Raw genomic sequence first — 57,671 nt, forward strand, 5'->3', positions numbered from 1 at the left:
CAACCCGGGCTCACTGCAGCGCGGAGCCCCCGTATATTTTCGCCGTATCGAAGTGGGCAAGGTACAGGGGATGGAATTGCGCAGAGATGGCGAAGGCGTAGAAGTGTATGTGGTGATTGAACCGCGCTATGCACACCTGGTTAGGCCAGGTGCCCGCTTTTGGAATATCAGTGGATTGCGCGCTAGTGCGAGCCTGAGCAGTGGCATCAAAATACAGGCGGATTCGTTGATGTCTTTGTTGCGTGGTGGTGTTGCTTTTGGCATCCGGGGTGGGGAGTACGAAAAGGGTGGACCTGCGCAAAATGGCGATCAGTTTCCTCTGTATCGCAGTCGCGAAGCGGCGATGGAAGAGGGGATTGAAATCAGTATTAATTTACCCAGCGCTGAGGGGCTTAAGGAAGGGGCTCCGTTGCGTTACAAAGGTGTGCAAATTGGAGAAATAACCCGCTTGCGCCTCGGCAGGGATCTCGGTGAAGTTCAGGCACGAGCAAAGCTCTACCATCGCGGTGGCAATTTTGCCCGTGCCGGCACTCGTATCTGGGTGGTGTCCCCGCAGATTGGTATCAGTAAAGTCGCGCACCTGGACACACTGATTACCGGCCGCTACCTCGCCCTGGAGCCCGGCGGCGGGCCGCCGGAGACAGAGTTCTACGCCGAGCTTCAGGCCCCGAAGGAGGATCTTGCCGAAACTATGAGTCGACCCGGCCTGACGGTAATACTTGATGCAGCCAGGCGCGGTTCTCTGGTGGCGGGCAGCCCCGTTTATTATCGGCAGGTGCAAGTGGGGGAGGTTACTGGCTTTGAGCTTGGAGAGTGGGCGGACCGGGTATATATCTTTGTGCACATCGAGCCAGAATATCGCCCGTTGGTGCGTGAGCATACGGTTTTTTGGAACGCTAGTGGTGTAGATGTGAATTTTGGGCTGAAAAGTGGTCTTAATGTTAATACCGAGTCTGCTCAGGCTCTAATTAAAGGGGGCATTGCTTTCGCCACGCCCGAGCCGCCATTTATGGGGTTCGAAGTGGAATCCGGTAGCCACTTTCCACTCTACCCACGTGCGGAACCCAAGTGGTATAAGTGGAGCCCCAAAATAGAGCTTTATAATTATTCGGAACCGGTCAAATAAATAACAAGGTAAGGAGCATTTATGCGTTATATAACCATGGGATTAATGACTCTGCTGTTCTTGGCCGGGTGCCAGGAAATGCAAGTGGAGCGGGTGAGTACGGGGGCCCAACCGGTGGCTTTTTCTACCTATAAATGGGGAGTGACGCCACTCAATGATGCGGATGCCTCAGCACAATTGGTAGAGCTAGACGAGGAGATGCGCAACTCAGTGGCGGCGCAATTACAGCAGCGCGGTTACCGAGAGGTGGCCCAGGACCAGAATGCAGACATGGTTGTGGATTACCAAGTGGCTGTGGTGGATGAATTTTTTTCCGGCGATACCCGAGATCCAAGCTGGGACAAGCAGTTTGATAGCAATGCACCCCAGGATGTCGTGGAACTGCCGCCACTCACCGATGCTCCGCTGGTGATTATGAGTGTGGGAATTGGCCGCCCCGATGGCGCGATAATTTGGGGGGGCAGGGCCAGTGAACTCCTAACTCGCCCAGACAGTATTGAGCAGCGCCAGCGTCTGATCTCACGGGGCGTGTATGAGTTGTTGAGGGATTTGCCTCAGGCCTACCAGTAAACTGAAAAATTATCGGCTCTTTATAATCCCTCCAACTGACTCCTCATCGCCGGCCGTTGGCCGGCGAAACCCCTCAAATATCAGAAAACTACCAGTTACTATTTTTTACTGGCCTATTTTTTTACGGCCCGCACAGGCAGGGCTGCAAAAAATACTTTGAAGGCAGTCTGCAATTTTTGCTAAGGGCTAGGGGCGCCCACGTTGCATCAGGGTGTTGTAGAGCTCAATGTAGGAGTCCACGATAAACTGCTTCGAGTAGCCATTCGCATACACTTCCGCAGCATTCTCGATCAGGCTCTGGCGCAACTCTGGATTATCCAGCACGGAGCGGATGGCTTTGGCCAGGGCATCGGCATCGTCGATAGGAGTGATCAGGCCGCTATGACCATCGCTGATGACTTCCCCCGGGCCTTGGGAATTGGTGGCGACAATGGGGCATCGGTGTGCCCAGGACTCCATCACAATTGAACCCAGCCCCTCGTGCCGTGATGGGCATACGAACAAATCTGCGGTGCGCATCAGGGTAGTGACGTCGTTGCGCCAACCAAGGAAGCGCACGCGCTGGTCCAGACCGAGTTTATGGCACAGGGCTTTCAGGTTGGACTCTTCGGGACCTACGCCGGCGAGCCACAGGGTGGCATTAGGTATTTGCGCCAGAGAGTGCAGCAGGACTTCGAAGCCCTTGTTGATGTGCAGACGGCCTGCAGCGAGGATGAGGGGCTTGTCCTCCGGTGTATCGAAACTGTTGCGTGGCAGCGGTTCTACTGGAGTTTCATCGGCAAAATTGGGGATATGAAAAATCCGCTCCCTGGGAATGCCACCATCAATCATATGCTGGCAAATACCCTTGCTGATACCGATCCAATAATCCGCGTGCCGGTAGTACTTCAGGTTGTAGTAGTGGCCGAGTCGACTGACCAGCAGGTAGTTTTTAGAGTTGGGGGTGATAATGGTGGCACGCCCCATCCAGGTCATAACGATGTCTGGCTGCCAGTTATTCAGTGCCTCGCGGTAGATTCTGCGGCCTAGAAAATCCAGTTTGCCGCCAAACTTAAAACCCTCGGTTTCAACCCCCCCTTTGCGCAGCGCTTGCACGCGGTGATCGTGGTTGCGGATAAAGGCTTTCTCATTAATCTCATTGCGCGGGTTCAAACCGCTTACCAAACGTACGAAAAAATTTTCTGCACCGCCGTGTTCGGCACCGGCGAGGACCTGTGCCACTCGAATTGGTTTGCTACTCATAAATCCAACGTATTCTGTGTAATTCTTCCGGTGGCCCGTTATTTCAGCGTGCCATCCAAGTTGATATCGCGGGCCCAGGCGTAGTCGTGACTAAAGGGCTGTAGGCTGGTGGCCTCAACAATGTACTGGGCGTAAAGCTTCGAGTTCATTTCGGTGTGGAAAAATTCCCGGGCTTTAGCTGCCCAAGCACGGCGCTTGGCATCGTCGCTATGGAAATCGCGGATTTTTTCCAACAGGTCCTGCTCATCAGAAAAGTAAACTACGCTCTCTGGAGGCAATAGTTCGTCGAAGTGCAGCTTGTCACTGGTGAATTGCAAAATACCATTACCGGCAAGCTGGGCCATTCGCGCAGAAGAGTACCAGTAATGGGTGTCTTGGCGATTAAAATTCAGTCCCATTTTAGTTTGCGCGAGTGCGCGATCGTAGTCTCGTCCCCATACTGGCGCTTCACCAAAGCTGCCGTAGGTTTTGAAGTTCAGTGAATCTCCCAGGGTATCCTTGAGATTTTTCACCATTTGCAAGCGCTTGGTGAAATCATTGCTGTTGCTACAAAACAGCAGATCAATAGACAGATCAGTGCGTTCGGCATTATTGAGGTTTTCGATAGAGGGTTCGACCGGGTTGGGCATATGGTAAACCCGGGCGTTAATGCCCTCAAAAATACTCAGTTCGCGACGGCCGGTGGAGACGAAGATGGCATCGGCCACTTCGGCGCGGTGTTTGATACGCTCAACATTGCTGGGCACGAACAGTGGATCGTTATTACAGTGTGCGATTAGGCAATTGGGCTGTTGTTGCTTGATCGCCTTCAGGGTGTCGTTACTGATCATGTCGCAGTGGCCGGCGATGATCAGGTCGGGCTCAAATGCTTCAACCGTTTCTAACAGGCGGCGATTGGCTTTGCTCACCCCTAGGTCGCGGATTCCGAAGGGCGCTTCGAAGGCTGCCACATCCCGGTCGCTGAACACCTGCGTATAGTGATCGTTTTTGATCAGGCCAAAAGTCAGTTTCTGTGCCCAGCTAACCCGCGTCTTACCGTAACGGCGCAGTTGCTGGTAGGCGATATTGAGCACTCTCATGGTGGTGCGGTCTCTAAAAAAATCCAGGAAGATATTACGTATGGCCGCTTGCTAGAGGGGCTGGTACGGTGGGCGCAGAGTATAACAGCTGCATCCCGGTCATATAGTGTTCGAGTATGCAGACCCCAGTCGCGCAGAAGGTCAGCGAACTAATGTCAAAAATGAAGAGTCAAAAGGGGTTGTCCCCAGAGTTTTCCGCAGATTCTGTAGAAGTTGTTTCCAGGGAAACGGTTTATAAGGGATTTTTTTCCATGTTGCGGCTACGGCTGCGCCATCGCCTTTTTCGTGGTGGCTGGAGTGAAATCTTTACCCGGGAGCTGTTCGTCCGCGGTCCGGCAGTAGGGGTATTGCTCTACGACCCTGAGCGAGACCTTGTTGCGCTTACCGAACAGTTTCGTATTGGCGCCCTAGAGCGGTCGGCAGGCCCCTGGTGTCTGGAAGTGGTGGCCGGCATGGTGGAAGCCGGGGAAGACCTAAAAGATGTAGCTCGGCGTGAAGTATTGGAGGAAGCGGGGCTCAAAGTGCAGGAATTGCACTTTATCCACAGTTATATGCCCAGTGTTGGCGGGAGCTCCGAACGGCTACACCTGTACTGTGCGCTGGTGGACTTGAACTGTGCGGAAGGTTACTTTGGTTTGGAGCAGGAAAACGAAGATATCCGCTTGCGGGTGTTTTCCAGGGATTCGGTACTCGCCGCCATGGCGGGGGACTATGCTCCAGGAGAGAACCCTATCGATAATTCGGCCACCATTATTTGTATGCAGTGGCTGCAGTTAAACCGGGCAAAATTAACAAAACACAGGCCAACTGCCTGACCGTCACTTGCGTTACGCAATGTTACCTGCGTATAGAGCAAACTGAGATCTGAGTCACGGCGGCCAATGAATTGGAGTGTTGATAATGGCTCTACTGGGAGAAGCGAAGGCGCGGCAGCAAAGGAAGTTGAAAATGTCGCCAAATGGCAACGCTAGGGCGGTGTATCGAGTCGATCTACCGTCTTATCATGCCGATTGTGACGCCAACTACCTGCGCTTGAGCAAATTGTTGCCTGAGCTTTCACAAAGAGCGCTTTGGCGCTACCAGTTGCCCGGCGGCACTCTGGTGTTGAGAGTAGTGGAGCGCTCCAGATATACCACGGAGGTGTCTCTGGCGGCGGAGGTAAATCTTAACGAGTGCCAATGGCTGGAACCTCCCGACTTGACTGTACGCCTCTACCACGATGCGTGTATGGCGGAGGTGATTAAAGCCAATGGTCGCGGGCCGGTGGGTGGTAAAGGAGTGGATACCGCCTATCCCAATCCCCGTATGCAGCATGCAGATGAGAGACCCCAAGCCAATCGCTTCCTTGGTGAATGGTTGGAGTACTGTCTTGCAAATGGTCGTGCAGAATTTGAACTGGTGTTGGATGGCCAGAGATTTTAATTCTGCTGCAGAACACACGGATGTGAACACAAGGTGAGCAAGTGATTCGCGAGCACAACAAGTCGGATTCACCCCTGGGGGTGACTTCGCACCGTCTTATCCAGATCACAGATCCACATATCGGCAGCAGGCCCGATTATCAATTATTGGGTCTGGATACCGGCCACACCCTCGATGAAGTTTTGACCTCTCTCCAAAGCCGGCAGCCTCATGCTCGGGCTCTGGTCGCCACTGGCGATATCAGCGCCAATGGTTCTGAGGCTTCCTACTGCCGATTCTTAGAAAAGACCCGCATACTTTCCATGCCCTGGTACTGGCTGCCCGGCAATCACGATGTGAGTGCCCGCATGAAAAAACTGGCCCCCAACCGCTGTATCGATTTGGTCTCCTTGGGGGATTGGCGCCTGCTGCTGTTGGATACCAGTGTGACAGGGCAGATTTGTGGCGGCTTGGACAGCGCGAAACTGGAGCGCCTTCAGTTGCTCCTTTGGGAGACTCGCGATCACCCGGTGATTATTATGATGCATCACCAGCCGGTCCCTGTGGGGAGTAAGTGGATTGATGGCCATATGCTGCGCGAAGGCTGTGAGACATTTTTGCAAATAGTTGATCAGGCCCCCCAGGTAAAAGCCTTGGTTTGGGGGCATGTACACCAGCAGTTTGACAGCAATCGAGGCCATCTCGGTCTGCATGCCACTCCCTCTACTTCGGTACAGTTTACTCCCGGCAGTGGCCCCTTCGCTGTCGACGAAGAGATGCCCGGCTACCGCTGGTTTGAACTGTATAGCGATGGCTCCTACGAAACCGGTGTGGAGCGGGTGGCTATCTCCAAGTATTGTGTCGATCTCGCCTCATCCGGTTATTGATTTAAGTCAAACCGCTGCGAATTCGCAGCGGTACTTTCACTAAAGCTCTCAAGTCTTCCTCCTTGCTATTGGCTCCCCAGTAAAGAATGCAATGTTTTCGGAATAGGCAGCAAACAGGTCACTGCCTATTGGTAACAACCATTCCTATTTTGCGCGACCTGAGCACAATGTATTTTCCCCTCTCTTTTTTAGCAAAAAAACCAAATAAAACCATTCTTAACCAATCCCCTGTGTTTTTCCCCTATCCTCCCCGTACAATGAGATTACCTGTATTGAGCGGTGCTTTTTGAATATGGGAAAAGCGTGGTGAAAGGTGAGCCAATAAAGTATTCAAGTGTGGTTTCTAGAATTGCCGAGGTTTGAAGCCTAACGGTGATAGATAATGTGATTGGAGCCTCTCGCCGAATGGATATTTTTCGGAAATTCAGGAGCTTGTAAATGCAACAATTATTTTCTATACCTCTCCTCGCAATTTTATTATTGATTACGGCTTGTAGTCAGCAGTCCACTTTACAGGATCGTAGTGATGGTCTGGAAGCACGCCCCAGCCAGCTCGATGAAGTCGCGGCAGCTTTCGCCTTGGATCTCAGTGGTGCTAAGGTTTATATCGCACCGGTTCAAATTGACTACACCAAGCGATTCTCCTCCCTGCCCAGGCGCCAATATCGGGAAAAAGATTACGAGCTGGACCAGAGGGATCTACAGCGTTTGAATACACTGTTGGCGCAGAGCTTTAGTAATAAGCTGCTAAAACCGCGCAATGCCCAGCAAGTGTCGGAGCAGGCGGAAGCCGACTACACCCTATCCCTGTCACTGCAAGATTTTTCCCTGGCTGCACCGCTAGATCCATCTCCCTGGACTTGGCGTGTCTATACAGAGCAGAGCGCCTACGCACAGCTGGTAGGTACTTTGTACGATCGTAACGGCAGCGCAGTAATGCATTTTCACGATCGGCGGGATATTGGTGAGAATCTCGGTTCCTCTGGGCCGGGTGGACGGCTGGAACGTTTCACCAGTGTTACCTTTTGGTCAGATATGCGTGTGGATATTCGCCGGGCTTTTGCTAGCTTGAACAGATCGCTGCTGTAATCGGTCTCTGGAAGAGCAGGAACTGTGAGGAGGCCAACCCCATTGCTGCCGTGGGGCGCTATAATCCCCGACTATGCAAACACAAAATCTCAACGGAAGGCCGCTGCTGATCTATCTGCACGGCTTTCTTTCATCGCCTCAGTCCTTTAAATGCCAGCTGATGCGGGACCGGTTGGCTGCCGACCACCCACAGATCATTTTCTGTGCGCCACAAGTCTCCCCCTATCCAGGAAGTGCTCAGCAATCATTGCTGCGCCTATTGGATGGCTTCTTTGACTCAGACAACTGTGGCCCAATAGGGTTGGTTGGTAGCTCTATGGGGGGATTCTGGTGTACCTACCTAGGCGAGCGTTACCATTTGCCAGCGGTGTTGATCAATCCGGCCGTTCGCCCATCTCGCTTTATGCCGGCCTACGTCGGCCAGGTGTTACAACCCTACAGTGGTGAGTCACAGGAGTATCGCCTAAGCGGTGCGGACGTTGATACCATGGCGCAATTGGAAGCAGAGATACCCAGTCCACTGCTGAGCCGCTATTGGCTTTTGGCACAGCGAGGCGATGAAACCCTCGATTACCGCGATGCAGAGTCTTTCTATCAAGGGCAGCGTCAAACTGTCGAGGAGGGGGGCGATCACAGCTTTCAGGGCTTCGCGCGTTACTGCGATCCCATTGTCGAATTTCTATTTAACCAGCAGTAATTTATAACAATTATGGCCAATTATTCCGCCGAAGATATTGAGGTACTCACAGGGCTGGACCCGGTGCGAAAGCGCCCGGGCATGTACACAGATACCACCCGCCCCAACCACCTCGCCCAGGAAGTGATCGACAACAGTGTCGACGAAGCGCTTGCCGGGCACGCGAAAAAAATTGAAGTGGTATTGCACAAAGACCAATCGCTCTCGGTTAGCGATAACGGTCGCGGTATGCCGGTGGATATTCACCCGGAACAGGGGCGCCCTGGTGTTGAAGTGATTCTTTCCACCCTGCACGCTGGTGGTAAGTTCTCCAACAAAAATTACCAGTTTTCCGGTGGTCTACACGGTGTGGGTGTTTCTGTAGTAAACGCTCTTTCCAAAGTGTTGGAAGTGACCATCCAGCGGGATGGTAAGGTGCACCGAATCGGTTTCAAAGATGGGGAAAAGGCCTCGGATCTTGAGGTTGTCGGTAATTGTGCCAAGCGCACCACAGGCACCAGTGTACGCTTTCTGCCCGACCCCAAGTATTTTGATTCCGCAAAATTCTCCGTGGTGCGACTGCGCCACCTACTGCGCGCCAAGGCGGTATTGTGCCCCGGCCTGACGGTCACTTTTATTAATGAGCAGGACGGTGAATCTGACGAGTGGTACTACGAGGACGGTCTCAAAGACTACCTTGCCGCTGCCAATCAAGGCTGGGAAATATTGCCGGTTGAGCCCTTTGTGGGTAGCTTTGCCGCTTCTACCGAAGCGGCAGACTGGGCAGTGCAATGGCTGCCGGAGGGCGGTGAGATTACCGCCGAATCCTACGTTAACCTGATCCCTACCGCCCAGGGTGGTACCCACGTGAATGGGCTGCGTGCGGGCCTTCTGGATGCCATGCGTGAGTACTGCGAGATCCGCAATTTATTACCCCGCGGTATTAAGTTGGGCCCTGAGGATATCTGGGGGCAATGCTCTTACGTACTCTCCGCCAAACTGGCAGACCCGCAGTTCTCCGGGCAGACAAAAGAACGCCTCTCCTCCCGTGAGGCCACCGCGTTTATTTCTGGCGTGGCTAAGGATGCGTTCAGCCTGTGGCTGAACCAACATACGGAAGAGGGTGATAAGCTTGCCGAGTTGTGCATTGGTAATGCACAAAAACGCATGCGCTCAGCAAAAAAAGTCGCGCGCAAGAAAGTCACTCAGGGGCCCGCGCTGCCGGGCAAGTTGGCGGACTGTTCCAGTGCCGATACCTCCCGCTCTGAACTCTTTCTGGTGGAGGGAGACTCCGCTGGTGGTTCCGCCAAGCAAGCGCGGGATCGCGAGTTCCAGGCCATCATGCCGCTGCGCGGTAAAATCCTGAATACTTGGGAAGTGGACTCCGCAGAGATTCTCGCCAGCCAGGAAGTGCACGATATTGCAGTGGCGCTGGGTGTTGATCCAGGCAGTGACAATCTGGAAGGGCTGCGCTACAACAAAATCTGTATCCTCGCCGATGCCGACTCCGATGGCCTACACATCGCCACACTACTCTGCGCCCTGTTCCTACGTCACTTCCGTCCGCTGGTAACTAACGGTCATGTCTATGTCGCCATGCCGCCACTGTTCCGCATAGACATCGGTAAAGATGTTTACTATGCGCTGGATGAATCAGAGAAGCAGGGTATCCTCGATCGTATAAGCGCAGAAAAGAAAAAGGGCAAAATACAGGTGACTCGCTTTAAAGGTCTGGGTGAAATGAACCCCATGCAGTTGCGTGAAACCACCATGGACCCCAATACCCGTCGCCTGGTGCAACTGTATATTGATGCCGGCGATGACAGCAATCAGCTTTTGGATATGCTCTTGGCCAAAAAACGTGCCGGGGATCGCAAACAGTGGCTGGAAAGTAAGGGTAATTTGGCGGAAGTGGGTTAAGCCTTAATTAACCTCTAGTCTATTTTTCTTAGGTTGCCTTAGTTTACTAGGGCAACAATTTAAAGCTCTATGGAAGGTGTTTTGTGAAATTAACCCATTTATTTATCTTTTTTATTTTTTGTGTTTCTCCTTTAACCGGGATGGCAAAAGATATTCAGTCTTTACTTAATCAGGAGATAGATAATTTTATAGCGGAACTAAAAGGCGAAGATAACTTAGCCTTATCCAAAGCTGCTAATCGTATTACAGGATCTGGATTAAGTGATGAACGTTTATTTGATGTGGCTGAACAGGTTCTCCTAGAAAAACACCAGGCGAATATGACAGTTGCTCAACGCGATGAGCAAGTGATTAGTGAAATCGTCAATTTATTACGTACGCTTTCATCATCTGGAAATACAAAATATTCACCCACTATCAATAAGATAATGCGTGAAAGTGGTAATCGTGCGATTAGAAATCGAGCGAAGCATGTGCTGACCAAGTTTAGTTTTTATCAAAAGCGCAATGCATTGATGCAGAATATGGAAGGCCATGTAGCTACTAATAGCTTGCATACTACACGCTTACTAAATTTGCTCAATAGTAACGATATGATCATGCAACGGTTTGCCGCTGAGGAAGTTGTCCGCGATGGAGCTGCTGAAACCGTAATTCAGGAGTGGTTTTACAAGGCAGTGGAAAAGGATGTTAGGCAGCCTGTAGATAAACTACATATCGATACACTTGCCTGGTATTGCAAAGCTCTAGGTACGGTTAATAAAAGTGAGTACAAGGAATTCCTGAGTTCTATCGCTGATGATAGAAGTGTACACAGAAAAATTAGAAGACACGTGAAGAAAATTCTCGGCTAGGTAGCTGAAACTGAGCGAAATACCTTTATTATTTCGCTCACAACTCATCTTTTATTCTCCTCTCTTGTTTTTTCTGTCGGCATAGAAATATGTTTAACAAATATGCCGCGATTTTTTTAGGTTGATATATTTCACCTCTTCCTTCTCGCTTTATCCTTGGTGGATACTTTTACTTACTAATTTGAAATCTCTGAAATTTAATGGTGGAGGGATTATTTTTACTTTTATTTAAAGGTTATGTCGTTGGCTGGTTGTATATAGGGTGCTCAGGCGTATAAATATTTGTTTCTGATTGGTGAGATCTGTTGGATGACAACAATATTAGAGTTTTGGATACGTTAACCATCTTCTTGTTTTCTTAGAGGTTGTCAGTCTTCCAGACGCCTATAAAGAGGAAATAAACGTTCTAAGTTAGGTGATTATATACTTTTGGTAGTAGAGCGTTATCTGTTGGTATACCTGTAAGAGCTAAGAGTTGGTTCTAAAAGATATTTAAATTACCGTCTTGTTCGATGGGGTAGAGTCGGATTATGGTGTGGGATACTTTAAGTGCCGTTGGCGAGTTTGTTGGAGCCTTCGCAGTTGTCGCGTCCTTAGTCTATCTTGCTGCTTTAATAAGAGTTCAGAATAAAGAATCCAAAATTGCTTCTATGCATGAGATATCTATTGCTCATCGAGAAGCTGTGGCGGCAATTTGTGAAGGTCCGATGGCAGATGTTTTTGCGAAGGCGATGAAGGATTTTGATTCGTTATCTAGTGCTGACACTTTGAGAATCATTGGTTTTGTATATCGTTTTTTAAAATTTGGGAGGAGGCCTATTTTCAATATAAGGCAAACAGGCTGGATTTTACTATCTGGGACTCAATGACTCTTCAATATACTGCATATTTATCGATGATTCCCTTTAAGAGGATATGGGAGTTGCGATCTGAATATGTAGCTCCTGAATTCCGTGATTATGTAAATTCTAGAAAGCCAGTAGATTTAGTTTTACCCAATGCAGTCAGTAAAAAGTGATTCCCTTGTCCGCTGTGGAGATACAGGAGTTTCATTCCGATGGTTGCAGTATCTTTCCTGATGCCACTCTTGAACAGAGTGAATTATGGCTTGATTGCTGCTATGCCCATGATCATGCCTATTGGAAGGGGGAAAGCTATTCGCAGCGGCAAGAGGCTGATCGTGACCTAGAAGTTTGTGTTGCCAAAACTGGGGAGAGGGAAATTGCGTTGTTGATGCTGGTAGTGGTTAGAGTTGGCGGGACGCTATTCTTGCCAACCTCATTCCGTTGGGGCTATGGTTGGCCCTATTTGCGGGGTTATAAAGCCTTAACAGAAGAAGAGCTGGATGCTATTGAACAGCTGCAAGGATCTTTACCTGGGTCGTTCTAGATAGTGTAATAATATTTTTATTCAATGTATAAGATTAACTCTATGGTTTTTGCTCTCTCAAGGATACTGGGAACTAATGGTGATATGATCAATAATCAGAAGATTTTTTAAAAGGGATTTATAGCGTGGCTTATTTTCGTGGTGTTTTATGGTTCTGCATTACCCTGAATATACTGGTCTTTGCTTATCTGGCCTTCCTCTTGGGCTGGAATGTTGGGCTTCTTGAAGTTTTACTGGGAATCATTCTTGCTAATTTTCCTTTGCCTTTTATGGTTAGCTGGTGTGAGCGTATGGCCAAGGATTTAAAGGGGTACTGGATCAACTTTATTCCCTATATCAGCCCCGTATTGGTAGGGTTTGGTGGCTCAGCGGTCTATATTAATGCAGCGCTGAAAGGTGAAAAGGTATTTTGGCTTTATTTAACTGTACCTATGGCACAGGCAACGGCTTTTTGGGTACTCCTGGCACTGGTCTTTTGTATTTACCCGTTCATTAATACTGAAAGGCAAGAAGTGGTAGAACCTGAGTATAGTAGCAGCGCTGAAAGCCCCGCAGACAGTTTGAAAAAAGAGCAGGAAAGGACGGATGAAATTGCTTAGTGTTTGTAAGCAATACTGTATATAGGTTCATATCTTTTATTGTTTATTGGGCTTCTGCTGGTTCCCTTTTTAGTAGCTGTTCATATTCTTTGGAAAAGTGATCTTTTAGCCATTGCATCAGGCTACGTACGCGAACTAATTGATGGCGCAGCGGGGGGCAAACCATAGAGAGCTGGGTGGACTCTGACCATCCAGGCAAAATTTCCTGTAATTTACCTTTTTCGATATCTGCCTGGACGTAGATGTCCGCCAGGCGAGTTACACCAAGTCCTGCCAGTGCTGCAAGGTGCATCGCCCGGCCGCTAACCAGTTTGATACCCTGTTCCACCTCAATCTTATGCCTGGTCTTACCACGCGTTAGCACCCACTGGTCAACACTGCCGTAAATTAGGGGTACTTTCGAGAGGTCAATGGGCTTTAGAATTGGGCCACGTATTTTGATAAAATCCGGACTCGCAACATAGCGGGTTTTGATACTATGCAGTTTGCGTACTACGAGGGTGGAATCTGGCAGTTGCCCCATACGTATTACTAAATCGTAACGATCCTCAATGAGATCGACACGCACACTGGAAAAATCCAGCTGTATTTGTATTTCGGGATAAGTTTTCTGGAACTTAATGACTAGGGGGGCAATAATCTCCTCGCCGATAATCCCACCCACCGCGTTGATACGAATTTTCCCCTTTATTTCCTCTTTGGCATGTGTTGCCCACTCTGCGGCACTATCTAGTTGCTGTATTGCCTGCTTGCATCGCTGGTAATAGCCTTCACCGACCTCAGTAAGCCGCAGCTTACGGGTGGTACGGTGTAACAGTTGAACACCCAGGGTGGACTCTAAATCGGAGACTTGTTGGCTGAGTGTAGCTTTGGAGAAACCTGCATGATCCGCAGCAGCAGTAAAACTGCCCCGCTCAGCCACAGCAATAAAGGCGCGTATGGCTCGCCAAGAGATATTGTTCATTAATTCCAAACAATGATTTCACATTAGTTGAGTTAATAGACCTAATTCTAAATTCTATACTGCCGATACAAAAGGGTTATCCCGTAGTCTTTAATCATTGATTGCAGAAGAGAGAGTCAGTATGTCTAAGCCATTGATTGTAATAACAGGTGCCAGCTCTGGAATTGGAGCATCAATAGCTCAGCATATGTCGGATGCCGGGCATCCGTTGTTGCTATTGGCGCGTCGTTTGGAAAAATTAGAAGCGATGAATTTACAGAACACCCTCTGCAGACAGGTCGATGTCACCGTTCCTGCTGCGTTATCTGCAGCAATTCAGGAGGCTGAGACTCTTTATGGGCCTGTAGATTGTTTGGTGAATAATGCCGGTAAGATGTTGCTGGGGAACATAGAGACCCAGAGTGCTGAAGAGTGGCGGGAGATGTTTGATGTCAACGTGCTCGCCTTGATGAACTCCATGCAGGCTGTTTTGGCCGATATGAAGTCTCGTGGTCGCGGTACTATCCTCAATATCAGCTCGATTGCTGGCGTGAAGACATTCATCAACCATGCTGCCTATTGCGGAACCAAGTACGCAGTGTCGGCGATTAGCGAAACCGTGCGTGAAGAGGTTGCTGCAAGCGGAGTACGTATTATGGCTCTATGCCCAGGAGCTGTGGAGACAGAGCTACTGAGTCATACCACTTCTGAAGAGATTATCAAAGCTTACGAAGAGTGGAAGGCCTCCATAGGTGGTGCCATTAATGCAGAGGACATCGCTCGCACGGCGTTGTTTATGTACAGCCAGCCCCAGCATGTGAATATCCGCGAAGTGCAGATAGCCGCTACGGGCCAGGATCGATAGATGAGTTAGATCGGGAAAGAGGCTGAACAATCTAGCTATTGGTCGGCCTCCTTCCTGAAAATTGTTTGGATACTGGAGAAATCCAGATCTTCATTGCCCTTCAGACTGTGTAAGCCAAATAGATTTCTGGCCAGTGAGCCGAGCGGTGTGTAGCTTTTGCTATTGTCGGCGGCTTGCTGAGCGAGCCCCAGGTCCTTACACATCAACCCCACTTTAAAGCCTCCACGATACTGATTACTAGCGGGCACACTATCCATAACACCGGGATAAGGATTATAAGTTTGTAGGGACCAGTTGGCGCCAGAGCTTTTCGCCATGATTTCAGTTAGCACTTTGGGATCAAGGCCGTTATTCACACCCAATTGGAGTGCCTCGGCGGTGCCAATCATATGAATAGCCAGCAACATATTGTTGCAGATCTTTGCCGTTTGCCCAGCTCCGGCAGGGCCTGCAAAAAAAACATTGGCCCCCATATGCTGTAGAACTGTTTTGGCTCGTTCTACATCCTCATGCTCACCGCCACACATAAAGCTGAGAGTTGCGGCAGCGGCCCCTTTGACTCCGCCAGAAACAGGAGCCTCTATTGCATGAAGGTCTTTATTTCGTGCGGCGTTAAGTAGGCGTTTTGAGCTGCTTGCTGAAATTGTGGAGCAATCAATAATTAAGGATTTCTCTTCGATAGCTTCCAGCAGATGATCTTTTTCAATATAAAGGCTCTCTACCGCAGCACTGCTGGGTAACATACTAATAACAAAATCTGCTCCCTTCACCGCTTCTGTTGCTGATGAACATTTTTCAACTCCCTGTTCTACAGATTTCTGAAGCAACTCCTCTACTGGATCGAAACCTCTTACACGGAATCCAGCTTTGATTAAGTTAAAAGCCATTGGGGCACCCATATGCCCCAGACCAAGGAAGGCTGTGATTATATTCATGGCATTATCCAAAAAATTAAATTTTATTGGTATGTGCAGTTACTTTAACTGTATCGTCATATTTGCCTGTTCGGCATGTTCAATATCTGAATCGAACCAGCGGGCTGTGATGGTTTTTGTTTCGGTATAAAAACGCACGGCCTGCTTACCATAGGCGTGGAGATCCCCATAAAATGAACTGCGCCAGCCAGTAAAGCTAAAGAAAGGTAGTGGAACCGGGATAGGCACATTGATTCCTACCTGGCCCACAAGAATTTCGTGCTGATATTTACGTGCCGCTGCACCGCTGGCAGTGAATATGGAAGTTCCATTGCCGTAAGGGCAGTCATTCACCAGTTTTATTGCATCATCTAAGTGATCTACATTCACCAGACATAACACTGGCCCAAAAATTTCATCAGTGTAAATTGACATCTCGGTAGTAACATTGGCAAATAATGTAGGGCCAACCCAGTTACCATGGGGATATCCATCCACTGTAATTTTTGAACCATCCAGAAGGCAATCCGCCCCTTCTTTTTTGCCCGTCTCGATATAACCCAGCACACGTTCCTTTGCAGCAGGTGAAATTAAGGGGCCGTAGTCGGATTGTGGATTCTTCCAATGCCCGGGTGTTATCTTTGCCATCGCATCCTGTATTTCAGGAATCCAACTTTGCGCTTCACCCACTAATACCACAACCGAAATAGCCATACATCGCTGACCGGCAGCCCCTACAGAAGAGCCGATGATATTGTTAATAGTGGCATTTTTATTTGCATCCGGCATCACTACCATATGGTTTTTTGCCCCGGCAAAGGCCTGTACTCTTTTTAAATATTGAGTGCCTGTTTGATAGATATGACGCCCAACTGGCACGGAACCGACAAAAGATATAGCTTTAATATCCGGATTTTTTAGTAAGAAATCTACCTGCTCGCGACCACCATGGATAACTTGTAGAACCCCTTTGGGTGCTCCTGCCTGCTCAAATAATTCAGCCAGTTTGCAAGGTGTAATGGGGTCTTGTTCAGAAGGTTTAAGAATAAAGGTATTGCCACAGGCAATCGCTAGCGGAAACATCCACAACGGTATCATTGCGGGAAAGTTGAATGGCGTAATACCGGCGCAGACGCCAATGGGTTGAATATAGGAATAGCAATCTATAGCACTGGCAACGTTTTCAACGGTTTCCCCCATTAGCAGGGTAGCAATATTGGCGGCATGCTCAACCACCTCAATGCCTCGCCAAACATCCCCCTTGGCGTCTTCAAATGTTTTACCGGTTTCCTCTGCGAGAATCTCGGCCAGGGCTTCTTGGTGCTCTTTCAGGAGAGCTTGGTACTTGAGCATAATACGTGCTCTAGTAGGAACTGGGGTGTTCCGCCAAGAAATGAATGCCTGCTTGGCGGCGGTGATTGCCTGGAGTTGTTCGGCCTCAGTGGTATAGGGGGCTTGGGTTAAAACCTCACCTGTGGCGGGGTTTGTCACATCCAGCCACTCCTTGGTAGTGGACTGCACCCAGTCGCCGTCAATGAATAGAGGAAGGCGTGAAGGGATGGATTTATTCATATTATTTGCCTTACCAGTAACCGGTGGGAAATTGCCAAACAGTTTAGGCGTTGCCTGAGTGAAAAAAGAGGTGTTTTACGCCGCTTCTTGAGATGAAGAATATCGGCCTTGTTTTATGGTGTATTTCGGGGTGAATATCGATAAGGGTTTTAGCTGAGGAGCTTCCAGCTTTTGATTGCAATATTGAATTTTTGTGCGCACCTTCTCAACCTGAAAAATAGCCTGCTTGTTTTCAAGCTTTGTCCGTAATCATGCTGTTAGTATGCCCTCTCTGTAGGTTTGTAGTGATTTTGTGAGGTTTTCTATTCATTTAGTTTAAGAAAGAGGGTAGACGGTGTCTTATAGAAAAATATTTCAGGTATTCGTTTTATTTCTTTTTGGATCTTTCAGTTCCTTACTATCGGCAACCACTTTGGAGGATCTCCGGGCCCATACACCTACGTCAGATAAAACCTGGGCAGAACAATGGTTTTACAATATTGCGGTGCCGGATGTTGGATACTTCAAGATAAGTCTCCAAACCTATATTGCCCCTGATTTTGTTGCGCCTGCACCTAAAGCCTATATCCACTTGGCGTTTTCACCTAGAAGCGGTGTTGAGGTCAAATATGATATTTTCCGGGACGAAGTAACTTTGTCTAATCCAGATGGCTCTGATGGTTTTTATTACGAGGTTCCGGGGGTCGTTGTGGCAGATGAGGAGGGTCTTAGAGTAAGTCACTCAGACTTTAATTTTTCCATGCATTGGGCTGGGGAGCATCATCATTATTGGCATGGTTTAAATCCAGGTCAGACACCGTTCGGTATTATTCCAGAGCTGCCGGGAGTTGGAGGAAGATGGTTTCTCTATACAGTTGGGACTCCTATTGAATACAACTTTAGTGATGCAGGTCAGTCCCTAATAGGGCAGGGGTTTGCACAGCTGGATAAGGGATGGTATGACAAAGAATCTAGTGCCGGAATGATCTATTCAATGGGCCTGTCAGATGAACTTTACTATATGTTTACCGGAGCAAAACTGGGAGAGTCTAATTTCGAGATGTGGGCAGGCCGATATATTTCAGATGAGTATGATCTAATTTTTCACCCAGCATTTAATAATCTCTCCGTAAAGAGGGAGCTGGATGCTTGCGCTGGTCGTCTCAAAGTTGAGCTAAACAAAATAAAGTATAAGTTGGTTATGGAGGCGCAAGCAGATATTAATAGCTTTTATCCACTATTGTTTCCTTCGGTTATCATCTTTGGCGGTGAGCAAAGGTATATGAAATCCATGCAGGCTAATATTAACTTCTCTTTGTATAAAAAGGGAGATTTGGTTGAGTCTGTCCAGATGCCTCAGGGGCTTTTAGAATTTAGCGGCCCCTTAGCTTGTGAAGATTTCTTCAACTGAAATGTGATATTTTTCAAGGGATAGCTAATCGCCTTTTTTAGCAAGGCCGAACTAGTGAGTTTCGCCTTGCTACTTCCTATACTAGGCCAGCAGGTTTAATGGTATTGAATAGTGATATTACTTGCCTTGGGAAGCCAATCCTGTAGAGCGCTATGCTCAATTTCCCCAATAACCGCCATACTCGGGTGATTTCTATCTTTCAGGAGCACTATTTTGATATGGTCCTGATGCAGGTTTTGAAAGTGATCATAGGGTGAAATTGGGTCAGTATTGGAAGCAAATAAAAGCACGGGCACAGGAGTGTTGGTTAGTAAAGGTTCAATTTGTGTTTCCAGTAGGCTTATATTGGCTTCCTCTAGCGCCATTGACGCTCCTATTTTTATTTCTTTTTCAGAGAATGCTCTACTAAGTAGGGGAAAATTCTCTTGGGCATAATTATAAACAGCCTGGTCAAATTCCAACATGGGAGCTTGTAATATTAGGCCGCTGATATCTTGTCGAGATTGAGTGATTCTCGCCGCAGTAAGGCTCCCCATGGAATTTCCAAGAAGATAAATGTTTTTACTTTCTATCAGGTCTTTATGGATAAGCTCGTCAATTAGCCTGTTAATCACTTCGCTATCACCAACGCCATATTCCTTACGGCCTTCAGATTCACCATGGCCGAGTAGGTCTGGAATAACTACCTGAAATCCAAGGAGGCGAAAATATAATGCTGAGTGAAGCATGAATTCTTTTGAAATTCTGAATCCATGTAAAAGAATGATGGTCCCAGAATAATGTTTGTTTAGGGCTTCTTTATTTATAGATAGATTAACTTGGCTGGTTTGATCGCCAGAGTCAGTTTCTATGGAGTATTTAATTTTACCTTTTTCAAGGGGGTCAGCAGAGAAATAGCTAATGCATAAGTTTCTTAGCTTGTCACAGTAATTATTTTTATGGAATCCCCATGATTTTATCTGCTCATTTGAAACTATATGATCGTAAGGGAAGCTTTTTGAACTTGCAATATAATCTCTAATGTTCACTGCGCAAGATGAGGCAAGTAAACAAATTGATATGGTCAGAAATAGTTTTATTGATTTCATTTTTATAGGCATAAATTGTCGCTAAAATCTAGTTGAATCAAATAAATAAAGTGAAAGAATTACGTTGTATTAGTAGCGGTGCACTACATGTGGTTAGGCTAAATTGATTCAATTTTTGGCAATTGCTCATTTCTCTAAAATTTATGTAAGCAAAGTTTCACTTTTTCTTTGATTGCTTTAGGAGAGTTTAAAGCTTTTACAGCTGGCTTTGTGCCCGATCGACTATGCCAGTAGTTAAAGAGATCTATGAATATGCTGACCGGATAGTCATCTGTAGATGAGGTTGATAAGATGAGGGGAGATTGTGAACTCGCAAAAGGAAATTGTTCGGCTTTGAGAGGCTGGCGGCAGCCAGATAACCTTTGCTAACCGCCATGAATGTTAAGAGTGTATTTAATTTAGGTTAATTCCGGCCTCCCTGGAGGCCGTATCAAAGCCGTTGGCTTGTCGGCCAGCCTGCAAATCGAGTGTATAAGTTAATAGGGTGTAGTCTTTCGGATCGGCTTTACAAATAAATCCCATGGAACGGGCAAATGTCTGCACGCGTTTATTGTCGGCGGACTCAATGGAATAAATTCGCTGTAAGCCCTGTTCTTTTGCGCAGTCGATCAAGCGCTTTAACATTAATCGACCTAGCCCCAATCCCTGCCAATCATCGCGGACCACAACTGCGCACTCGCAGGCTAGCCCGTCTGCATCTACGGCGTAATGTGCGGTAGCAACGGCCCTTTGCGCATGGTCGCTGGTGCAGAGTGCAATAAAGGCCTCATGAACTTGATGGTCGTTATCGGTGAGTAGCTCAATCAGCTTTTGGCTGGCTTTACAGCTGCCGCCGATAAAGCGGTCTCGCCGGGTTTCTGGAGATAAGTCTTCTATCAGTTCTTTCTCCAGTTGGCTATCACTGCGGCAGATGGGGCGTATTGATACCCTGCGCCCATTACCGAGAGTAATTAGTTCTATCTGGTGCTCATTACTGACATTGCTATTTTCTGACATGGCTGTGAGTATCCCGGCAGCACCTGGCTGCATCATCTTTGGTTCGCAACGGGGGTTGGATATCACAAAGATAGACGCTCAAGTTGCGAACGTGGAACTATGTTACGCTCGCTTGGGCTGGGTCCCCAACAACCCCTTTGTCTATGCCTATGAAGAGCAGTTTTAGCCGAGAGAACTATACAGTCAGTTTCATTATGGTATAGTGCTGTAGCTGATTTTTCTCAGCTGCGTCATTTGTAGGCCGGTAATCTACCGGTATCCCCCCGTGAACTTTTCTAAATTCTTCCCGGAACCCTCTACTGAATGCCGCGCGCCGGCTGGCCGGTGAATTGACGGCTGTGTGCATCGAGCCTCACTTGCTCTGAATGCCAACTCCGATTTTTCTATTTGCTCCTTCGTGGTGCGAATGTGTTTGATTGCGCCCAGGGCGCAGTTTGAGGTTATTTATGTTGTTTGAAGATCTGGGCCTTGCCCAGGAGATTGCCCGTGCCGTTGCAGAGCAGGGCTATACTGAGCCCACGCCAATCCAGGCCCAGGCCATTCCGGCGGTAATGAAGGGCAGTGATATTATGGCTGCAGCCCAGACGGGCACGGGTAAGACCGCCGGTTTTACATTGCCGCTGTTGCACCGCTTAAGCCAGGGAGAGCGTGCCAGAAAAGGGCAGGTGCGCGCATTGGTACTCACCCCAACCCGCGAGCTGGCCGCACAGGTGTTTGATAATGTGCAGAGCTATAGCCAGTACCTGCCAATGCGTCATGCGGTAGTTTTTGGTGGCGTGAAGATCAATCCCCAGATTTCCCGTCTGCGAGGCGGTGCCGATATTCTAGTAGCGACCCCTGGTCGTCTATTGGACCTGCACAATCAAGGGGCAATCCGCTTTGATCGCCTGGAAGCCTTGGTCTTAGATGAAGCAGACCGCATGTTGGATATGGGCTTTATCCATGACATTAAGAGAGTGCTGAGGATCTTACCGGCCAAGCGTCAGAATCTACTCTTCTCGGCAACCTTTTCTCCTGAGATTCGCCAGCTAGCCAAAGGTCTGGTGAAGGACCCGTTGGAGATTGATGTCAGCCCGCGAAACTCCACTACCAAAACGGTACGACAGAAGCTCCACCCTGTGGATAAGGCTCGAAAAACAAAACTGTTAAGTCACCTGATTCGAGAGAATGGCTGGCATCAAGCACTGGTATTTAGCCGTACCAAACATGGGGCCAATCGGCTGGTGAAACAGCTTGAAGGAGATGGCATCCTGGCAGCGGCTATTCACGGTAATAAGAGCCAAAATGCGAGAACCCGGGCTCTGGCGGATTTTAAAGCTGGCAAGGTGCAGATCCTCGTTGCGACAGACATTGCTGCACGGGGTATCGATATCGATCAATTACCCCAGGTGGTAAATTTCGACTTGCCCAATGTTCCTGAAGATTATGTTCACCGTATCGGTCGCACAGGACGTGCGGGCGCCCAGGGGCAAGCCGTGTCCCTTGTTAGTGCCGATGAAATTAAGCAGCTTCGCGATATCGAGCGCTTAATTGGCAAGCCAATTCCCCGCGAGGAAATCGAGGACTTTGAGCCAGATCATCAGTTGCCAGCCTCTGGCAACCCCAAGCGTGGCGGCCAGCAAAAACCTGACGCCAGTAAACGCCCTGTAGGTTCCCGAAATAATGAGGGCGGACGAGATGCTCGTGGCAATAGCGATGAGCGCCGTGGTAATCGCGGAAGTGGTCGCGGTAAACCAGAAGGACGTGGAACCGGTGGTCGCAATAGCAATGCCACCGCAGGTAAAGGAAGCAATGGAAATCGCTCCGGCGGTACTGGCAGGGCTCGCAGCGCTGAATCGGGTCGCAGTGATGGCCAAAAACCACAGAGAGCTCCGAGACGCCGCCCCAGCAGAGGACGTTCGGAAAGCGCTTAGCATTTTGAGTAGTTGGTAATAAAAGCGGCCTAGGCCGCTTTTTTTTCGCCTTTATTTTCTTTCACTGTCTGTTTACTTTTATCGTTTTATTCAGCAGCGATGCTTGAGAAAAGTTTATCTTTTTTTGTGAGTGAAGTTGTTATTTTTATTCTTATATTATTATTGTGATTTGTATTATCCATACTAAAAGCTGGAACCAGTGTCTGCTTATTTGGGGCTTATTTGGGGCTAATTTGGATATATCAATTCCATAATTGATCACATTTGCTCTCAGAAATTTGTGTTAAGTTAAATTTGCTTATTTAAGAAAATTTACACAAGGATATGTTGTGAAATTGAAGTTGCTCTCAAAGTTTTTCGTTCTTCCTTCTACTGTGTTACTGCTGACCAGTAATGCAAGTGGTGAGGCTCAATTCCAGCCTGCCGAAATTTACTCAATAGGTTCCAGAGCTGAAGCTGTTACCGTAGCTGACTTGAATAATGATGGACGAGATGATGTGGCTATTATTACTTCCCAGGCTTTTGATCCAGACAATGACTTCCAATTAAAAGTCTTTCTTCAGAATCAGGCTGGACAGTTACAAGACGCAGTAAATTACCCTCTGTCCAGTGAGACAGAGAGCTTACCGAAGTCTCTCGCAGTGGGTGATATCAATAGTGATGGTCGCAAGGATATTGCTATTGGGTTTGCAGGTGAAAAAATTGAAACCTTTTTACAAACTGAAGATGGAGGTTTGACAGCCGGAGAAACTTACCTCTCCAGCTATGCTACCAATATTGCTATTGGAGATCTAAAGGGAGATGGAGTCAATGAGATTGTTGGGGTCAGTAAAACCAGCGATGGTGTTGAGAGTATTCGCCAGGCACCCCAGCCCTTTGGTCAGGTAAGAAGTCTGAGTTTTGTGATGGGCCATGAATCCGCTTTGCTGACTCTGGGGGATGTCAACAGGGATTATGTCGATGATATTGTGATGCTCAGTGAGCAACCGCTGAGTACAAAGTTGGCGGTAATGGAGTCTAATCCGTTTAGCAGCCAAATTGCCTATTATGATTTTGGTAGTAAAGTCCAGGCTAATGGTATTTCGACGGGAGATATCAATGGCGATGGATTCAATGATGTGGTTGTTTCTCTTGGGGATAGCGCTGCAGGAGCCGGTTTGGCAGTTTTTTTTCAGGATAGTGAACGTAAGTTGCAAATCCCTGTTTTTTTCTCCACACAAAATAATCCTGGACCAATTTTAACTACATTATTGCAAGATAAAGAATCCGCTAGGGTATTAATGCTGCCCAAGGAGGGATTTTCTCTGACCGCTTATGGAGATTTTATCCAGAATTTGGAGGCTTCTAAATACGAAATAAATATTCCTGTTGGTAACTATTCCAATCCACAAAGTATAGCTACGGGAGATATAAATAGTGATGGGGCCGTTGATATTGTTATCGCTAACCCTCAACAGGGACTAATAACTCTAAAAGGGAGTTTGGTAGTATTAAATCAGCCGCCTCAAGCCATTGCTGGAGGTGATCAATCTGTTGGTGGAGGCTCCCTGGTTGTGCTCGACGGTAGCCAGTCTTCAGATCCTGATGGAAATATTGTTGCATATCATTGGAAGCAACTTTCTGGCGCGCCTGTAAGCTTGATGGACTCGGGGGATGGGGTGGTGAACTTTATTGCTCCAGCTGAGCAAAAAGGCATAGTGCAAGAGTTGGTTTTTGAGCTTGAGGTTGAGGACGATCATGGTCTTGTCAGTATCGATCAAAGCACAGTACGTGTGGGAACTAACTTGGCACCGGTTGTTGTGGTTGAGAATATCGGAACGATAAAAGCTGGGCAAAGTGTCAGGCTGGACGCCAGTGAATCCTTTGATATGGATGGAGAAATTGTAAGTGCCCGCTGGTCTCAGTTGAGTGGTGATCCTGTTGAGTTAATGCAACTTGAACGTGGGGTTGCTACTTTTACCGTTCCTGTCTTTGGTGGGCCATTAGGGTTACTGAAAGGTTATGTATTTGAGGTTGAAGTAGAAGATAATGGTGGGCAGAAATCAAAAAGAACAATCGCTTTTATAGCGGAGGGTTTGAAGGCTCCTATAGTTGTGCCTGGGGAGCCTCAAGAGGTCAAGCCTGGGCAGTTAGTTCAATTGGATGGTCGTGAATCCTATGACTCAGACGGTAAAATCGTAAGTTACAATTGGAGCGCGTCAGGCTTGGAGATAAATAATAATCCAGACGGAACCGCCAGCTTTATTGCTCCTGAGATTGCTGCTGATACACAGAGAGTGATAATGGTAACTCTTAGTGTGAAAGATGATGATGGTTATACCGGGGTGGGGTTTTTAGCGATCCGAATAGTTGGTAATTCTAGCCCTAGGGCGCAAATCGTTACCCCACTAAATGTAAAACAAAATAGTCTTGTCACCCTGGATGGATCTAATTCCATAGATGAAGATGGAACTATAATTAGTTACCAATGGCAGCAAGTTGGTGGGCCAGAGGTTTCACTAGAAAATGCTAGTGCAGCGATAACAACATTTATTGCTCCTAACAAAAGTGATGAGGAATATACTTCTTTAGCATTTCAGTTGACGGTGACGGATGACCAGGGAGATATTAATAGAAGTATAATTATGCTTCTGGTTGAATAAAATTTAAGAACAATTGTTGTTGTGGGCCTCGAAAGAGGCCCTTTTTATTTTATTGTTTTTTATAGTTTGCCATATAATCCAAAGTTAACAGGGTCAGCGCTTCAGTACCCTTACGCAAAGCATCTTCATCCACATAGAAAAGCGGTGAGTGATTGCTTGGGGCTTGGCTGGCATCCTGATCTCTTGGAGTTACCCCCAGGAAATAGAATAAGCCTGGGATTTCATTAGCGTAGTAGGAGAAATCCTCAGCTCCAGTAATTTTCGGGATTTCGATTACGTTCTTTTCGCTAACAACAGACCTCAAAATAGGCAGGGCCATTTCTGTCAGCTCTGCATTATTTATTGTTACCGGATAGCCCTCCAGAATCTCCACATCCGCGCTTGCCCCGGAGCTTTCAGCTATTAACTTAGCAGTGGTTTTTAAGCGTTTGAAAATTTCTGCACGGTTATCCATATCAAAATTACGGATGGTGCCGTTCAGATAGACACTGTCGGGAATGATATTGTTGCGGACACCACCGTCAATACGTCCGAAGGAAACGACTGCGGGCTCTTTAGTGATATCGATCTGGCGGCTGACAATGGCTTGGGTGCCCATTACGACTTGTGCGGCGGCGACAATAGGGTCCACTCCACTCCACGGGCGTGAACCATGGGTTTGGCGGCCGTTGATGGTAATACGGAACTCATCGGCAGCGGCCATAAGCGGGCCCGAGCGATAGCCGATGACGCCGGTGGGTAGTGAGGAAGTGACATGCTGGCCAAAGGCCACGTCCGGCTTGTACTTCTTGAAGATGCCCTCTTTGAGCATTAGCTCTGCGCCACCTTCTTCATTGTCCGGTGCGCCTTCTTCTGCAGGCTGGAATATAAACAAGACGTTTCCAGCCAGCTCATCGCGAAGGCCTGTCAGGACCTCGGCAGCGCCCATCAGCATGGCCACATGGGTATCGTGGCCACACGCATGCATAACGCCAACATCTTTACCCTGGTAAGTGGTTCTGGCTTTGGAAGCGAAGGGCACATCGGTTCTCTCGGTGACTGGCAGAGCATCCATGTCCGCGCGCAAGGCAACAGTTGGCCCCGGTTTACCGCCTCTCAAAAAGCCCACAAGGCCGGTATGGGCGATATCGGTTTCAACCTCAAGGCCCAGTGCACGTAGGTGTTTTTCAATATATTTGGCTGTTTCAAATTCGCGATTGCCCAGTTCTGGGTTCTGGTGCAGGTGGCGACGCCACTCAATTACTTTGGACTCAGTATTCTCCAGCAATTGCTGAGGCTTGGGGTCGTTTGCAGAAGCATGGGTAGCTAGCAGCGATGCACCGATTGCGATAGGCAGAAGCAGTTTTTTCACAGCACAATTCCTTCATTCTCATTATCGTCGGCCGATTCTAACCCAGATTTTGCGCAATCGACTCCCTCGAGCTGGCTTGCCTTTATATATTTTGAAATTCTGTTGTTGACATGCTGAACCGAACGGTTCAAGATGTTCTGCATAGATTGTGGAAAGAGCTGTAACCACAAGACAATGAGGATGACAGGAGGTTCGCAAGATTTTCACGAGACTGGGTGATACTGATTGGTCATGGATTTGGCAAGCTGTTGTGCTCTGTTTCAGTAGGCACAATGGAATGTCGAAAAATATTTGCGGAGTCCAAGATTATTGGTATTGCTGACCAATCACTTTGGGCCTTAATACGTGATTAAAGTAATGATTGGAAACAATCAGGGATGTTTAACTTGTCGAGCCCTCTAATTATTTCTTAGAGGATAATTAACGAGTTAATTTATAGTGATAATAATAGGCAGGTTACTAATATATCTGTATGTCTTAGGCATATATAAATAATTATTCTATTTGCTGTTAGATTTACATCGACGTAAATTAGATATTTTATTAAGTCTGAAGCCCTCTGGCAATCGCCTCTGTATTGGGGAGAGTAAGCTCTGCTTAATGATTGATTACTGCTAATTAAAAATAAGCGGTTCTTATAGCGTATAAAGTGATGATTTCTTATTGATGTCTCGGCCATATTTACGGTTTGGCTGATGGCATTAGTGTGCCTTTTTATCAAATTTTGTAGCTGATCTTATATTGGCTACTACGGGATTCTGTGGCCGTAAGTAAATACCCATTTGCTTAGGTTGTTGATTAATTATTTTCTATCAAGTTGTTTGAAGGAGCTGATTTAATGTCATCCCCCCAATTACCCTCGAATTGGGTAAGCCATTATGCGGATTGGCTTATTCGATATCGATGGCTGGTAGCCATTGGCGCACTACTGTTAGCCTTCTTTGCGGTAAGCGGAGCAAGATTTCTGGGTTTCAACAATGATTACCGGGCATTCTTTAGTGAAGCTAATCCTCAACTACAAGCTTATGAGCAAATCCAGCGCACTTACACCAAGAATGACAATATTCTGTTTGCGGTAGTGCCTAAAGACGGAAATGCCTTTTCCAATGATGCCCTGGCAGCCGTAGAGGAGATGACGGAGAAATCCTGGTTGTTACCTTATGCGCTGCGGGTGGATTCAATTACCAACTTCCAGCACACCATTGCCGAGGAAGATGATCTCCTGGTACAGGACTTGGTGGAAAATGCCAGCAATTTAGATGCAGAAACCCTGGCCTCTATCAAGGCTGTAGCGCTGGCAGATCCCACCTTGAAGGAGCGCCTGGTAAATAGTGATGGTTCCGTTACAGGGATAAATATCACCTTCCAGCTTCCACAAAAATCCATGCATGAAACCCCTGAAGCGGCTGAAGCTGCACAGGCATTGATGGAAGAGATTGAAGAAAAATACGATGTAGAGGTCTATGCGACCGGTATTATTTTACTGAGTAATGCATTTTTTGAGGCCTCTCAGTCAGATATGAGCACCTTAGTTCCGCTCATGTACCTGGTGATTATTGCAGTTGTATTTTTGTTGGTGCGGAGCTTCAGTGCGACTTTTGCAGCGCTGTTGGTTATCGTCTTCTCCATGGCCGCAGGCATGGGTTTGGCCGGTTTTATCGGTGTTAAATTGACACCGCCCTCCGCTTCTGCGTCCACCATTATTATGACTCTCGCAGTGGCGGATTCGATACATATATTGGTGAGTCTGTTTGCTGCAATGCGCCGTGGACTCAGCAAGCACGATGCAATTAAAGAGAGCTTGCAGCTCAACATGGGGCCTGTGTTCTTAACTTCGATCACTACCGCCATTGGCTTTCTGTCGATGAACTTTTCCGATGCGCCTCCCTTCCACGATCTGGGTAATATTACCGCGATGGGTGTGATGGTGGCCTTCTTCTTATCGGTTACCTTACTGCCTGCATTGATGGCGATACTGCCGGCCAAAAGTCGCGCCAGTGAATCCAAAATTGGACGCTCCATGGATACTCTGGGAGATTTTGTGATTCGCCGTCAGCGCCCGATACTACTGGCGGGAGTCATTGTCTCGTTGGGATTATTGGCAATGATTCCAAACAATGAGATTAATGATGACTTTGTTGGTTACTTTGATGAGTCTGTGGAGTTTCGAACTGATTCAGATTATATCAATGACAACCTCTCTGGTATTTACCAGCTGATTTACTCGATCGAATCCGGTGACAACAATGGTGTTAGCAATCCGGAGTTTCTTGCCAATCTGGAGCGTTTCACTGAGTGGATGCAGGCCCAGCCTGGGGTGCGCCATGTCAATACCATTGGCGATACTTTCAAGCGCTTGAACAAAAATCTGCATGCTGACGATCCTGCCTACTACAGGTTGCCTGAAGAGCAGGAATTGGCAGCCCAGTATTTGTTACTGTACGAGCTGTCTCTCCCCTATGGCTTGGATTTAAATAATCAGCTGAATGTGGCTAAGTCGTCGACGCAGATTATTGTAACTCTCGATAATCTCAAGTCGAAAGAACTCAAAGTGGTAGCTGATGCCGGCAGTAATTGGCTGGAGAAAAACATTGGTGTAACTGCCTATGGCGTAGGTCCGGCGATCATGTTTGCCAATATTGCCGAGCGCAATATGGAGGGCATGTTGGTGGGCACTCTGGTTGCGCTGGTGTTAATTTCTGCACTGATTGGTATTGCCCTGCGCAGTGTCAAACTCGGTTTCTTAAGCTTAATTCCCAATTTGTTGCCGGCCGGCCTGGCATTTGGCCTCTGGGGTGCACTGGTAGCTGAAGTCAATGTGGCTGTCACTATGGTGACCGGTATGGCACTGGGTATTGTGGTAGATGACACAGTGCACTTCCTCAGTAAATACCTGCGCCAGCGCCGTGCAGGCTACAACGTGGAGGACGGACTGCGTTACGCCTTCTCTTCAGTAGGTGTAGCGATAGTTGTGACCTCAATCATTCTAATTGCCGGATTTATGGTGTTGGCCCAGTCCTCCTTCGGTATGAATTCCTCCATGGCACTTCTGACCGCAATTTGCATCTTGATGGCCTTGCTGGCGGATTTCCTACTTCTTCCGATTCTCTTGATGAAGCTCGATGCCAAGGCATACGACCCCGATATTACCTCTATTGAAAATAAGGAGCAAAACTATGCAACCCAGCCGCTCTAGAAAACAGTTTTTGACACGGGCCCTAGCAGGTGCCCTGGCTCTGGCAGCTTTATCTGTTTCTGCCAGTGAACTGGATCTGGCCGCAGAAAAAGGTCTGGAAATTGCCAAGGAGGCGGACCGCCGCGACTTGGGATTCGGCGATCTCAGCAACAGCCTTACAATGACCCTGCGCAATAAATATGGTGAGGAGAGTGTGCGGGCTATGCGCACCAAAACTCTGGAGCAGGAAAATGACGGAGATAAATCCCTGGTGATTTTTGACAACCCTCGGGATGTAAAGGGCACAGCATTTTTGTCCTTTACTCATAAAGTGGGCTCCGATGACCAGTGGCTCTATTTGCCTGCCTTAAAGCGAGTAAAGCGTATTTCCTCCAGTAACAAGTCTGGACCATTTATGGGTAGTGAATTCTCCTATGAAGATATCGCCTCACAGGAGGTGGAGAAATACACCTACAAATATTTGCGCAACGAGTCTTTCGATGGCCGCGATCACTTTGTTCTGGAGTTGGACCCGGTTGATCCTAAATCCGGTTATTCCATTCAACACCTTTGGGTTGATACAGAGGAGTACCGCGCATGGAGAACGGATTACTATGATCGAAAAGGGGACCTGATGAAGACCCTTACGATTTCCGACTACAACCAGTACGCCGATCAATACTGGCGAGCCAATAAAATGGAAATGGTTAATCACCAGACTGGTAAATCCACGGAGTTGTTGTACAGCGACTGGGTATTTGGCAATGGTTTTACCGATCGCGACTTCACCAAAAATAGTCTCTCCAGGGCAAAATAGGGATTGCGCCCATGGTTAACCGAAAAATACTCACTTTGTTGCCACTATTGGCGGCGCTGAGTCATGCGGCTGGAGCGGATGAGTTGAGCGGTTATGCGGGCCTGGAGGCCCGCGCATTCACCGCAGACCCTTTGGATTCAGCACAAAGTGATGCCGGTCTTTCTGCGTCTTTAAATCTTGAGTACTACCGGGATTTTGACGATGGAAACCAGCGTGTTGTGGCCAGTGTCTTTGGGCGCTGGGACAGTGAGGATAATGATCGCAATCACGCGGATCTCGGCGAGCTTTACTGGTGGAAAGCTTACGATAGTTTCGAGCTTTACGCCGGGGTGCGCAAAGTATTTTGGGGAGTTACTGAAACCGTGCACTTGGTGGATGTGATTAACCAGGATGATGCACTGGAAAATATCGACGGTGAAGACAAGCTGGGCCAACCCATGATTAACCTCCTGATGGAGCGTGATTGGGGAACACTGGAAGTGTACGGTTTACTGGGTTTTCGTGAGCGTCAATTTGCTGGCCGGGAAGGACGATTGCGTGCGCCGCTGCTGGTGGATGAGGATGCTGCGGTCTATCAATCTGACCGGGAGAAGAAGCATATAGATTGGGCCTTTCGTTACAGCCATGTACTTGGAGATTGGGACCTGGGCCTCAGCCATTTTTCCGGTACTAATCGGGATCCATTGTTATTGCTTACGGAAGATGGCTTACTTGCGCCTTACTATGTACAGATCGATCAGACGGGTGTGGACATCCAAACTACCCGTGGAGATTGGTTGTGGAAGTTTGAAGCTATTTCATTTAAACCTCGCGGTGAAGATCGCCAGACAGCGGCTGTCGGTGGTTTCGAATATACATTTTATGGTATTGGCGAAACGGTCTCAGACCTTGGGATATTAATGGAGTATCAATTTGATGATCGTACCGGACCTTGGTCTACGGCCAGTCAAAATGACATTGCGATAGGTGCGCGATACGCTCTCAATAATACTCAGGATACGGAGCTTTTATTTGCAGTAAGTACCGATTTGGATAACGGTAGTCGTTTTTCCAATCTGGAACTGACCCACCGATTAAATGACCGCTGGTTAATGGAAGCTGAGGCGCGTTTTTTCGGTAATGCCGATGAAGAAGACCCTACCTACAATTTGCGTAACGACGACTATTTTCAGTTGGAATTACGCCGCTATTTTTAAAAGTTAATTCTCACAGGAATACCCCCATTCCCACCCCAAAGAGGCAAGAAGTTTTGGGGTGGGCTTTTTTTAGGGAAGTGTATACTGGTCCAGAATTGTGGATAGCTGTTGGTAACTGTTTTTGCCTGCTGTGGTACTGCCCGTGCCTTTATTCAGGGCCACTACGCCTCGGCTTACCGCCATAACCATCGCGGCGAGGGCGGCACAATCGACACCGGCTTGCAATTGGCCATCGTCAATAGCCTTCTGCATACGGGTTTCGATTCGGTTCAGCATATCATTGGTACCCTTTGCTACCAGGTCAGCGAGAAATCCTTCACTGGCACCCACCTCCATTGCTGCCATAGTAGCGATACAGCCTTCAGGAGTTTCAGAGCTCTCGATACCAGACTGAAGCATTTCCAGGAAGCCGCCCATGGCTGTTCGGAAGTCCGGGTGGTTCAAGGTATCCATAGCATCGCAGGCATATTGGGTGTGGAAATGTTCCAGACAGCGGCCATACAACCCTTCCTTGCTTTGGAAGGTGTTGTAGATACTGGATTTATTCAGTCCCATGGCCGATTCAAGATCCGACAAGGAAGTTGCTTTGTAGCCTTTTTCCCAGAAAACGCGCATGGCCTTGTCTAGTACTTGTGACTCATCGAACTGCTTGCGCCCACTCATTTATCGTTACCAAACCTCAAAAAAATGATAGTGACATATCAATCTGGGGTGGGCAAGACGAGAGGGGGAGAGTCTCAAAATTATAGGGGTAAATAGGTTTTGGCATGAATAATCCAGCGGATTTGCCGGTTAATGAATAGGTGGTCAGCTTATTTTGTACAAAGGCCTGGTGCTGACTAATGGGCCCTTTTTAACTGGTTACTCAAAGCCTCTGCTGTAAGTGACCAGCTCGTCTTAACCTTTGATTGTTGTTGCCCCGAGGTGGAGTCAGGGCTACCTGCTTGCGGTTCCTAAAAATAGATATTTAACCTATGATTTCGGCCGCGAATGAATAGAGAAGGAATAGGAAATTATGGGTATTTTTGATAAAGCCAAGGAACTCGGTGAAAGGGTCAATGAGTCCGTAACCGCTTTTAGCAGTGATGAAGTAATAGCCAATACCGTTATCAAAGCGGTTGAGAAGCAGGAGAAGGTGAATGCCATTCTCAAAGCCAGGGGATGTAATTATCGTGTTGCGGACATCGATCTGGGGATGGGCATTCCACCAACGGTGACTTTTGGGGTGAGGCGAGTTGATGAGCTGGCAGAAAAAATGGCTGATGAAAATGGTGTCATGACTTCCCCTGCGCCTGAAGAATCCGCCTTATAGTTACCGACTCTCTAAATGATGGTTCCGGAAATTTTATAAAGCGATATTGGAATAAACATTATGAAAATAGTGCGTAGCAGAGATTTTACCGGTAGTAAGCCCTGGGACTCGCAACTTATCGCAAATATGAACGGGATTACCACTAAACTGCATTGGACTAATAAACCTTATATTTGGCATATCAATGATGGCCAGGAAGTCTTTGCTGTTCTCGATGGTCAAGTAGAAATGTTTTACAAAGTGGCAGGTAGAACCGAATCGGAACTTCTTGGACCTGGTGATATATTCCACGCTTCCGAGGGCACGGAACATGTAGCTCATCCTGTTGGTGAGGCTCGCATTCTGGTTGTGGAATCTGAGGGAAGTGTTTAGATAAATCTTTTTCTTTCTGAAAAAAACACATTTTACTAGAAATTATTCTTGATTATGTGCGACTGTGATTAACCCTTACGAAGCTGATTGCCTAGGTCGGGAAGCGAAAGATTAACTGCTGTGTATTCCGTTCCGGACGTAGATGACGGATTATGACGATTTATTGTCATTTTTATACCATTATTTTTGCAAAATTTGCGATAATATTGGCGGTTTTCTTTGAGCGTTCTTATTTGTCCCGGTTGGGAAAGCAGTCTGTATTTTTATGCAAAAAAAAGGGTGGTTTTTTCTTTGCCTGATATAACGGAATATGAATTACCTACAACTTTCGGACTGGTAAATTTATCCACATAAACAGCAAGTAATGAAAACGATTATTATCAAAAAATTTCTAGCCAATATAGGGAGTCTAGAATGCTTGAATTAAGACCGAATTGTGAGAGTTGCGATAAAGATCTCCCCCCTAATTCTGTAGAAGCGATGATTTGCACTTATGAGTGTACCTTTTGCAAATCCTGTGTTGAGGAGATTTTGAGCAATGTCTGTCCCAATTGTGGAGGTGGATTTTGCCCTCGTCCGGTACGGCCGCAAGTGGCGAGACGCCAAGGGGTGGGGATTCAATTTCAGCCTGCATCGCAAAATCGGGTTTTGAGTCGCTACAGTAAAGAGGAGATGCGAGACTTTGCTGCATCGTTGAAGGCGGTAGCCCCAGAGGCGCGCTAAAGTTTTGCTTAAACTTAAATAAGCTCTTTCCTGTGACCAATCAAAAGCTTGTAGTCTAATTAGTGTGGTTACTCGGTATTTTACTGCAAATATGTCAGAGGCTCTCTGGGTTAACCGGTTTCTTTTTGGGTTGAATGGTCCGGTAGGAATACTTTTGGGACTGGCAATATCTTCTCTGACCCCGTAACTTATATTCCTTTTTTTGGGGATCTGAACAGGGATAACTATGACGAGTATCGTAGCGGATATCGGCGGCACCAACGCCCGTTTTGCGATAGCCAAGCCAATTGCAGAGGGCTATCAGCTAGAGGGGCTGAAAGTAGTGGACTGCAAACGCTTTGAAGGATTTGATGCTGCGTTGCAGCATTGGCTCGATAGCCTCGATCAGCCCAGGCCAGAGAAAGTGTGTATTGCTGCTGCAGGCCCGCTGGAGAAGACTCCCTCTGGAAAGCGCGTTTATATGACGAACCTTGGCTGGAGCATTGATGCAACGGCCCTGGCCGAGGAATTTCAGTTCCCCCATCTGGAGCTGATTAATGATTTTGCCGCGCTGGCTCAGTCTCTACCGCGCCTGTCCAGTAGCGATTATACCGTACTGAGGGATGTGCCTCGTCCACAGGGTGCGCCCATGGTAGTACTGGGTCCGGGAACCGGCCTTGGCGTGGCAGGCTTAGCCGAGGCAGATGGCCGCTATCATGTGCTTGCAGGCGAGGGTGGCCATGCCAACCTGACAGTATCAACTGAACGCGAACTGCAATTGCTGCAGATCCTGATGAAGAGTCGGTGTCCGGTTTTTAATGAGTGGGTTCTTTCTGGTAGCGGATTGGTGAACCTTTACCGTGCCGTGTGTGAGTTAAATGGCCGCACTCCTGAGGCACTGACACCGCCGGATGTGAGCGCCCGTGGCCTGGATAATACCGATCCTATGTGTCGTGAAACCCTGCTGGATTTCCTCAATTTCCTTGGCAGTGCCGCGGGAGATGCTGCGCTGTATATGGGGGCTCGCGGTGGTGTTTTCCTGGGAGGGGGCATCCTGCCTCGGATCGCTGAGCTACTGCCAGAAAGTGAGTTCGAACAGCGCTTTCTTAACAAGGGTCGGGTTGCACCGTGGCTGGAAGCCGTGCCGGTATATGCCTTGAATGCCGGTTACCAAGCTCTAATCGGTGCTGCGGTGCAGTTAGAAGGCTGATTTGCCTATTTTGCCCCTGAAAAGAGGAGATCAACCATTTCGGGGGCGCTACAAAAATAGTTGAGAGGATACTCAGGACCCCCTTACCCCTGGCCTCCAGGAGGTTTCACAGTGTTGAAGCTATAAATCCCTTTTTCGCCTTTCCTGTCAGGTATCTTTTACGTTAACTCTATCGCGTACAATTAAGCGGCATTGCCGCGTGACAGCAGTCACAGTTTCTCCCACCTCCTCCCCCCTCAGGGGAGGATGTTATGGATTAGGGGCCGCCCTAGGATGCAGGGTCTCAACATAACGATAAGTCCAGGGAGAAGATGATGAGTCTATCCAATAAAGGTAAAGGGGCGCTCAGACCCACTTTGCTATCTGCTGCCATCGCGGCCTCCGTGTCCACCTCGGTTGGGGCCTATGCGCAGGAGCAGGAAACACTGGAAGAAGTAACAGTTACCGGTATTCGCACCAGCGTTTTGGACTCCGTTGAAGCCAAGCGCGCCGCCGATGTTGTGGCCGATGTGGTAGATGCGGGCGCTCTGTCATCTCTTCCCGACCAATCAATCGCTGATGCCCTGGGCCGTCTGCCCGGGGTAACCACCGTGCGATCCAACGGTCAGTCCTCACAGCTAAATATCCGCGGTATGAACGGCGACTTCCTGCAGACCACCCTGAATGGTCGTGAGCAGGCCTCTACCAGTGGTTATACCGAAAGTACTCGCTGGATATCTTTTGACCAGTACCCAGCTGAGTTGATTAATCAGGCCGCGGTCTACAAGACTCCGAAAGCCTCTCATATCGAAGGTGGTGTAGCGGGCTCTGTAGAGCTGAAAACAGCCAATCCTCTCGACGCCGAGAAAGAACACAACTTTAATGCCAATGTGCGTATGTCGTTTAACGACGCAGCAGACGACGTCGGTGCCGACGAGTTCGGTGAGCGCGTTACCCTGTCGTACATGGGTAAATTTATGGATGACAAGGTGGGCGTCGCCCTGGGTTATTCCCACCTTGAGCAGCCGAATAGCTTTGTAAAGTCCCGCACGGGTGCAGACGACCAGATCGGTTATGAGCCGGGGAACGATTTCGATGGTGATGGCAGTGAAGATGCTTTACCGCGAGCGTTCCAGTGGCAATCCGGTGATGGTACCGATACCCGTAATGGTTACCTGGCCAGCGTCGTTTTCGAGCCTACTGATAGCTTCAAGGCCCAGTTAGATTATTTTAAGTCTGACTTTGAGCGTGTTGATACTCGCCACGGTATTACGGTTGGTGGCCTGGCTAATACAAACTTTTACACCCTTTCCGATACCGAAGTGAATGGCGGTGTGGTTACCGATGGTACGGTAATTATTACGGACCCTAAAACAGTTGATCATTCCAGCCCCTGGTTTGAATCCCGCTCGGAGGATCAATCCACTCAGGCGGACAGCGATAGTATTGGTCTGAACCTGGAGTGGAATTTAGGTGACCGCCACACCCTGGCCGTTGACTACTCCTATAGTAAGGGCACCAAGACGCGCAAGGACCAGATTGTGTCCATGCACGCTTACGACCTGACCTACGATGACGATGGTAACTTAGAGACCTGGGAGGAAGCTGCTGGGCAGAGCTTTGCCTATTCCCTCAATGGCGACGGTATTCCCTCAGGCGTTTTCTCCGATGTAGATTTCACCGATCTGGATACCATGCGTTTGTCGCGCTACGAAGAGTACCCCCACGAATACACAGATAAAGTTGAAGCCTTCAAGTTCGATTACAAGTTCAATTTGGAGTGGCGAGCTATTGCCTCTATTGAAACTGGATTCCGTGTCTCTGAGCGCACTTTCGACTCTGAGCGTGGTGCCTTCCTTTACGGTAGTCGCGATGGTCAATTCAATGACTACTGTGCGGATAACCTGTCCGACATCGATTGTGAGCCGCAACTACTGGACGGCTATGTCAGCGTTGAATCCACTAATGGGATACCACAATTCGTAGTCAACGATATGGATGCCCTGGCTACCAGTATTTTTGGTGCCGGTAATTACAAAGGTAAAAAGGTATTTAGCCAGGACTGGACTTTCGTTGAGTCCGGTGCTTTGAAAGAGGAAGTTTTTGCCTACTACCTGATGGCCAATATTGAAACCCAGCTGGGTAGTATTCCAGTAACTGGTAATTTCGGTGTACGGGTTGTCGAGACCGATGTGAAGTCCAGCGGTATCCAAAATGTGGGTGCTGGCAATGGTATCGAAATTACTGATGACGTGGGTGTAACTTCAGATAGCTACGACTATGTTGAGTACGGCCCCAAATACACAGACACCCTGCCTTCCCTTAACTTGAACTTTGAGCTGACCGAGCAGGACTATATTCGCTTTGCTGCAGCTAAAGTGATGGGCCGTCCGCCGGTTGGGCAGCTGAAAGGGGGCGCTGGCTCCTGGAACAGCGTTAATAACGAAACGAAGGATACTGAATACAATGTATGGACCAAGGGGTCTCCCTACCTCGATCCTTTCCGTGCAAACCAGTTTGACCTGGCTTATGAGCACTATTTCGAAGATGGCGGCGCGGTAACTGCAGCGATTTTCTGGAAAGATATCGAAAGCCTGGTAGAAAAGCAGTATATCTACCTGGACAGCCAAGCAGATCGAACGGCGCTGTTTGATTCTCTGGGTATTGAAATTCCCGTTGGCCTGGAGGCCGGTGCCTTCGAAACTTACGTGAATAACGACAAGGGCGGATATATTCGCGGCATTGAGCTTGCGGGTACCAAAACCTTTGATCAGCTGCCGGGTATTTGGGCTGGCTTGGGTATGACCGCCAGCTATTCATATACTGAGAGTGAAACCGAAGTGAGTGGCGGTAGCCTCTATGGTGAAAACCTGCCGTTGCCGGGCCTCTCTGAAAATGTCTGGAGCACTACAGTATTCTGGGATATTGGTAATTTCAGCTCCCACGTCAATGTTCGCTATCGGGATGAATTTATCCTGAATATGCCGGTACCAGGTAGCTCCACACCAGTGGAAGCGCAGGCCTATACCACTGTCGATGCACAGATATCCTACGCATTTGATAATGGTATCGATGTGATTTTCTCAGCGAACAATCTTACGGATGAGGCTGATGTGAAATCCTACGGAGTAGATGGCGTTCTCGGTGAATACACTGAGTTTGGGCGTCAGTTCTACCTCGGCTTGAACTATAGCTACTAAGTATCGCTGATTCTTTCGGTGTAAAACCGGAGATGTGATAAGAGACCGCCCGCTGAGCTACGCTTGCCGGGCGGTTTTTTTGGAATATCAAATGGCCCGAAAACAAGTGCGGTGCCGAATTTTTGAGAGTTGCCATGAGCAATCAATGTAAAAAAATAATTATTCTTGGCGGGGGTACCGCTGGCTGGATAACCGCCAATCTGATGGCGACCCATTGGCAGAATAAAGGGTTTGAAATCACCCTGGTGGAATCACCGGATATTGGGATTATCGGTGTGGGGGAGGGATCAACTCCGCCACTAAAAGGTTTTATGGAGACTATAGGGGTTAGCGAATCGGAGTGGATGCCTGCCTGTAACGCTACTTACAAAGTCGGAATTACTTTTAGGGATTGGTCGGTTAAGCCGGGCTTTACCGAGTATGTTCACCCCTTTGTCGGCCAGCCGGACCAATTTACTATCCCGGCATTTTTTCATAATAGTTATCTGCGCAGGAAGGGCGTTGACCTGGAGGGGCACCCGGATCACTTCTTTCTGGCAACTGAGATGATCCGGCAAAAATTATCTCCAGTCGCACCGGAAAACTTCCCTTTTGAAATTGCCTATGGCTACCATTTTGATTCTGGTTTATTGGGCCAGTTCCTGCGTCGTGTTGCAGAACAGGAAGGCGTTCGCTATAAGGTGGCGACAGTGGCTGGTGCCATGCTCGATGCACAGGGGAATATTGATCACCTGAAAACTACTGACGGTGAGGTTCTCAAAGCGGATCTGTATGTGGACAGTTCCGGCTTCCGTGGAAATCTTATACAACAATCCCTGAAAGTTCCTTTTATCAGCAGTGCTGAGAGTCTGTTTAACGACTCTGCGGTTGTATTTGCTACAGACCAGGAAAGGGAGTATGCACCGCACACTATTTCTACTGCAATGAAATATGGCTGGGCCTGGAAAATCCCGCTGACTAATCGCAATGGCAACGGCTATGTTTACAGCTCTCGCTTTGTCGACGATGACAAGGCAGAAACGGAATTTCGCGCTCACTTGGGGTTGTTGGACAGTGATGTCGAGGCGCGTAGATTAAAGTTCAAGGTGGGACGGGTTGCCCAACACTGGGCCAAGAACTGCCTGGCGGTGGGGCTCTCCCAAGGCTTTATTGAGCCTTTAGAGGCAACGGCGCTTGATATGGTTCAGGAGACTGTTGTGCGCTTTATAGAGGCTTATAACAATGGTGATCATACTGATAAATATAGGGATGACTTTAATAATCGTATCAGCGCTCGTTTTGATGCGGTGCGGGACTATATCGTCTGTCACTACCGTATTAGTTCGAGAACAGATACAGATTATTGGATTGCCAATGGCACTAATGAAAAGATATCTCCCTCCCTGCGTTCAATCTTGATGTCCTGGATGGCAGGCAAGAATATTACTGATGAGCTACTGGATCAAAAACTGGATGTCTATTTCCCGAATGTATCCTGGAATTGCCTGTTGACCGGGAAGGGTGTTTATCCGAGCCAGGAGCAATTACGATCGGGGAATGAACTCGCACATAAGTATAAAATTGAGGGGATCAAGGATTTTAATCGCCGTTGCGCCCTTAATTTTAAATCTCATTTACAGCAGCTTCATTTATTGTCGTTGGGAGATGGTGGCTGAATTAATGGGAAGTGTAAAAAGCCCTGCAATAGGCAGGGCTAAAAATCGATAAGAAGTAAGTGCTTAGGTTTACGATTCCACTTTCACGATCTAAAAATAATTTGCAAAAGAAACCCAAGCACTGGTTTGCTGTTAGGGTAAGCCATCCGGATTATTCCTCTCCTTCGGCTTTAAGTTTTTGTGTTTCCCGGATGTGTAGCATACGTCTTTCACCACGCTCACCGCGAATCTTTATTCGGTCTCCAGATTTCATGCCCTTGCGTTTTAATTCATCTACTTCAATAAAATAGTAGTGGCCACTTTGCTCATCTTTCAAGGCGAAGCGTCTTTCTACTTTCCCAGTCTCAAAATCTTCAGAGATGATTTCCTCCAGGGTTCCAGTTACAACCTCTTCTGCTTGAGCAAAGAAAGTGAGAGTCAACCCCGCGATCAGTGTAAAAATTCTTAACATAATATTTATCCTTTTAATAACCATTCTGATTGGAATAGGTCAAGTTGCTCAGAAACTATTGTCCATAGCTTACATTAACAACAGCTGATTTACTGGAAGAGTTCTTAGATTTATATGTAATTGAGAGCCCAATTTTTGAGTCGGTAAAGCTGTCACCTGGTTGTTCAAGTACAGCAACATGGTTGGATGTTCTACCATTAAGATAATGAACGGTTACTGAACCTTCAAATTGTGATCGTGGGTTAAGTATATCGTGAGCTATGTGATAGTTGACGTAATAATGATTTCCGCCATTTTGGCTGCCAGCACTTTCTATCTTTAGCTGTTGAGGCAGAGAGCCGGAAAGCTCTCCGGCTGTTAATTCAATGGCTTCTAATTCTAAATCCTGGGAGGAGGGGACAACTTGCTCAACAGTTTCGGTGTACTCAGGAAAGAGATCATACCATTTCATATACTCTCGGTGAGCACTGCCAAATAATCTTGATTGGGATCGGTTGCCCATGAGGGAGCCGTCAGTACCGTATTCGCTATCACCACTGTCGTTAGTGTCTCCATCATTATTACTGTCGAGGCCTGCATGGCTGAGGCCAATATTGTGACCTAATTCATGTCCCATGACATTTTGATCAGCGAAGGAAGCGACCAGGCTCATACCACCTCCGACACTGGCGATGCCTGCACCGACAAGACCTGCTCTGTAAGATGCATTTGGGTAAATAAAAACTTGATGACGCCAGTTGCGCAGATTTAGGGGTTTGCCATTCTCATCAAAAAGATTGTCTGTTGCCCATTGATAAGCCTTATCACGCCATTCAAAGCCACCATCTGTATACTCCCCTTCTTGGCCGGCCTGTGCTCGGGCAACAGCATTTTCTATACTCAAGATTCCGCCATTTTCACTATCGGGAATGTCGAAGACGATGCAATCCAGTGAAGTTTCTTCCTTGCCTTGCTCACCGTAACAATAGTGCTGTAATGACTTATCCTTGACACGATGGCGAAGGAACTTGAGTTGTCCGAAAGAGTTTTCTCTATAAGCATTATCAAGTGAATCTACATCATTGAATACAGTGTTAGCTATATGAGTAAGATCGCCCTGGTCTGTTGCAGCCCCATCGGAGAAGTTCATTAGAATAAATACAATGCTGCTCTCTGTCGGATCTATAGTAGCTACAGTAAACGTAACCGACTGCTCTACACCATCCGTTAAGTGGAATTTGATGGTATCTTCTACTGTTTCACCTTCTTTCAAGTTATTAGTGTTGTTATTAAGAGTGTAATCCCAGCCTCCGTTATTGGAAACTTTAAATTCGCCATAATTGCCAGAGAAGGTGCCTTCGACAAATTTCGGAGTATCGCCATCGATATCCTCTATTATCATAATTCCTTGAGCGTGCTCCCTACTATCTACAACCATTTTTGCGAGAGGTGAACCTGGATCAAATGTATAGGGATCATCAGTTCCAGTTATGGATATGGTTATGGTTGTGGTTTCTTCGTTACTGCCAAAACCAACTGTGAACTTATCTGTGGCAATTTCATTAGCACTTAGTGGATCAGCAAGTTTACTATTTAGAGAGTAGTTCCAACTGCCATCTGAGGAAATTTTGAGGTTGCCATACTTTCCCTGAAGATCTGATTCCTCAAAATTTTGATTGGCTTTAGAGTTATCACTCAACTGGCCGGAAGCTGAGGTTTTTATATCTTCAGTGACAATCCCTTCACCGCCAGTGATCACTCCTGGTGAGTCCTTATCACTGTCTGTGTCTGTGTCTGTGTCTGTGTCTGTGTCTGTGTCTGTGTCTGTGTCTGTGTCTGTGTCTGTGTCTGTGTCTGTGTCTGTGCCTGTATCAGTGCCTGTATCAGTGCCTGTACTTGTATCACCACTTACAGGGTTGCCACCATTGTTACTGTCATTATCGGAGCCTCCCCCTCCCCCTCCACAGGCTGTAAGAAAAGCGGATAAACTTATGGCTGTAAGTAACTTTAATGACTCGTTCATGTCTGTCCCGATCGATTCGATTACATTTGGTATAATTCGGACCGAATTATAGGGAGGCCAGCTTATTATTCTGTGAAGTCAGATAAATATTTGAGGTTTCTACGGAAAGCTATGACACGGGTAAATTCTGGATATCCATGGTATGAATAAAACACATATTACTCCGCGAAATAAAATTTTGTTCTGAGTCTGTACTCATGCATTTAATTGAATTTGTGTGCAAGAAATATGCAATGCTTCACTTGAGTGTCAATAATGTTCTAAGAGGGGAGTAAAGTGACCAAACTCTTTTTGGTCACTTATTCTAGATGTGTTTTGAGTGACTATTCTTCAGTAGATAAGAGACTTATTAACTCTGCGACTTCTATCTGATTGCAATATTGTGATTTCTGACACTTTTGCAAAGTCGTTTTTATGGTTTTGTTGCCACTTTGTTCTGTGGCCAATTTTAAATAATGCAGGGCCATTTTAAGGTCATAATTTGTGATCTCTCCCGCACTATATGCTTTAGCCAGTTTTAGGGAGGCGCCGGTATGCCCAAGCTCGGAAGCGCTTCGGTAATGACTTAGGGCTCGTTCACTGTTGGCGGCTACGCCTAGTCCTTTCTCATACATGCGCCCCTGATTATAGAAACCATACTTAGAGTTATGTTTAGAGGCGCGCTCAAACCATGCTAGTGCTTCAGCATAATTCAGCTGATCCCCATCTTGAGAAAGATATAAAAATCCGAGGGCATTCATTGCATCGACAGAACCTGCTTCGGCGGCTTGCGTCAGGTAAGTCTTAGCCTGCTGTAGATCTTGGCCTACTCCCTGGCCATTTTGGTAGAGTAAACCAAGGTTGTAGCTGGCTCTTGCGGAACCCTGGCTTGCGGCATACTGGTAGATTTTAGCTGCGCGCTGGTAATCCTGTTCAACACCCACACCTAGAGCGGAGGCATAACCTAGGTTGGTTACACAATCGAGATTGTTTGCTTTTGCACAGAGGGCATACCAGCCATAGGCACGATCGTGATCGGTTCGTACAATTTTTCCTCTGGAGTTGAATAGACCCATACGTAATTGTGCAGGCAAGTGCCAACGAAGGGCTGCTGCTTCGATGTCTTTCAGCGCAGAAAGTGCATCTTGTTGTTGGTAGAGACCATTTTCTTTAATTTTTCCCCTTAGATATAAGGCTGCGGGAAAGCCGGCCTCTGCGGATTGTTGTAGAAAATACATGCCTTGATGGCTTTGATTTTCGTCTGCCACTTCAAGCAGGTACTTGCCATAGTAATACTGCGCTGGAGGATAGTTTTCTTTAGCCGCCTGGCTGATCAGGTTTGTGAAAATTTTCTGTTGCCCAGGCTTATCTTTTAGGTGGGTGCCCGCCTGCTCTAGTAGTGCCGGGGCATAGCCTTGCTTTGCGGAAAGCTGCAGGTAATGTGCTGCCAAGTCAGCTCTTGGCATATCGTATTGATCAGATGCTAATAGCAAGGCCATTGCGTACTCGGCTTCGCCCCGTTGTAGGGTTTCCGCTGCGCTTGCCAATAACTGGCTGGTCAACTCCGTGTCTACTTCTACTCCCAGGCCGATGGAAGTGATATAGGCAAGCATAATTTTGCCTTCCTGCAGCCCCAGGTCTGCGGCGGCAACAAAGAGTTGTGCGCATTCATCCACTGCGAACTTTGTACTGTTACCCTCAAGGCACAAATTACCAAGGCTGATATTGGCAGTGAGCGAGCCCATACCAATGGCTTTCAAGTAGGTGTGTTCGGCCTGCTGGAAATTTCCTTCTGCTTCTTGAACTTGGCCTATAGCGTGTAGAGCGGAATAGTCAGAATCTGCCAGAGGTAGCAGTATTTTTTTATACAGGGCATCGGAGAGGCCCGCGAATGGGTATTGAATATCGAGCAGGCGATGTAGAAAACGGTTGTTATCAAAATAAATTTTTCGGACTTTTCCGTTATTGGGGTCTCGTACATTGTAAACCCTGTATAGACCACTGCGACTCGCGGCAAATTCAAAATAGCTATCGAGTATTTCAAAACCGGAAATATTGAGTAGGTCCTCGGCATCGCCCCAGCTGGCCACTTCATAAGCGCTATAGAAAGTATCACCTCTGCGCGTTGACAGTATTCCTCTGGCAATAAAATTAAAAATATTTTGGTGGTAGCTGGCGAGTTCGTCATTACCAATGGATTCATAGCACTCTGTGGCACTCAGGTGCGGCAGCAGAGAAATACTATTGAGCTGGGTAACTTCTTGCCAATTTACCTCTGCACAGCTTTTTTGGCCTGTCTCTAGCGCAGTCATTTCTGCCTGGTAACGCCGCTGCGCTTCTAGTGAATTGAGAGATTGAGGAGACTTTAGGTACTCGCTCCAATAAGTGGGGTATTGCACAGATTCGGGTGCGTATATCACTTGTCGGGTCAAGTCCTGTAAGGGATCGACCGGTGTATGTATTGTTGATTGTGAGGCACAAGAGGCCAGCAGTAATAGAGTGAGAACAAAAAGCAGCTTCTTCATGGCTTACTTCCTGATCAAAGATTTAATCAGGTTTTTCATTTCCTGGCTCTTATTGCGTTTGGAAGAAGCTTCCCCTTTGGCCCAGAATTTATATTGCAGCGCTCTGTCGAGCTTATTGAACTCGGCTAAATATTCAGGCACCTCCTGTGGCTCTACATGATCGACTTTGGATTTAAAGTTGTAGACCACCTGGAGGGCACTGTTCTCCAGCTTTGCGCTGCGAGTGAAGTTGAACCAGGAATTATCGATCGTGGTTGTGCCCAATTCTTCCTGCCAGAGCAACTCCCCCTGAATACTCACCCTTGCACTCTGCTGAATATCCACGGGATGTGTCAGGGCCAGCGGGCTCTGACGAATGGGGTGCTGAGGCTTGGATAAATAGGGTACCAAGGCGGAACCATACAGGGAAAATATCTTACGTGCGGAACTTATCTGGGCAAAGTCACCAATTTGATAGTGCTCGGATACCACCAGCCGATTTTCCTGTAGGCTGTCTTTGTAGGTGATCTCGGGGCTGGTGTTCACCCCCGGATAATATCCGGCAATAAAATTGGTGTAGCTATTTTTGATTTGCTCTGTGTCTGCAGAGAGGAAGAACTGGCGCACCTGCTCTGCTTTACGGTGAGAGAAGCGGGAGTTTACGCGGAGCTCCGCACGATTTTCTGCCGCATTGATATCGTATTGTTCTTCGATACGAGCACTTAGATTGGCAACACTTTCCGAGCTTGGGTTTACGGCTTTTAGCGCGTTGGTTTGCTTAGTAATAGGGAGTGCCAATTCGTAGTCGAAGAAGCCTTTGTTCTCTATATCAATCCCCTGGCCAGAAGCCGTGGCATCCACCCAGTATTCCCGGCCATTCAGTTCGATCAGGTTTATCACATGGTTAAAAGTCTCCGGGGAGGGAATATCCTTGCCGATATCCCGCCCGCGGGAGGAGGACACGAGGGCGGGATAGGATTGTACCCCCAAGTGGGCGAGCATACTGGTCAGCAGTAGGGCCTTATCTTTACAGTCCCCGTAGCGTTTCTCCAGAGTTTCCTGTGGTGTTCTGGGTTGGTGGGAATTGATACCCAGTTCAATGCCAAAATAGCGAATATCTTCCTGTACATACTCGATCGCCTTGCTGACTGCCGCCTCCAACCCCAGCTGTGCTCGCCAGTTATCCAGTTTGTTTTTTAATGACTCCGGTAGTGTGCGATTGATCTGATAAAGGTTCTGGGCCCAGTCATTAACCTGTCCCCAGTTGTCGTAGCTGGAGTATTGGAAGTAATTGAGCGGATCGTGCCAGTATGGATATTCACTTTCCATCGGCACTCCGGCCACATCGCGCAGATCGATGGTATAGGTGTGATTGTCCTGCAGGTGACTTTGCTGGACAGAATATTCGCGCTTGTTAAATCGGTAATTGAGCTTCTTGTCGCTGCTAATTTTTACAAAACGACGATCTACTGCCTGAGGCCAGGAGAGGTACAAACGGCCAAAATCACTACGGGCAAAAATCGGGTTGCTGCCCTCAATGGTATAGGCGTAGCTGATAATATCGCCGGGGCGAATATCTTCCAATATATACAGCGCATTCCATTGTTCGGAGTAGAGTTTATTGGAGAGTTCCTGCTCAGACTGGAAAAGCTTGAAACCATCCTTTTGCAAGCGATCTAGATGCTCACCGTTACGCTGTACACTGATATCGTGCACCTGCAGCCTTTGGAAGGCCGGATAGAAACTGAAGTTCAGCTCGGCAATTTCACTGACCCCCTGCTGATTCAGGGGTTCGACCACGATCTGAAAGTAATACTGTTGCTTTTTTCCCCTATGGCGAAGCTGGGAGTTGGATAGGTGCACCCGCACACTGCCTTGCGATGGGCGTTTTGACTCTACTGGTTCTAATATTTCCACCCACTCGGGAGTAGTACTGAATAAGAGTTCTGGGGCTGCCTGTGCGAGTGAGGTGACAAGGATTAGTGCGGCGGCCAGCAGCTGGCCGGTGAAACGATATTTCAAGGTGAGCCTCAATAGTTTTGCAATGGGCGCTAATAGCCCTGATTAGGATACCGAGGGAGCTAAAGCTGAAATGCAGGTAATTACCGGTTGGCCCCAGTAAACCGGTAGCTCCTCCTGAGCTTCTCAAGCGCTGCCTGTAAATCTTGGAACAGCGTCGGATGACGGTACTCCGTTAACCGCCAAGTGTGCCGGTAAATATACCCCATGCCTGAGACAGAATATATTGAGTAAGAGGTTGGTCTGTGTGGGGGTATAAACGACGAAGTGGAAGAGTCGGTATCACCGAGCCCTTCTCTGTAAAGGCCCGGTGATCTTTGAGAGATTATTGGGACTGTTCTGGCTGCTGAACCGGCATGGCCTCCAGTTTTTGCTTCAGTTCCTTGAGTTTTTCCTTCACCCGCGCGGCATTATCCGGGCCCATGCGAATCATCAATTTTTGTACACCGGGCAGTTTCTCAAGCTTGGGATCGGCAAACTTAAAGTAGACCGATGGGCGCACTAGCTTGATAGGACCTTCAACTTCAGGGGCTGCCAGTACCTTATCGATGGCTTCAATCACCACCTGGTGAAAGGTTTTATTGCGCATGCCCAACTCACCGTAGGCCTGCGCCAAGCGCGGATACCAGTACTGGTAAAGGCCCACTGCAGTATCGGTATCCATTGAGGCGAACAGGCGCACAGGCTTATCGTAGCGACGGTAATTGTCCGGCGACAATTGGTAGCCCTCTATCGAGGAGCCGGTAACAACAATAGGGCCGCGTATGGTTTTCAGTGGGCGGTGCTTGTGGATCAGGTTTCCTCGCGCACCGGAGTTGACCGCAGCCACCCATTTGCGAATCACCTCATCGTTTACCAACCAGCGCGACAGGGCGTTGTCTGGGGCCAGGCTCATCAGGTCGTCATAAGCGGCCTTGTCGCTCTCATTGAGTGGAGGCGGTGGTTCCCTGCTGGGCTCTTCCACCGGAGCGGGTTCCTGGGGTTCAGGCGTGGTGGCCTGTTCCTGGGGTTGCTCCAGAGTTTCTGGCTCCGGGGTGCTTTGGGGTTCTTCAATAATTTTGGTAGGGGGAACTTCTTTCTTTTTTTCCTCGCCAGTCCACAGCCAATAGGCTGCCGCGGCGACGACGATCACCACAATAATTCCGATGATCCACCCATGCCTAGACTGTTGTTCCGACATTCCCTGCCTCCTTTTGCTGCTATCAGAATGTGACCCTTTGACCACGGCAAAGCCCTTCGGTTTCTCCGTGGTGTCTGGGTTTTACCTTACTCTCCGCCGCAGCCGGTCGCAAAGGGGATTTACTTCGCTTTTTGCCTATTGCGAAAATCCTGTGCGTCTGCTGTTTGCGAAAGTGACGAAAACAAGTACTGGCTACGCCCCCACTTGGGAGGATGTAGGAATCCCATTGCCGATTAGAGTTGGCTGGTGAAAATGTGCGCGGCGAATAAGTGAGAGAGCAATGGTTAAATTTACCAGCTTATTAATAGGTCTGTTTCTGGGAGCTGTTCAGGCAGCGGCGGCCGAGGGGCCAATTGATCCCTTTTGGCGCAACGCCACCATCTATTTTATGTTGCCGGACCGCTTTTATAACGGCGATAAGGGCAATGACTTTCCCTACGGGCGCAAGGATGACGGGGCCCATCTGCGCGGATTCGCCGGTGGCGATCTGCGCGGGGTGATCGAAAAAATTGAGGCGGGCTATTTCAACGATCTGGGGGTAGATGCTATCTGGATGTCTCCGGTCATTGAGAATATCCACGGTCACAATGACTCTGACAAGCGCACCTATGCCTTCCACGGCTACTGGCCCAAAGACTGGACCGCAGTGGATGCCAACTTTGGCACTGAGGCCGAGTTAGCGGAGCTGATAGAGGCCGCGCACAAGCGCGGTATTCGTGTGTTACTCGATGTGATTCTCAACCACACCGGCCCGATAACCGCAAAGGACCCGGAGTGGCCCGCTAGCTGGTTGCGCAAAGGCACGCAGTGCGATTGGTCTGATTACGCCGGTAATGTGGAGTGCGCGATCCACGCTAATCTCACCGACATCCTCACCGAGAGCGATAAGCCCGTGGCGCTGCCGCCGCAGCTTGTGGATAAGTGGCAGCGCGAGGGCCGCTTGCAACAGGAACTGAGCGAGTTGGATGCATTTTTCGAGCGCACCGGCTATCCGCGCGCGCCCAAGTACTATCTGATCAAGTGGCTGACCGATTGGGTGCGGGAATACGGTGTGGATGGCTTTCGTGTGGACACGGTAAAACATGTCGAGCCCGAAGCTTGGGCAATTCTGAAAAAAGAGGCGGATCTGGCTCTGGCTGAGTGGAAAGCAAAACATCCACAGCAAAAACTCGATGATCGCGATTTCTTTATGCTGGGTGAGGTTTATCACTTTGGTGTGAATAACTATGGTCCCACCGTTGGTCGTGTTTACGATTACAGCGATCAACAAGTGGATTTTTACCAGTATGGTTTCGATAGTCTGATCAACTTCGATTTTGCCCAGGTGGCCGGCGAGCCCGCGGAGAAAATTTTCTCCAGTTATTCCAGCGCATTGAATTCTGGCGCGTTAAAGGGCTTGGGGGTGCTCAATTATCTGGGCTCTCACGACGACCACCACTCCTTCGATCGCGAGCGCCAACAGACCCGCATTGCCGCCAGTAAACTGATGCTGGCACCGGGGGCGGTGCAAATTTATTACGGCGATGAGCTGGCGCGCCCCATGACCGATGCTCGCGCTTTTGGCGATGCGGCCATGCGCAGCCCCATGAATTGGGGTGATCTGAAAAAAGCTGAAACTCGTGCACTGCTCACCCATTGGCAGAAGCTCGGTCAGTTCCGCCGCGCACACCCCGCCGTGGGCGCTGGTGTGCACAAGAAACTCGCCGATAACCCCTACACTTTTGCTCGCACTTTAGCGGGGGAGCAGCCGGTAGTGGTGGCAATGGAGCTGCCCCGTGGGGAGAAGCGCATTTCTGTAAAAGGTGTGTTTACCGATGGTACGGTGTTAACAGATTACTATTCCGGTGAGCGTGCAAAAGTTGAGGGTGGCAGTGTGACTTTTAATACCGGTGGGGATCTGTTGCTGCTTTCAGCTAAATCAAAGTAGTCCTGGTTTTTAACCGGCCCAAGAAAGAAAAAGCCCAGCAAATGATTGCCGGGCTTTTCGCAGAAGTTTCGAACGGGATTTACACTTCCGTGTTGGTGAACTGGTTGCACACCATCACATCCACGTCCAACTGGCCGATCACCCGCTCGGCGGTATTGCCGCGCAACAGCGAGCCGGTTTCACCGAACTGGTTGAGAGTGCCCATTACCACCAAATCCGCATCAACTTCTTTAGCCACCGCTTCCACTACATCGCTGGTATAGCCCTGCTTCACATGAATACGGTGCGTGGGTACGCCGGTTTTATCGGCGAGCTTGGCCAGTGCGCCGCGATCTGGGTAGCGCATGGAGTCCAGATAGGCATTTACCAAGTGCAGCTCGGCGCCGTAGTGGCCGGCAATATAGGTGGCGCGCTCACTGATCTGGCGGTTTAGCTGGCGTTGCTCCAGGGTCTTCGCCTGATAGTTGACGGTGGCCAGCACCACTTTGCGCTCGGCCTTGGCGCCGGGGCGAATCAGTACCACCGGGCAGCGTGCGGTTTTCAGCACTCGCCATTTGGATTCAGCGAAGGTAAAGCGGCGGCTGGATTTCTTGTGCACTGGCAGGTAGATCATTTCCGCATCGCAGCGCTTGGCCTCCTGCACAATGGCCGCCTGCCAGTCGCTGGACCAGCACACAGTAATCTCGCAGGAGAGACCGGCCTCGGAGATAGGTTCGCGGATCTGCTCGCGGAACCAGGATTCATCGCGGAATAGGTGGTCGTTCACTGCGCGGGTATCTACTGCTTCGCCATCCACCGCGACAAACACTGCCAAGCGGGGCTGGGGCTTGCGCCCGCGGGAAGTGGTCAGGGCGCGTTCCAGGGCCACATGTCTGTCATCGTTGGGGTCCACGACCACGAATACGGTGTTTTGCTGCTCCATCTTTCCTCCAGATCAATGGGTCTTTCTGGTCCCTGCCTTATGCAGTTGACTCCTGGGTCTAAGTTATCACGGAGAGGCTCTGGCGCGGGGAATTTGTCGTCTCAATACGAGGAAAAGCGCGCCAGATAGGCCTTGCTAGCGGCGCATGATGAAGTAAAGGAGAAAGTCCGTATTGAGCCAGATCAAGACCTGCCGACGGTTTGGCAAGCACTGACTGGGGGAGGGATACATGGCGAGTTTTTCCAGCGTTTCTTAAGTTTGCCTTAATTTTGTCTCCGTAGACTCTCGCCGTGACACTCCCAAAGAGGGTTTTCAATGGCGCTACAAAGACATTATCAATACCTGGACCAGAGCGCATTGCCCAAGCGCAGGCTGCGGCGGCGCAAACTGGATTTCGATCTGACCCGTATAGGGCAGGCAGGCCATAGCCGGGTGCAGGGATTTATCGCGCAGAAGTTTGCCGATACCTATGGTGCGCAGGTGAACCAGTTTGCCCCGCTATTGTTATCCGCTTGGCAGGGGAGCGCGTTTAGTAGTGCCCTCGGGCTGCGCCGCGCCGACAGCGGATCTCTATTCCTGGAACAGTATCTCGACCATCCGGTGGAACAGGAGATTGCCGCCTTCAGTGGCAGCCCGGTAAAACGCTCGGAGATTGTCGAAATCGGCAATTTGATCTCTACCAGCCGCGGTGGCAGCCAAATGCTGTTCCTAATGTTGTTTGAATTATTTGCCGCCGCCGGTATGCATTGGGCCATTTATACCGCGACTGCGGAAGTGCGTGGCCTATTGCAGAAATTAGTGGGTCGGCAGACGGTTTTATGTGAAGCCGACGGCCGGCGTCTGGGGGATAACCTGGACGAGTGGGGGCGTTATTACGAGTCGGCCCCGGCGGTGACCGCCATCGATATGGTCGCCGAGCACCGCGCCCTGCTGGCAAATCCTCGTACCCGCGAGACTCTGCTGGCCTGTCGCCCTTCGGCACAGGCCATGTCGCCTGTGCTCACAACCTCGGCGGGAGGTGCCAATCTATGCAACTGATAGATCAAATTCGCCAGCAGGCTGTGAATCACCCCGAACAGCTGGCGCTGCGGGGCGAGGAGTGCACATTCAGCTATGGGCAGCTGCTGGCGGCTGCCGAGGAAATCGCCGAGGACCTGCAGGCGCGCGATATCCGCGTGCTGGGGCTCTACGCCGACAATGGTCCCAATTGGTTGTTGGTGGATCTGGCCTGCCAGATAGCGCAGATCACTTTGGTGCCGCTGCCAGTTTTCTTTTCCCAGCAGCAGCTGACACATACCCTGCGTGTGAGTGGCATGCAGGCCCTGTTGAGCGATAGCTGCGAACGCTTTACCGCGCTCGAAATGGTGGGGCAGGCGCGGGCTGAACTGGCCGGTATGGCCCTGATTGATATCCATGCGGAAGCGACAGCGGCGCTGCCGGAACACACTGCCAAAATTACTTTTACCTCTGGCTCGACCGGCACGCCGCGCGGTGTCTGTTTGTCAGCCCGAACCCAGTTCACCACCGCCAGTGTACTGGCACGGCAACTGCATCCTCAGGGCAACCGTGTGCACCTGTGCCTGCTGCCTCTGGCCACCCTGCTGGAAAACGTGGCCGGGGCTTACAGTAGCTGGCTGCGTGGTGGTGAGGTGGTGGTGCCGACTACGGCGCGTCTGGGCCTCAGTGGCAGCTCGGGGCTGGATGTAGCCCAGCTGGCGAGCTGTATTGATGAGTATCGTCCCCATAGTGTGATCCTACTGCCGCAGATGCTGAAAGCGCTGCTGGAACACAGTGAGCGCAACGGCTGGCAGCCACCGAGCTCACTGCGCTTTGTCGCCGTGGGTGGCGGTAAGGTCTCGGACCGGTTGTTGTTGCAGGCGCGCAGTCTTGGCCTGCCGGTTTATGAAGGCTACGGCTTGTCCGAATGTGGCTCGGTGGTTGCGCTGAACGTGCCCGGCGCCGATCGCCCAGGCAGTGTGGGGAGGCCCTTGTCTCACTGTGATATCGCCATTCGCGATGGCGAGGTGATGGTGCGTGGTCCCCGCTACCTGGGTTACCTGGATAGTGCCGAGGGTGGTGAAAGCCAATGGCTCGCCACCGGTGATTTGGGTGAGTTAGACGCAGAAGGGTTTCTGCACATCACCGGGCGCTGCAAGAACATCCTGATCAGCGCTTTTGGGCGCAATATCTCGCCGGAGTGGATTGAGAGCGAGGTACTTCTGGAGCCGATAGTGCAACAGTGCGTGGTGGTCGGCGACGCTCGTCCCCACTGTGCCGCCCTGATTTTTGCACGCCCCGGCAGCAGCCGCGAGCAGCTCGACAGCTGGTTGCAGGCGGTGAATCGCAAATTGCCGGATTACGCCCAGGTGCGCACCTGGACCGCACTGCCGGCGCCATTAACGTTTGCCGATGGCCTGCTCACCGCCAATGGCCGCCCGCGCCGCGATCGTATCGCCGCGCAGTTCCAAAATTCTATCGATAGCCTTTATGGAGGTATCTCCTCATGAGTTTTTACAATCTTCTTGAACAGCAAACTGCCGACGCCCGCCAGTCTCTGATGGAGGTACCTTTTATCCAGCGCGCCGCACGGGGTGAGATTGCCTTGCAGGAATATGTGGCCTTCCTCACTCAGGCCTATCACCACGTCAAGCATACGGTGCCTCTGCTGATGGCCTGTGGTAGTCGCCTGACTCAGCAACAGGAATGGTTGCGCGAGGCGGTTGCGGAATATATCGAGGAGGAAACCGGTCACCAGGAGTGGGTGCTCAACGATATTGCCGCCTGTGGCGGCGATGCGGAAGCGGTGCGCAACGGCCGCCCCAACCTGAGTACCGAACTGATGGTGTCCTACGCCTATGACAATATCGCCCGCGGCAACCCTATCAGCTTTTTCGGCATGGTGCATGTGCTTGAAGGCACCAGTACCGCCGTGGCCACTAAAGCCGCGCGCGCCATTCAGAAAACCCACGGACTGCCAAACAAAGCGTTCAGTTATCTGCTCTCTCACGGCGATCTGGATATCGGCCATGTGGACTTCTTCAAGGGGCTGATGAATCGTATCGATAATCCCGATGACCAGGCCGCGATCCTACACTGCTCGCGGGTTATGTACCGCCTGTATGGGGATATTTTCCGCGAACTGGACAACCCCTTTAACGTGCAGGAGGCCGCTTGATATGACAGCAAAAGAAACGCTCACGGTGCTGGTCACCGGCGCCAGCGGCGGAATTGGCTCGGCCATCAGTCGTCTGCTAGCCGAGCAGGGCCACCGGCTGCTACTGCAGGGGCGCAATGCCGCGCGCCTGCAGCAGATAAAAGCGGAGCTACCTCACAGTGACCGGCACCAGGTGTTGGTAGCCGATCTGTGTGACGGGGCCGCTCGCGCCGAGCTGGTGCGCAGCTGCAAGCAATTACCGGCTGGTGTGGATGTGTTGATCAACAATGCCGGTATCGCATCCTTTTCCCTGCTCAGCGATATTGGTGACGCGGAACTCAGTCAACTGCTGCATACCAACCTGATCGCGCCCATGGCGCTGACCCGCGACCTGCTGCCAATACTGCAACGCAGCGAAGGCGCCGCGATTATTAATATCGGCTCGGCCTTTGGTCATATCGGTCATCCGGGCTTTGGGGCCTATGGTGCCAGTAAAGCGGGGCTGCACGGCTTTACTGAAACCCTGCGCCGGGAGTTGGCGGACAGTAAGGTACGTGTGCACTACCTGGCGCCCAGGGCGGTGGATACCCCTCTCAACAGTGACGCAGTCAACGACTTGAATCGGGCACTCGGTAACAAGTCCGACTCGCCACAATTTGTCGCCGCCCAATGTCTGCGTCTGCTCCAGAGTAAACACGGCCGCAGACGCTTTATCGGCTGGCCCGAACGCCTGTTTATCAAGGTCAATGCGCTCCTGCCCTCTCTGGTAGATAGCGCGCTGGCAAAGAAACTGCCCCTGGTTCGCCAATTTGCCCGCGGGGAAACTCCGCCAACAGTACAGGATAAGACGGCTCCCAGCGCGCTTTGAGCGCGCCGGCCTTTTCATTCAACAACCAATTCAACAACCGCTCCCACGCCACCCACTGCCCCGGCAAAGGCACTATGCTCTGGCGGTGGGGGGAGGGCGTTGCACCGCGCTCTCCTTACCTGTTTTCATTGCTGAAGAGCCCAGGCCAATGCGCATCCTGCTGATCGAAGATAACCAATCCCTGGCCGAGGGGATGGTCACCGCCCTGCAGAGAGGGGGCTATGCCGTTGATCACGCGGCCCGCGGCAGTGAGGGCATTGCTCTGGCACAGGCGGCGATACCGGATGTGATTATTCTCGATCTGGGCCTGCCCGACCTGGATGGTGTGGAGGTGTTGAAACGGTTGCGGGCAAAATCGATTCGCTCGCCGGTATTGATTCTCACCGCCCGCGATGATCTCCCCTCTAAAGTGCAGGGCCTGGATGCCGGTGCCGATGACTATCTAACCAAGCCCTTTGCGGTAGACGAGCTACTGGCGCGCCTGCGTGCTCTGGAAAGGCGCAGTGGCAGCGGTCTCAGTGCGGAAATCCTGATTGGCGATGTGGCCATTAATTTATCCAGCCATACCGTGGCCAGGGCTGGGCAGGAAATAAAACTGTCGCGACGGGAATTCAGCCTGCTGCGCGCCTTGGCCGAGCGCCCGGGCCATATTCTCAGTCGCGAACAGCTGGAAGATAAGCTGTACAGCTGGGGCGAGGAGGTTTCCAGCAATACTGTGGATGTGCATATCCACAATTTACGCAAAAAAATCTATCCAGAGTTTATTCAGACCATTCGCGGCGTTGGCTACAAACTGGAAGCGGCTGGCGGCGCATGAAATCTATCCGTATTTTTCTGCTGATCGCGTTGCTCAGCATCATCATGCTGGTCAATTTTGTCTCGGCGCTGCACGGCTACCGCGATACCATGGCGGAAGCGCAGCGTCTGTTTGACCGCCAATTAAGCGCCTCCGCCAGGTTATTGGCAGATATGCCGGTGGCAACAGGGGACGAGCGGGTGGTGGCCCAGCCCGAGGCTATGGTGATGCAGGTGTGGTCGGAGGATAAGAAATTACTGGTGCGCTCCGCCGATGCCCCGAAGCAACCCCTCAGTGAATTTGCCGTTGGCTTTAAGGAAATAAATTTCTCGGGCTATCGTTGGCGCAGTCTCGCAGAATACTTTCCCGATAATGGCCACTGGATTATCGTTGCCGAGAGATCTGACCTGCGTTACCAACTGGCAGAAAAATTGGCGATTGCCGCAGTACTACCGATACTGTTGGGCCTACCGATTGCCGGGTTGCTGATTTGGTTTGTAGTGGGGCGCGGCCTTTCCAGTTTGCGCAAACTCGCCGAAGACCTGCATAGCAAACGCGCCGAAGACCTGACACCACTGTCAGAGGGTAGCCCACCACAGGAACTGCTCCCGGTGGTGCAATCCATTAATGCGTTACTCGCGCGCCTGCAGGCCTCTTTTGAGCGCGAGCGACGTTTTTCCGCCGATGCTGCCCACGAGCTGCGCACGCCCATCGCCGCCATACAGGTACACGCGCATAATCTGGAGAGTGATTTTGAGGGGGCAGGGCAAACAGTAATGCCCCAGAGTCTGGTCAAGCTGGAAGATAGTGTTCAGCGTATGGCGCACCTGGTAGAGCAAATGCTGGATTTATTCCGCACTACACCCGAACACTACCCAGCGCGCTTTGAAATACTCAATCTTCATGCCCTGGCACGAGAGGTATTGGCAGAGGAATACCCGATCTTTGCCCAGAGAAAGCAACAGGTAGAACTGCTGGGCGGTAGGGTATTTCTGCGTGGCGACCGTTTCGCACTGACTATTCTTTTAAAAAACCTCCTGCGCAATGCGGCGAAATACACTCCTGAGGAGGGCCATGTACAAGTGAGTACCCGGTTAATCAGAGGGGATATTCTTCTACAAGTGGAGGATTCCGGGCCGGGGATTCCAGAGAAAGAGTACCCTAGGGTTTTTGAACGGTTCTATCGAGTGGGTGGCGACCGCCATCAGAGCACAGCCCCCGGTTGCGGATTGGGCCTTTCCATTGTGCAGCATATTGCACGCCTTCACGGAGCTTCAATCGAACTCGGCCAGTCACATTTTGGCCATGGGCTTTCAATAACCGTGCGTTTTAAAAAAGCAAAGGAGAGCAAGGATGCTTAGTTGCTTACAAGGGCGAAAAAAAAACTATAACAAGCAGAAAAAGAGTGGTGCCTTGACTGCTGGCATTTGGATTTTTGTTTCAATTCTATTCAGTGCCTGCGCTCCAGATACCAATAAACCCACTGTGAAATTAGAAATCCACAACCATCTTTTTAACCCTTCAGAACTGATAGTACCCGCTGATACGGAGATTAAACTGGTGATCTACAATCGAGATGCCTCTCCAGAAGAATTTGAGAGTTACCAGCTCAACCGAAAAAAAGTGATCATGGGCAATAGCAAGGCAGTGCTATTTATTGGCCCTTTGCCCGCGGGAGAATATCTGTTTTTTGGTGAATTCCATCCCATAACGGCTCAGGGAAAAATTATCGCACAGTAGCGAAA

General features: G+C 49.3%; 48 protein-coding genes (1 of these 48 only partly in view). 33 read left to right on the forward strand and 15 right to left on the reverse strand.

Annotated elements, in window-relative coordinates; translation table 11 throughout:
- Both ACJJIT_RS01015 and ACJJIT_RS01020 read left to right on the forward strand, forming a co-directional pair.
- Nucleotides 1–1,126 carry the 3' end of an MlaD family protein gene (locus ACJJIT_RS01015; RefSeq protein ID WP_444899657.1) on the forward strand. Its footprint begins 1,259 nt before the window's first position, so the window shows 1,126 of its 2,385 coding nt (coding positions 1,260–2,385); its start codon lies off the left edge, out of view; its stop codon occupies nt 1,124–1,126.
- Between the two features lie 21 nt (nt 1,127–1,147).
- Entirely contained in the window at nt 1,148–1,696 is a 549-nt protein-coding gene (locus ACJJIT_RS01020; protein WP_252083548.1) for a DUF4136 domain-containing protein, read from the forward strand.
- Nucleotides 1,697–1,882: 186 nt separating this feature from the next.
- Here ACJJIT_RS01020 and ACJJIT_RS01025 read toward each other — a convergent pair whose 3' ends face one another.
- The gene (locus ACJJIT_RS01025; RefSeq protein ID WP_444899658.1) at nt 1,883–2,938 is read right to left on the reverse strand and encodes a glycosyltransferase; all 1,056 of its coding nucleotides are present in this window, start codon (nt 2,936–2,938) and stop codon (nt 1,883–1,885) included.
- Between the two features lie 38 nt (nt 2,939–2,976).
- Complete coding sequence (locus ACJJIT_RS01030; RefSeq protein WP_444899659.1) at nt 2,977–4,017, reverse strand: glycosyltransferase family protein; 1,041 nt, start codon at nt 4,015–4,017, stop codon at nt 2,977–2,979.
- 116 nt (nt 4,018–4,133) lie between these two features.
- Between ACJJIT_RS01030 and ACJJIT_RS01035 the strand changes: the two genes are divergently transcribed.
- From ACJJIT_RS01035 to ACJJIT_RS01080, 10 genes are all read left to right on the forward strand, one after another.
- Entirely contained in the window at nt 4,134–4,832 is a 699-nt protein-coding gene (locus ACJJIT_RS01035) for an NUDIX domain-containing protein (RefSeq protein WP_444899660.1), read from the forward strand.
- Nucleotides 4,833–4,917: 85 nt separating this feature from the next.
- On the forward strand, nt 4,918–5,439 hold the full coding sequence (locus ACJJIT_RS01040) for a DUF1249 domain-containing protein (RefSeq protein WP_444882960.1): 522 nt from the start codon (nt 4,918–4,920) through the stop codon (nt 5,437–5,439).
- 41 nt (nt 5,440–5,480) lie between these two features.
- Nucleotides 5,481–6,305, forward strand: coding sequence for a phosphodiesterase (locus ACJJIT_RS01045; RefSeq protein WP_252083544.1), 825 nt, complete (start codon nt 5,481–5,483; stop codon nt 6,303–6,305).
- Between the two features lie 438 nt (nt 6,306–6,743).
- Nucleotides 6,744–7,394 (forward strand): hypothetical protein, encoded by a 651-nt coding sequence (locus ACJJIT_RS01050; protein WP_444899661.1) that lies wholly within the window; start codon nt 6,744–6,746, stop codon nt 7,392–7,394.
- A gap of 73 nt (nt 7,395–7,467) precedes the next feature.
- The gene (locus ACJJIT_RS01055; RefSeq protein ID WP_444887369.1) at nt 7,468–8,091 is read left to right on the forward strand and encodes a YqiA/YcfP family alpha/beta fold hydrolase; all 624 of its coding nucleotides are present in this window, start codon (nt 7,468–7,470) and stop codon (nt 8,089–8,091) included.
- A gap of 12 nt (nt 8,092–8,103) precedes the next feature.
- Nucleotides 8,104–9,990 (forward strand): DNA topoisomerase IV subunit B, encoded by a 1,887-nt coding sequence (gene parE, locus ACJJIT_RS01060; protein WP_286036993.1) that lies wholly within the window; start codon nt 8,104–8,106, stop codon nt 9,988–9,990.
- A gap of 83 nt (nt 9,991–10,073) precedes the next feature.
- Entirely contained in the window at nt 10,074–10,844 is a 771-nt protein-coding gene (locus ACJJIT_RS01065) for a hypothetical protein (RefSeq protein WP_444899662.1), read from the forward strand.
- Between the two features lie 530 nt (nt 10,845–11,374).
- The gene (locus tag ACJJIT_RS01070; RefSeq protein ID WP_444899663.1) at nt 11,375–11,713 is read left to right on the forward strand and encodes a hypothetical protein; all 339 of its coding nucleotides are present in this window, start codon (nt 11,375–11,377) and stop codon (nt 11,711–11,713) included.
- A gap of 145 nt (nt 11,714–11,858) precedes the next feature.
- The gene (locus ACJJIT_RS01075) at nt 11,859–12,233 is read left to right on the forward strand and encodes an FAD-binding oxidoreductase (RefSeq protein ID WP_444899664.1); all 375 of its coding nucleotides are present in this window, start codon (nt 11,859–11,861) and stop codon (nt 12,231–12,233) included.
- 125 nt (nt 12,234–12,358) lie between these two features.
- The gene (locus tag ACJJIT_RS01080) at nt 12,359–12,832 is read left to right on the forward strand and encodes a hypothetical protein (protein ID WP_444899665.1); all 474 of its coding nucleotides are present in this window, start codon (nt 12,359–12,361) and stop codon (nt 12,830–12,832) included.
- A gap of 43 nt (nt 12,833–12,875) precedes the next feature.
- On the opposite strand, the gene ACJJIT_RS01085 is transcribed toward ACJJIT_RS01080, so the two are convergent.
- Nucleotides 12,876–13,796, reverse strand: a complete 921-nt coding sequence (locus tag ACJJIT_RS01085) for a LysR family transcriptional regulator (RefSeq protein ID WP_444899666.1) — start codon at nt 13,794–13,796, stop codon at nt 12,876–12,878.
- 121 nt (nt 13,797–13,917) lie between these two features.
- On the opposite strand from ACJJIT_RS01085, the gene ACJJIT_RS01090 reads away from it, so the two are divergent.
- Nucleotides 13,918–14,640 carry an SDR family oxidoreductase gene (locus ACJJIT_RS01090; protein ID WP_444899667.1) on the forward strand — a complete coding sequence of 241 codons (723 nt, stop codon included), beginning with the start codon at nt 13,918–13,920 and terminating at the stop codon, nt 14,638–14,640.
- Between the two features lie 35 nt (nt 14,641–14,675).
- Here ACJJIT_RS01090 and mmsB read toward each other — a convergent pair whose 3' ends face one another.
- Together mmsB and ACJJIT_RS01100 are read right to left on the reverse strand one after the other, a co-directional pair.
- Nucleotides 14,676–15,575, reverse strand: a complete 900-nt coding sequence (gene mmsB / locus ACJJIT_RS01095) for a 3-hydroxyisobutyrate dehydrogenase (protein ID WP_444899668.1) — start codon at nt 15,573–15,575, stop codon at nt 14,676–14,678.
- Between the two features lie 39 nt (nt 15,576–15,614).
- Nucleotides 15,615–17,126 (reverse strand): CoA-acylating methylmalonate-semialdehyde dehydrogenase, encoded by a 1,512-nt coding sequence (locus ACJJIT_RS01100; protein WP_444899669.1) that lies wholly within the window; start codon nt 17,124–17,126, stop codon nt 15,615–15,617.
- Nucleotides 17,127–17,460: 334 nt separating this feature from the next.
- Here ACJJIT_RS01100 and ACJJIT_RS01105 point away from each other — a divergent pair, with 334 nt between their 5' ends.
- On the forward strand, nt 17,461–18,516 hold the full coding sequence (locus ACJJIT_RS01105; RefSeq protein ID WP_444899670.1) for a hypothetical protein: 1,056 nt from the start codon (nt 17,461–17,463) through the stop codon (nt 18,514–18,516).
- A 95-nt stretch (nt 18,517–18,611) separates the two neighbouring features.
- Here ACJJIT_RS01105 and ACJJIT_RS01110 read toward each other — a convergent pair whose 3' ends face one another.
- Both ACJJIT_RS01110 and ACJJIT_RS01115 read right to left on the reverse strand, forming a co-directional pair.
- The gene (locus ACJJIT_RS01110) at nt 18,612–19,616 is read right to left on the reverse strand and encodes an alpha/beta hydrolase (protein ID WP_444899671.1); all 1,005 of its coding nucleotides are present in this window, start codon (nt 19,614–19,616) and stop codon (nt 18,612–18,614) included.
- Nucleotides 19,617–19,997: 381 nt separating this feature from the next.
- Entirely contained in the window at nt 19,998–20,600 is a 603-nt protein-coding gene (locus ACJJIT_RS01115; protein ID WP_444882947.1) for a GNAT family N-acetyltransferase, read from the reverse strand.
- 446 nt (nt 20,601–21,046) lie between these two features.
- On the opposite strand from ACJJIT_RS01115, the gene ACJJIT_RS01120 reads away from it, so the two are divergent.
- Nucleotides 21,047–22,513 carry a DEAD/DEAH box helicase gene (locus tag ACJJIT_RS01120; RefSeq protein WP_444899672.1) on the forward strand — a complete coding sequence of 489 codons (1,467 nt, stop codon included), beginning with the start codon at nt 21,047–21,049 and terminating at the stop codon, nt 22,511–22,513.
- Nucleotides 22,514–22,842: 329 nt separating this feature from the next.
- The gene (locus ACJJIT_RS01125) at nt 22,843–25,155 is read left to right on the forward strand and encodes a PKD domain-containing protein (RefSeq protein ID WP_444899673.1); all 2,313 of its coding nucleotides are present in this window, start codon (nt 22,843–22,845) and stop codon (nt 25,153–25,155) included.
- A gap of 49 nt (nt 25,156–25,204) precedes the next feature.
- Here the strand turns inward: ACJJIT_RS01125 and ACJJIT_RS01130 are convergent, their stop codons facing one another.
- Nucleotides 25,205–26,506: an amidohydrolase gene (locus tag ACJJIT_RS01130; RefSeq protein WP_444899674.1), complete on the reverse strand. Its 1,302-nt coding sequence runs from the start codon at nt 26,504–26,506 to the stop codon at nt 25,205–25,207.
- Between the two features lie 838 nt (nt 26,507–27,344).
- Between ACJJIT_RS01130 and ACJJIT_RS01135 the strand changes: the two genes are divergently transcribed.
- The 3 genes from ACJJIT_RS01135 to ACJJIT_RS01145 are packed head-to-tail and all read left to right on the forward strand — an operon-like array spanning nt 27,345 to nt 31,694.
- The gene (locus tag ACJJIT_RS01135; RefSeq protein ID WP_444899675.1) at nt 27,345–29,702 is read left to right on the forward strand and encodes an efflux RND transporter permease subunit; all 2,358 of its coding nucleotides are present in this window, start codon (nt 27,345–27,347) and stop codon (nt 29,700–29,702) included.
- Complete coding sequence (locus ACJJIT_RS01140) at nt 29,683–30,498, forward strand: outer membrane lipoprotein-sorting protein (RefSeq protein WP_444899676.1); 816 nt, start codon at nt 29,683–29,685, stop codon at nt 30,496–30,498. Before ACJJIT_RS01135 ends, ACJJIT_RS01140 begins: the two co-directional genes overlap by 20 nt.
- An 11-nt stretch (nt 30,499–30,509) precedes the next feature.
- Complete coding sequence (locus tag ACJJIT_RS01145; protein ID WP_444899677.1) at nt 30,510–31,694, forward strand: hypothetical protein; 1,185 nt, start codon at nt 30,510–30,512, stop codon at nt 31,692–31,694.
- Nucleotides 31,695–31,763: 69 nt separating this feature from the next.
- Here the strand turns inward: ACJJIT_RS01145 and ACJJIT_RS01150 are convergent, their stop codons facing one another.
- Nucleotides 31,764–32,357, reverse strand: coding sequence for a TetR/AcrR family transcriptional regulator (locus ACJJIT_RS01150; protein WP_444899678.1), 594 nt, complete (start codon nt 32,355–32,357; stop codon nt 31,764–31,766).
- 352 nt (nt 32,358–32,709) lie between these two features.
- Between ACJJIT_RS01150 and ACJJIT_RS01155 the strand changes: the two genes are divergently transcribed.
- From ACJJIT_RS01155 to ACJJIT_RS01180, 6 genes are all read left to right on the forward strand, one after another.
- Entirely contained in the window at nt 32,710–33,006 is a 297-nt protein-coding gene (locus ACJJIT_RS01155; RefSeq protein WP_444899679.1) for a hypothetical protein, read from the forward strand.
- A 60-nt stretch (nt 33,007–33,066) separates the two neighbouring features.
- Complete coding sequence (locus tag ACJJIT_RS01160) at nt 33,067–33,378, forward strand: cupin (RefSeq protein ID WP_444899680.1); 312 nt, start codon at nt 33,067–33,069, stop codon at nt 33,376–33,378.
- A gap of 414 nt (nt 33,379–33,792) precedes the next feature.
- On the forward strand, nt 33,793–34,101 hold the full coding sequence (locus tag ACJJIT_RS01165) for a DUF1272 domain-containing protein (protein ID WP_444899681.1): 309 nt from the start codon (nt 33,793–33,795) through the stop codon (nt 34,099–34,101).
- Between the two features lie 226 nt (nt 34,102–34,327).
- The gene (glk, locus tag ACJJIT_RS01170; protein WP_252083507.1) at nt 34,328–35,290 is read left to right on the forward strand and encodes a glucokinase; all 963 of its coding nucleotides are present in this window, start codon (nt 34,328–34,330) and stop codon (nt 35,288–35,290) included.
- 314 nt (nt 35,291–35,604) lie between these two features.
- Nucleotides 35,605–38,469 carry a TonB-dependent receptor gene (locus ACJJIT_RS01175; protein WP_444899682.1) on the forward strand — a complete coding sequence of 955 codons (2,865 nt, stop codon included), beginning with the start codon at nt 35,605–35,607 and terminating at the stop codon, nt 38,467–38,469.
- Between the two features lie 134 nt (nt 38,470–38,603).
- Nucleotides 38,604–40,124 (forward strand): tryptophan halogenase family protein, encoded by a 1,521-nt coding sequence (locus ACJJIT_RS01180; protein ID WP_444899683.1) that lies wholly within the window; start codon nt 38,604–38,606, stop codon nt 40,122–40,124.
- 151 nt (nt 40,125–40,275) lie between these two features.
- Here ACJJIT_RS01180 and ACJJIT_RS01185 read toward each other — a convergent pair whose 3' ends face one another.
- The 5 genes from ACJJIT_RS01185 to ACJJIT_RS01205 all read right to left on the reverse strand — a co-directional run bounded on the left by ACJJIT_RS01185 (nt 40,276) and on the right by ACJJIT_RS01205 (nt 48,259).
- The gene (locus ACJJIT_RS01185) at nt 40,276–40,575 is read right to left on the reverse strand and encodes a hypothetical protein (protein WP_444882933.1); all 300 of its coding nucleotides are present in this window, start codon (nt 40,573–40,575) and stop codon (nt 40,276–40,278) included.
- 55 nt (nt 40,576–40,630) lie between these two features.
- Nucleotides 40,631–42,313 carry a VCBS domain-containing protein gene (locus tag ACJJIT_RS01190; RefSeq protein WP_444899684.1) on the reverse strand — a complete coding sequence of 561 codons (1,683 nt, stop codon included), beginning with the start codon at nt 42,311–42,313 and terminating at the stop codon, nt 40,631–40,633.
- Nucleotides 42,314–42,900: 587 nt separating this feature from the next.
- The gene (locus tag ACJJIT_RS01195) at nt 42,901–45,081 is read right to left on the reverse strand and encodes a hypothetical protein (protein WP_444899685.1); all 2,181 of its coding nucleotides are present in this window, start codon (nt 45,079–45,081) and stop codon (nt 42,901–42,903) included.
- 3 nt (nt 45,082–45,084) lie between these two features.
- Nucleotides 45,085–47,082 (reverse strand): DUF3857 domain-containing protein, encoded by a 1,998-nt coding sequence (locus ACJJIT_RS01200; protein ID WP_444899686.1) that lies wholly within the window; start codon nt 47,080–47,082, stop codon nt 45,085–45,087.
- A 322-nt stretch (nt 47,083–47,404) separates the two neighbouring features.
- A complete protein-coding gene (locus tag ACJJIT_RS01205) occupies nt 47,405–48,259 on the reverse strand; it encodes a DUF3014 domain-containing protein (RefSeq protein ID WP_444882929.1) in 855 nt (284 codons plus the stop codon).
- Nucleotides 48,260–48,539: 280 nt separating this feature from the next.
- On the opposite strand from ACJJIT_RS01205, the gene ACJJIT_RS01210 reads away from it, so the two are divergent.
- Entirely contained in the window at nt 48,540–50,186 is a 1,647-nt protein-coding gene (locus tag ACJJIT_RS01210) for an alpha-amylase family glycosyl hydrolase (RefSeq protein ID WP_444899687.1), read from the forward strand.
- 79 nt (nt 50,187–50,265) lie between these two features.
- On the opposite strand, the gene ACJJIT_RS01215 is transcribed toward ACJJIT_RS01210, so the two are convergent.
- Nucleotides 50,266–51,108: a universal stress protein gene (locus ACJJIT_RS01215; RefSeq protein WP_252083498.1), complete on the reverse strand. Its 843-nt coding sequence runs from the start codon at nt 51,106–51,108 to the stop codon at nt 50,266–50,268.
- Between the two features lie 315 nt (nt 51,109–51,423).
- Here ACJJIT_RS01215 and ACJJIT_RS01220 point away from each other — a divergent pair, with 315 nt between their 5' ends.
- The 7 genes from ACJJIT_RS01220 (at nt 51,424) to ACJJIT_RS01250 (ending at nt 57,666) form a co-directional block, all read left to right on the forward strand.
- Nucleotides 51,424–52,146 (forward strand): thermostable hemolysin, encoded by a 723-nt coding sequence (locus ACJJIT_RS01220; RefSeq protein WP_444899688.1) that lies wholly within the window; start codon nt 51,424–51,426, stop codon nt 52,144–52,146.
- Nucleotides 52,137–53,615, forward strand: coding sequence for an AMP-binding protein (locus tag ACJJIT_RS01225; RefSeq protein WP_444899689.1), 1,479 nt, complete (start codon nt 52,137–52,139; stop codon nt 53,613–53,615). The genes ACJJIT_RS01220 and ACJJIT_RS01225 overlap by 10 nt, the downstream gene beginning before the upstream one ends.
- On the forward strand, nt 53,612–54,283 hold the full coding sequence (locus ACJJIT_RS01230; protein ID WP_444899690.1) for a TenA family transcriptional regulator: 672 nt from the start codon (nt 53,612–53,614) through the stop codon (nt 54,281–54,283). Before ACJJIT_RS01225 ends, ACJJIT_RS01230 begins: the two co-directional genes overlap by 4 nt.
- A gap of 1 nt (nt 54,284) precedes the next feature.
- Nucleotides 54,285–55,130 carry an SDR family oxidoreductase gene (locus tag ACJJIT_RS01235; RefSeq protein ID WP_444899691.1) on the forward strand — a complete coding sequence of 282 codons (846 nt, stop codon included), beginning with the start codon at nt 54,285–54,287 and terminating at the stop codon, nt 55,128–55,130.
- Between the two features lie 148 nt (nt 55,131–55,278).
- A complete protein-coding gene (locus ACJJIT_RS01240; protein WP_444882923.1) occupies nt 55,279–55,947 on the forward strand; it encodes a response regulator in 669 nt (222 codons plus the stop codon).
- Complete coding sequence (locus ACJJIT_RS01245; RefSeq protein ID WP_444899692.1) at nt 55,944–57,287, forward strand: ATP-binding protein; 1,344 nt, start codon at nt 55,944–55,946, stop codon at nt 57,285–57,287. The genes ACJJIT_RS01240 and ACJJIT_RS01245 overlap by 4 nt, the downstream gene beginning before the upstream one ends.
- Nucleotides 57,280–57,666 (forward strand): cupredoxin domain-containing protein, encoded by a 387-nt coding sequence (locus tag ACJJIT_RS01250; RefSeq protein ID WP_444899693.1) that lies wholly within the window; start codon nt 57,280–57,282, stop codon nt 57,664–57,666. Before ACJJIT_RS01245 ends, ACJJIT_RS01250 begins: the two co-directional genes overlap by 8 nt.
- Nucleotides 57,667–57,671: the final 5 nt, after the last annotated feature.

The sequence above is a fragment of the Microbulbifer mixtoriginis (SeqCode) genome, from assembly GCF_052467515.1.

What these genes read in the sequence shown, in the direction of transcription:
- ACJJIT_RS01235 (WP_444899691.1), top strand. Translation starts at nt 54,285, where the DNA reads ATGACAGCAAAAGAAACGCTCACGGTGCTGGTCACCGGCGCCAGCGGC.
- ACJJIT_RS01155 (WP_444899679.1), top strand. Translation starts at nt 32,710, where the DNA reads ATGGGTATTTTTGATAAAGCCAAGGAACTCGGTGAAAGGGTCAATGAG.
- ACJJIT_RS01145 (WP_444899677.1), top strand. Translation starts at nt 30,510, where the DNA reads ATGGTTAACCGAAAAATACTCACTTTGTTGCCACTATTGGCGGCGCTG.
- ACJJIT_RS01225 (WP_444899689.1), top strand. Translation starts at nt 52,137, where the DNA reads ATGCAACTGATAGATCAAATTCGCCAGCAGGCTGTGAATCACCCCGAA.
- glk (WP_252083507.1), top strand. Translation starts at nt 34,328, where the DNA reads ATGACGAGTATCGTAGCGGATATCGGCGGCACCAACGCCCGTTTTGCG.
- ACJJIT_RS01180 (WP_444899683.1), top strand. Translation starts at nt 38,604, where the DNA reads ATGAGCAATCAATGTAAAAAAATAATTATTCTTGGCGGGGGTACCGCT.
- ACJJIT_RS01205 (WP_444882929.1), bottom strand. Translation starts at nt 48,259, where the DNA reads ATGTCGGAACAACAGTCTAGGCATGGGTGGATCATCGGAATTATTGTG.
- ACJJIT_RS01040 (WP_444882960.1), top strand. Translation starts at nt 4,918, where the DNA reads ATGGCTCTACTGGGAGAAGCGAAGGCGCGGCAGCAAAGGAAGTTGAAA.
- ACJJIT_RS01195 (WP_444899685.1), bottom strand. Translation starts at nt 45,081, where the DNA reads ATGAAGAAGCTGCTTTTTGTTCTCACTCTATTACTGCTGGCCTCTTGT.
- ACJJIT_RS01115 (WP_444882947.1), bottom strand. Translation starts at nt 20,600, where the DNA reads ATGTCAGAAAATAGCAATGTCAGTAATGAGCACCAGATAGAACTAATT.
- ACJJIT_RS01240 (WP_444882923.1), top strand. Translation starts at nt 55,279, where the DNA reads ATGCGCATCCTGCTGATCGAAGATAACCAATCCCTGGCCGAGGGGATG.
- ACJJIT_RS01150 (WP_444899678.1), bottom strand. Translation starts at nt 32,357, where the DNA reads ATGAGTGGGCGCAAGCAGTTCGATGAGTCACAAGTACTAGACAAGGCC.
- ACJJIT_RS01250 (WP_444899693.1), top strand. Translation starts at nt 57,280, where the DNA reads ATGCTTAGTTGCTTACAAGGGCGAAAAAAAAACTATAACAAGCAGAAA.
- ACJJIT_RS01100 (WP_444899669.1), bottom strand. Translation starts at nt 17,126, where the DNA reads ATGAATAAATCCATCCCTTCACGCCTTCCTCTATTCATTGACGGCGAC.
- ACJJIT_RS01020 (WP_252083548.1), top strand. Translation starts at nt 1,148, where the DNA reads ATGCGTTATATAACCATGGGATTAATGACTCTGCTGTTCTTGGCCGGG.
- ACJJIT_RS01215 (WP_252083498.1), bottom strand. Translation starts at nt 51,108, where the DNA reads ATGGAGCAGCAAAACACCGTATTCGTGGTCGTGGACCCCAACGATGAC.
- ACJJIT_RS01030 (WP_444899659.1), bottom strand. Translation starts at nt 4,017, where the DNA reads ATGAGAGTGCTCAATATCGCCTACCAGCAACTGCGCCGTTACGGTAAG.
- ACJJIT_RS01090 (WP_444899667.1), top strand. Translation starts at nt 13,918, where the DNA reads ATGTCTAAGCCATTGATTGTAATAACAGGTGCCAGCTCTGGAATTGGA.
- ACJJIT_RS01120 (WP_444899672.1), top strand. Translation starts at nt 21,047, where the DNA reads ATGTTGTTTGAAGATCTGGGCCTTGCCCAGGAGATTGCCCGTGCCGTT.
- ACJJIT_RS01230 (WP_444899690.1), top strand. Translation starts at nt 53,612, where the DNA reads ATGAGTTTTTACAATCTTCTTGAACAGCAAACTGCCGACGCCCGCCAG.
- ACJJIT_RS01220 (WP_444899688.1), top strand. Translation starts at nt 51,424, where the DNA reads ATGGCGCTACAAAGACATTATCAATACCTGGACCAGAGCGCATTGCCC.
- ACJJIT_RS01135 (WP_444899675.1), top strand. Translation starts at nt 27,345, where the DNA reads ATGTCATCCCCCCAATTACCCTCGAATTGGGTAAGCCATTATGCGGAT.
- ACJJIT_RS01070 (WP_444899663.1), top strand. Translation starts at nt 11,375, where the DNA reads ATGGTGTGGGATACTTTAAGTGCCGTTGGCGAGTTTGTTGGAGCCTTC.
- ACJJIT_RS01140 (WP_444899676.1), top strand. Translation starts at nt 29,683, where the DNA reads ATGCAACCCAGCCGCTCTAGAAAACAGTTTTTGACACGGGCCCTAGCA.
- ACJJIT_RS01085 (WP_444899666.1), bottom strand. Translation starts at nt 13,796, where the DNA reads ATGAACAATATCTCTTGGCGAGCCATACGCGCCTTTATTGCTGTGGCT.
- ACJJIT_RS01185 (WP_444882933.1), bottom strand. Translation starts at nt 40,575, where the DNA reads ATGTTAAGAATTTTTACACTGATCGCGGGGTTGACTCTCACTTTCTTT.
- ACJJIT_RS01245 (WP_444899692.1), top strand. Translation starts at nt 55,944, where the DNA reads ATGAAATCTATCCGTATTTTTCTGCTGATCGCGTTGCTCAGCATCATC.
- ACJJIT_RS01035 (WP_444899660.1), top strand. Translation starts at nt 4,134, where the DNA reads ATGCAGACCCCAGTCGCGCAGAAGGTCAGCGAACTAATGTCAAAAATG.
- ACJJIT_RS01175 (WP_444899682.1), top strand. Translation starts at nt 35,605, where the DNA reads ATGAGTCTATCCAATAAAGGTAAAGGGGCGCTCAGACCCACTTTGCTA.
- ACJJIT_RS01210 (WP_444899687.1), top strand. Translation starts at nt 48,540, where the DNA reads ATGGTTAAATTTACCAGCTTATTAATAGGTCTGTTTCTGGGAGCTGTT.
- ACJJIT_RS01165 (WP_444899681.1), top strand. Translation starts at nt 33,793, where the DNA reads ATGCTTGAATTAAGACCGAATTGTGAGAGTTGCGATAAAGATCTCCCC.
- ACJJIT_RS01050 (WP_444899661.1), top strand. Translation starts at nt 6,744, where the DNA reads ATGCAACAATTATTTTCTATACCTCTCCTCGCAATTTTATTATTGATT.
- ACJJIT_RS01055 (WP_444887369.1), top strand. Translation starts at nt 7,468, where the DNA reads ATGCAAACACAAAATCTCAACGGAAGGCCGCTGCTGATCTATCTGCAC.
- ACJJIT_RS01110 (WP_444899671.1), bottom strand. Translation starts at nt 19,616, where the DNA reads ATGCCTATAAAAATGAAATCAATAAAACTATTTCTGACCATATCAATT.
- ACJJIT_RS01025 (WP_444899658.1), bottom strand. Translation starts at nt 2,938, where the DNA reads ATGAGTAGCAAACCAATTCGAGTGGCACAGGTCCTCGCCGGTGCCGAA.
- mmsB (WP_444899668.1), bottom strand. Translation starts at nt 15,575, where the DNA reads ATGAATATAATCACAGCCTTCCTTGGTCTGGGGCATATGGGTGCCCCA.
- ACJJIT_RS01160 (WP_444899680.1), top strand. Translation starts at nt 33,067, where the DNA reads ATGAAAATAGTGCGTAGCAGAGATTTTACCGGTAGTAAGCCCTGGGAC.
- parE (WP_286036993.1), top strand. Translation starts at nt 8,104, where the DNA reads ATGGCCAATTATTCCGCCGAAGATATTGAGGTACTCACAGGGCTGGAC.